Source organism: Aquimarina sp. 433 (assembly GCF_054054605.1).
The window spans coordinates 288,358-346,028 of the sequence record NZ_JBSWZK010000001.1 but is presented as its reverse complement, the minus strand read 5'-3'; the positions used below and the strand labels follow the sequence as shown (position 1 = coordinate 346,028).

Here is a 57,671-nt window from a genome sequence, read left to right as displayed (position 1 = left end):
TGCTAGTGGTATTTTTACAGATGTAATTTATCAAAACGTTGATCTTGGAATTTCTTCTGAAACCGATAGTTCTGTAGGAACACCACTTAACCTATATGGTTCTTATAAAGTAAATGATTGGTTAGCAATGGGTCTTGGTGTATACACACCTTATGGTAGTGAGGTGACTTGGCCAACGGACTGGGCAGGATCACATTTGGTAAATAATATAGAGTTAGCAGCAATATACATCCAGCCTGTAGTGTCTATTAAATTGTCTGATAAATTCAGTATTGGTGGAGGACCTATTTTTGTAACAGGTTTCGTTAATTTTAATAGAAATGCTAACAGGACATTATCGGATATTGAAGGTAATAGATCTAATATAACCGTAGATGATTCTGGAGTGAGTAACTGGGGATGGAGTGTAAGTGCAATGTTTAATCCTACTGATAATTTTAGATTAGGATTTAGTTACCGAAGCGAAATCATTTTGGAAGCAGAAGGAGGAGAAGCAACTTTTGCAAACTTCCCAAACTCTCCGTTAACTCCATCTAATGAAACAACAACTTTTGATGCTGAGTTACCGTTGCCTGCAGAATTAACAATTGGTCTTTCGTATCAGTTCCACGAGAAGTGGTTATTTGCATTTGATTACAATAGACAATTCTGGGATGTGTACGAATCTTTAGATATTCAGTTCGGTAACGGATCAACTTCTTTAAATCCACGTAATTACCAGAATTCTTCAGTATATCGTTTTGGTCTGCAATATGATGCAACTTCTAAGATCTCGCTTAGAGCTGGTTATTATATCGATGAATCTCCAGTACAATCAGGATTTTTTGCACCAGAAACACCACGTAATGATTCTCAAGGGTTTTCTGGAGGTGTTAGTTTTGCAATCACCCCTAAGTTAGCTATAGATGCTTCTTTCTTTTACTTAAGATTCGAAGAAGTAGATGCGTCATATGATTTCTATCAAGAAAATGGTCAGAACGTTCCATTTAGTGGAACATATAAATCAAGCGCTTTCGCGCCAGGACTTGGTTTAACTTATAAATTATAATTCAAAGATGAAATAAGTCATTTCAGTAGGTTGAAACCAACCTGATTGATTTTTGGCGATTCCATCTGACAATTAAAAAAATAATAAATACAGATGAAAAACAATATAAAATATTTAGCAGTTCTGGCATTAGGATTAGTTGCTTGTGAGCCAGAGTTTGATAATCCGATTGATGAACCAGGAGTGTTTACTAGTGGTGAAGCAGATTTTTCTAATTATGTTGCATTAGGTAATTCATTAACTGCAGGATTTGCGGATAATGCATTATACATAACAGGGCAAGAGAATTCATATCCTAATATCTTAGCTGGACAGTTTGAACTAGCAGGAGGAGGAGAATTTACACAACCTCTTATGGCAGATAATACTGGAGGTGCATTGTTGGGTGGTACTCAAATTTTAGGAAATAGATTAGTCTTAGCTGTGGATGCTGAAGGAAATCCTGGTCCTGTGACTTACACAGGAGGAATGCCTACTACAGAAATATCTAATAATTTAGGAAGCTCTTTTAATAATATGGGAGTTCCTGGTGCAAAAAGTTATCATTTAGCGGCTCCAGGATATGGAAATGTTGCAGGTGTAGCTGCAGGTTTAGCGAATCCTTATTTTGCTAGATTTGCTTCTGCAGCAGATGCTACCGTGATTGGAGATGCTGTTGCTCAGAGTCCAACTTTTTTCAGTTTATGGATAGGAAATAATGATATTCTTAGTTTTGCTACTTCTGGTGGAGTAGGAGAAGACCATAACGTAACAGGTAATATAGATCCCGCTACTTATGGTAGTACAGATATTACGAATAGTAATGTTTTTGCTTCAGTGTACAATGATTTATTAGCAGCACTTACAGCTGGTGGCGCTAAGGGTGTAGTACTTAATTTACCAAGTGTTACTTCGTTGCCATTCTTTACGACGGTACCTACAAATGCAGTACCTTTAGATGCGCAAACTGCAGCATTTTTAAATTCGCAATTTGCTGCTTACAATACACAAATACTTCCAGGATTAGCAGGACTTGGTTTAATTTCTGCTGAAGAGGCTGGAAGTAGACAAATTAATTTTGTAGCTGGTCAGAATTTTGTAACTATCGTAGACGAATCATTAACAGATATCTCAGCAATAATACAAGGACCTCCTTTTAATTTAGATCCACAGACTGCTGGGTTGTTAGGGCAATTAAGACAAGCAACATCGTCAGATTTAATTCCGTTAACTTCTGCTGGTAACATAGGAGTAGATCTTGCAGGTGATGGAACGTTAATTAGTGGTGTTTCTGTGCCATTAGGAGATGCTGATGTGTTGACTGTTGCGGAGCAAGCAGCAGTAGCGAATGCTCAGGATGCGTATAATGCAGCGATAAGAGCCTTAGCGACTGCCAATGGTCTTGCATTTGTAGATGTGAAGTCTCTTTTACAACAAGCAGCTGGGAGTGGTATACCATTTGATTCAGGTGTAGTAACATCTACATTTGTAACAGGTGGAGGATTTTCTTTAGATGGAGTGCACCCATCTCCAAGAGCGCATGCCATTGTGGCAAATGCAGTAATGGAAGCAATAGAAGATACGTATGGAGCAAGCTTACCTTCCGTAAATCCTGGAGATTTCGGAACGGTTACACTTAGTAATGATGTGAACTAAGGTTTTTCCAATATATTTATTAGAAACCTGCTATTTTAAATAATAGCAGGTTTTTTTATTGTTTTGTTTTTGGTAACTTGAGGTCAATCTAATCTAATTATAATGAAGTTTTTAATTAAAATGATACTTAGCGCCATTGCTGTATTGGTACTTGCTGAGATATTACCAGGTGTAAAGGTAGATAGTTATGTAAGTGCACTCATTGTTGCAGTGCTTTTAGCAATTTTAAATGCTGTGCTAAAACCGATATTGGTAATACTTACATTGCCCGTTACCATAGTTACTTTGGGGTTGTTTTTATTAGTTATTAATGCAGCAATCATATTAATCGCAGACCATTTTGTGTCTGGTTTTGGAGTAAATGGTTGGTTGTGGGCGTTAATTTTTAGTGTTTTACTCTCTATATTTCAATCTATATTATATTCTATTTTGAAGAAAGATAAAAGTTAACTGTTTTTCAAGGAGTTAAAACTTTGTTGGGTTGTAAAAAAGTATTACTTTTGCATCCCGATTTTTAGTACAAAAAAGTAGAGATAATGAATATTTCAAAAGAGCAATTAGATGATTTAAATGCTGTAGTAACAGTAGATATTGCAAAAGAAGATTATAGCGATAAAGTAGATAGTATTCTTAAAGATTATCGTAAAAACGCCAATATACCTGGATTTAGAAAAGGTCACGTGCCAATGGGATTGGTAAAAAAGCAATATGGTAAAGCCGTTTTGGTAGATGAAGTAAATAAATTATTGCAAGAGGCTCTGAATAAATATTTGATTGAAGAAAAGTTAGATGTTCTTGGAAATCCACTTCCAAAGGAGCAAGATAATTTTGATTGGGATGCAGATAATTATTCTTTTGAATTTGAATTAGGTCTTGCTCCAAAGTTTGATGTAAAACTTAATGGTAAAAAGGCAATTACTCATTACAAGATTGTAGCAAGTGATGAAATGATTGACAACCAAATCAAAACTATTCAGAAGCAGTATGGTAAGTTAGTTGCTAAAGAAACTGCTGAAAAAGATGATTTGATCAATGGAACTTTTGTGAATGAGGAAAAAGAGATAGATAATCAAACTACAATCTCTTTAGATAAGATAAAAGGTAAAAGAAATTTAGATAAATTTATAGGTGCTAAAGTAGGAGATGTACTTACTTTAAAAACTAAAGGATTGTTTTCTGAAGATCGTGATTTACAAAGTGCTTTAAAAATTAGCGAGGAAGAAGCTAATGGTTTGGAAATAGAGGTGACTTTTACGATTTCCGAAATAAATACTCAAGAATTAGCTGATTTAGATCAGGAGTTGTTTGATAAGTTATACGGAAAAGATGCTGTAAAAACAGTTACCGAGCTTAAGGAAAGAATAAAGCAAGATGCTGACCGTCAATTTGTGCAGCAATCTGATCAGCAATTGCTTAATGACGTTACCGAGAGTGTTTTAGAAAACACTAAGTTCGACTTACCAGCTGAGTTTTTACAAAAATGGATTCAGGCTACTGGAGAGCAACCATTGACCGAAGATGAGGCAAAAGATGAGTATGAGAAAAGTGAAAAAGGATTGCGTTTTCAATTGATCGAAGGTAAAATTATTAATGATAATAACCTTCAGGTGACTTTTGAAGAGTTAAAAGAATTTGCTAAAGATTTGATCAAAGGACAAATGGCACAATTTGGACAAACATCTCCAGAAGATAAAGAGTTAGAGGACATTGCAGCAAGAATTTTATCCAACCAAGATGAAGTGAAAAGAATTTCTGAACAGTTAATGAGTCAGAAATTACTTGGATACTACAAGGAGAATGTTAAATTGAAAGAAAAAGAAGTAAGTTTTGACGATTTTGTAAAAGAAGTTTACAAATAATCAAGACAAACTAATAAGGAATTTATACTTATATTTAGGGCGTTAAACCAAGTTTTGGTTAACGCCTTTTTTTATAAAAATAAAATTTCAGAAGAAGAACATATGAATTACGGAAAAGAATTCGAAAAATACGCTACTCAGCATCATGGTATCAGTAGTAATTACTATGATAAAATCATTAGTAGTATGTATCCTGTAGGGATGACACCGAATATCATTGAAGAACGTCAGATGAATGTTGCAATTTTTGATGTATTCTCTCGTCTAATGATGGATCGCATCATCTTTTTGGGAACAGGTATTAATGATCAAGTAGCTAATATTATACAAGCACAACTTTTGTTTTTGGAGAGTGTTGATTCTTCAAAAGATATTCAGATTTATATTAATTCACCAGGTGGGAGTGTATATGCTGGTTTAGGTATCTATGATACTATGCAGTTTATTAAGCCAGATGTGGCTACTATATGTACAGGAATGGCTGCGTCTATGGGAGCGGTTTTATTATGTGCTGGAGAAAAAGGTAAGCGTTCTGGATTACCACATAGTAGAGTGATGATTCATCAGCCTCTTGGAGGAGCCCAAGGACAAGCTAGTGATATTGAAATTACAGCTAGAGAAATTCTTATATTAAAAGAGGAGTTGTATAAGATTATTGCGAAACACTCTGGGCAATCATATGATAAGGTATATGAAGATAGTGATAGAGATTATTGGATGAAAGCAGATAAGGCTCTTGAGTATGGAATGATTGATGAAATTTTGACAAGAGAATAGATTATAATTTAATAATAATAAGCAAATTGTAAATTTGCACCCCTAGTATTGTCTGTTGTTAGATTGTAACGGACAAATTTTTGAAATAGATAATTATGCCGAAAGAAGAATTAGAATGCTCGTTTTGTGGAAGAAAGAAGCCGGAGACTAATTTGCTTATAGCAGGTCTGGATGCTCATATTTGTGATCGTTGTATAGTTCAGGCTCATGGAATTGTGGTTGAAGAAGCAAGAGATGAAGAGACAGGAGAGTTAAGCTCCGAATTGATGCTTCGTAAGCCTATGGCGATTAAGAAGTTTCTTGATGAGTATGTAATAGGTCAGGAGTTTACTAAAAAAGTAATGTCTGTCGCTGTATATAATCATTACAAAAGACTACTGCAACCTAGTACCGATGATGATATTGAAATACAGAAGAGTAATATCATTATGGTTGGTCAAACCGGAACTGGAAAAACACTAATAGCTAAAACGATTGCTAAGATGCTTAATGTGCCTTTGGCTATTGTGGATGCAACAGTTCTTACTGAAGCGGGATATGTAGGGGAAGATGTAGAGAGTATTTTAACACGTTTGTTACAGGCGGCAGATTACAATTTAGAAAAGGCGCAACGAGGTATTGTGTTTATTGATGAAATCGATAAGATCGCTAGAAAGAGTGATAACCCAAGTATTACACGTGATGTTTCTGGAGAGGGAGTGCAGCAAGCTTTACTTAAGTTATTGGAAGGAACTATAGTAAATGTTCCACCAAAAGGTGGGCGTAAGCACCCAGATCAAAAATTCATCGAGGTAAATACTGAGAATATTCTTTTTATCGCTGGAGGGGCTTTTGATGGTATCGAAAGTTCAATACAGAAAAGATTGAATATGCAGGCAATGGGCTTTAGTGCTTCTAAAACAGAGGATACTATTGAAAAAGATAATTTGTTGCAGTATATTATACCAAAAGATCTAAAGGATTTTGGTTTAATTCCGGAAATAATAGGTCGTCTTCCTGTATTATCGCATATGAATCCACTGGATAATCATACCTTAAGAGCTATTTTAACAGAGCCTAAAAATGCTATTATCAAACAATATAAAAAGTTGTTTGAAATGGATAATATCGAGTTTACGATAACACCAGGAGCATTAGACTATATAGTAGAAAGAGCGGTAGAGTATAAACTAGGAGCTAGAGGATTGAGATCTTTATGTGAAGCAATTTTAACAGATGCTATGTACGAATTGCCAGAAAGTGAAGAAAAAGAATTAAGAGTTACTAAGGACTATGCCGAGAAGAAATTGAATAAGTCTACAATAAATAAACTAAAAGCAGTTTCTTAAAAGGAACGAAATATAAATAATGTAAAAAGCTCATTAGTAATATACTAATGAGCTTTTTATTTTTAGAGCTAATGCTAAAAAAGTAGTGATTTGTAAAAATAGTTTTACTCTTCCTTTTCAGAATATAAAACTTCATCTCTTTTCTTAGAAATTATTTCTTCTGTGTTTTTGATTACCAAATCTGAACTATTTTTAAGATCTATATTAAATCCATTTTTAGATATTAAAACTTCATAAAAAGCAGTTTTAGAAGTTTCACCATAACAAACTTTCTTGTTGTCGGTAAGGATATCATTTGCAGAAATATCTAATGTTTTAAGTTTAGTTGTAGCAACTTCTAATGTTGAATTGTTTTTGGTGGTAGTGTTAAGAGTTTTGCTCTTTTCCTGTGCGGAAATTGAAATAAAACAACAGATAAAAACAATGCTTAGTATAAACTTTTTCATATTTTGGGACATTTAGAAGTTGTAACTATCTGGTAACAAATTTAATATGAAAATTTCCTCAGAAAAAGAGAATTCTAAAGTTTTAGATAAATCGTTTTTTTTAATCGATGAAGTACTCATTTTCGACGAAAAAACAAATATTATTACGTAAGTATTTTACGTTAAAACCGTATTTTTTAAAATCATTTTTTAATAAAATTGGTAGAAAAAATCTAAATAATACCTAAAACAATTATAGGGTAAACGAGTTAATTTTATTTAAGACCAGTAACTCATCCATATACTTTCTGGAGTTAGAAAGACGAGGTATTTTGTGTTGTCCTCCTAATTTGTCATTCTTTTTTAGCCAGTCATAGAATAGATGAGGTCTTGCTTTATTGATTTTTAAAATATTTAATGTAGTGTCGTTATATCGCTTAGCTTCATAATCACTATTAATGTTCTGGAGATTTTGGTCTAATAAGTTTGCGAATAGTTCTAGATCGTCAGGTAATTTGTTGAATTCTATCATCCATTCATGAGCTCCCTTTTCCCTTCCTTCCATAAATATAGGAGCAACCGTGTAGTCCACTATTTCGCTATTAGTTTCTTTTGTAGTTTTTCTTAATGCTTCTTCTGCATTTTCGATAATAAGTTCTTCCCCAAACACATTGATATGGTGTTTGGTTCTTCCAGAAACCTTTATTCTGTAGGGGTTGGTAGATGTAAATCTAACCGTATCACCAATTTTGTATCTCCACAGACCAGCATTGGTAGTGATAATAACAGCATAATTTACTCCTATTTCTACTTCGCTTAATGGAATAACTTTTTCATCATTTGTTCCATAAGTGTTCATAGGAATGAATTCATAAAAAATCCCGTAGTCTAGCATCAATAATAACTCAGAAGATTCGTTTCGATCTTGAATGGCGAAAAAACCTTCAGAAGCATTGTAAATCTCATAATATCTAAAGGAGTCACCAGGAAATATTTTTTGATATTGATCTTTATAGGGTTCGAAGCTAACACCACCATGAAAATATACTTCTATATTATTCCAAATCTGATAGATATGATCATTTCCTGTAGTTTCTAAAACCTGATTTAATAGTACTAGCATCCAAGAAGGCACACCGGCGAGACTTGTTACATTTTCTTGTATAGTTTCGTTAACAATAGCAATCATTTTGGTTTCCCAATCACTCATTAAGGAAACTTCATTACTTGGTGTAGAGCTATATTCGGCCCAAAATGGCATATTGTCAATTATAATGGCTGATAAATCACCGAATGAAGTACCATTTTCTTTATATAACTCTTTGCTTCCACCTAAGCGAAGACTTTTTCCTGTAAATAATTTTGAGTTTTCGTTATTGTTAAGATACATGCAAAGTAGATCCTTTCCAGCTGCATAATGACAATCTTCTAAAGATTCTTGGCTTACAGGGATAAACTTGCTTTTTGCATTTGTAGTTCCGCTGGATTTTGCAAACCACTTTATGGGAGTAGGCCAGAATATATTGTGTTGCCCCAATCGGCTTCGCTCGATCATTTCTTCATAATCTTCATAAGATCTTATAGGAATTCGCTCTTTGAAAGTTTCGTAATTATGTATTGAGGAAAAATCGTACTGTTTACCAAACTCAGTATTTCTAGCGGTTTCCAATAAAACATGAAGTAGTTCTAGTTGTACCTCGTTTGGGTATTTCAGAAAAAGCTCCATCTGGTGAAAACGCTTTTTAAGAAACCAGCTAGCGATAGAATTGACTATAGGGATTGGCATTTTTTGACGTATCTTTGAGCTTTAATTATTATAAAAATGATTGTGTAATTATTATTCGTAGGAAACTAAAATAATAAAAATAATTACATTTTTTTTACTGATTTAACTTTATAACTAAACTTTTCATGCAATATCAAGGAGTTTTGACAAAGATGCAAACCGAGATTGGCGATCCAATACAGTATTATTTAGTGTTTGATTCTGATTTTATTCATGTGAATCAGTTGTTAGGTAAAACATTAAAAATAAGTTTTGTTGGATATCAGTGTTTAGCATGTGGTAAAAACAAAAAAATATACAGACAAGGATATTGTTATGATGATTTTTACAATCAGCCACAGGTAGGTGATTGGGTAATGCGTCCAGAATTGAGCAAAGCGCACCTGGGAGTAGAGGATAGAGATCTCGAATTTGAAAAGAAAGTTCAGTTGCAGCCGCATATTGTGTATTTGGCTAATTCTAGTAATGTAAAAGTAGGAGTGACCAGAAAATCGCAAGTACCAACCAGATGGATTGATCAAGGAGCACATGAAGCTATAGAAATTGTAGAAGTGCCAAATAGGTATCTAGCAGGAATTACAGAGGTTGCGCTAAAAGAGCATGTAGCTGATAAAACCAATTGGAGAAAAATGCTTAAAAATGAGATTGAAGATGAGAATTTGGTAACCTATAGAGATCAATTAAAAGCATATATTCCTGATGAGGTAAAAGATTATTTTATTGAAAATAATACGGAAACTGAACTAAGCTTTCCTGTATTGGAATATCCAACGAAATTAAAGAGCTTAAATTTAGAAAAAACACCAGAATACACTGGTGTTCTTAAAGGTATCAAAGGTCAGTATTTAATCTTTGAAGATAGTACGGTTTTTAATGTTAGAAATAATGAAGGTTATGTGGTTCAATTAACAATGCTTAATTAGTAAATTCTTTTGCTAATAATTCTTCTCCATATACTTCACATTGTGTAATTGTTTCTTTTATATGATCTAAAGTAGTTCTAGGGTTTATAAGACACATTCTTAATACTACTTGACCAACTAAAACCGTGGTCACTAATAATGCTTCTCTGGAATGCATTATTTTTTCAGAAATTTTTTGATTGATTAGATCAATTTCTTTTTCTGATAAGTCTCTGTTAATGGGATTGAATCTAAAATTTATAATGGCTAGCGTTGCGGGAGAAACAACTTCCCAGGTAGAACTTTTTCGCAATATAGCTTCTGTTTGTTCAGCAAGCTCTATGTTATATTGGATTGCTTTTTTAAAAGCGTTAAGACCAAAAGTTTTTAGAGACATATAAAATTTTAAGGCTCTAAAGCGTCGAGTTAGCTGAATTCCATGATCATAGAAGTTAATTTCTGATTGATTTCCTTCTACATCTCTTAGATATTCTGGTTGTTCTCTAAAAGTTCCGCTTAACCAATTATGATTTTTAACAAGTAAACAACCCATTTCATACGGCTGGAAAAACCATTTGTGAGGGTCAACCGTCAACGAGTCTGCTTTTTCAATGCCTTTGAGTAATTTTTTACCATTATTTGCAAGAATTGCAGCGCCACCATAAGCGCCATCAATATGAAACCACAGTTTCTCCTCTTTACAGATTTTTGCAATTTCGTTTAATGGATCTACAGTACCTGTATTGGTGGTTCCTGCCGAGGCTATAATACAAAAAGGATCTAGTCCCTGAAGACGATCTTTTGCAATGGCATTTTTTAATTTGTTAAGTGATATTTTAAATTCTAAGTCAGTGGGAATAATTCTAATTTGACTTTTCTTAAAACCAATTACTTTAATTGCTTTAATGTTAGAAGAGTGGGCTTGGTCAGATAAATAAATAACTGCCTTAGAGAAATCATCTCCGCATTTAATTCTTCTTGCAGTAACTAATGCAGTTAAATTAGCCATGGATCCTCCGCTGGTAAAGATGCCTCCACCTCTTTTCTTTCCAAAACCAAAAATTTCTAATAACCAGTTCATTGTTAATATTTCTAATTCTGCTGCACCTGGAGAAGCGGCCCATCCTCCAGAAAAAATATTAAAACCTGTAGCTATCGTATCTGCCATAGCACTGATATAATTGCTAGGCCCTGGGACAAATGAGAAGGATTTAGGATGTGTTACAATGGTGCTTTGAGGAATTACTTGATCCATTACAAAATTCAATACATCATGTGCATTGGTTGGGCTGCTAGGAATGTCTTCTGTAAGTAGTTCATCCATTTCTTCTCTGGAAGCAATGGCAACTGGTTTTTTGGAATCTTGAGTTTCAAAATGTGAAACAATATGGTCTATAATAGCATAACCATACTTTTTCATGTCTTCTTTAGATAACTGTAACTTTGCGTTCAGATCCTGTTCGTTCATAAGTGTCTTTTATAGAAATCTGATGCAAATGTATAGGGTTTTTAATGATTTGTATTAGTAAAATTCGGTAGAAAAAGAGTAATTACTATAGGATATTAGATGATGAGCAGTTTTATTCCTTGAACAAGCGAAATGCAGATTAATGCAATACCGATAATACGGAATATTTTAGTTTTTGAATCTCCCGGTTTATTCGCCATTCGATTTCCCCATTTACTATATAAATAAAGAGTGCTAATTTTTCCCATGTATATTCCAATAAAGAATAAAAATAAAGCTGCCAAAGATGTTTGAAGAGAAAGTTCAAAGAAATGTTTGTTGATTAAAGAAATAGCGACAATCCAATAGAGTACAACGGGAGGGTTTAAGAAAGCTAATGAAAATCCAGTAAGAAACTTAGATGTGCCAAATTGTATTCTTTTTGATTTTCTTTGATGATTTGAACTTTTCTTATACAATAAAAAGTAAACGCCTACAATTGAAAATGCTATAATGGTTATTATCTGTATCCACTGATTGTTTTCGAAAAAACCTGTAAGTTCCATGCTACAATGCAATGCAAAAAATGCCAATAAAACTTCACCTATTCCTGCGGCTAAAGCTATTCGAAAAGCTTTTTGAGTATCTTCCTTGATGGTAGTGTTGATAACAGCGATATTGACTGCTCCAAGTGGTAGTGCTCCAATGGTAGAAATTAAAATTCCGAGAATGAGATAAAATGTGATCATATCCCATTAGTAGAGATTTTTAAAATTCCCTTACAGCGTTGTCTGTTAATTTGTGTGAGAAAAAGAGTGTCAATTCTTAGTAAAAGAGATGGAGAAAATCTAAAAGCTTCTAGTAACTCCTATTCTCATCTTTTTAATAATGTCTTCAAAGTAAAGAATAGTTAAAATGATCTTTTCGGTATCTGCATAGGGAACCAGTTCTTCTATAGATGTTTGAAAAACGTTGACAGCTTCTTCTGCGGTTTCTGTACTTTTTTTAAGTGATTTTATATGACCAGAATCTTCTTTGATCCCTAAATCCGCTAATCTAACATCCGGTTCGTTCGTTAAAGATAAAAAAGGAAGAACGGTTACGATTTCTTTTATTCTATCTTGATACAGCTTAATAAGCTCTCCTTTTTTTAGATTTTCAAGATCGCTTATGGTGTGAAATTTTGTGATTTGATGTTTTTTCTGAAAAAAAATGGCTTCATCTTTTTTCTGGCCATGTGTGTTTTGGATGAATAGAAAAAAGATGAAACCTATTAAAATATTTGATTTAAGCATAATGTAAATGATCGTATTTATTCAAGTATCAGATTTGGGGCGCTGATTAGGGTACAAAAAAGGTATAAATGGTATGTGATTTATTGCATTACCATATAATTGTTCATAGCTTTTTTTAATTGGAATTTTGGTGCGGTTTTACTATTTGGATCTTCAAATAACTTGTCAACGCTTACGAAGTCTTTAGTAAATCTATTGTATTTCAAAATATTTAATACACCAGTGTTTGGTTTATAGCTTACTTCTACACCTTCTCCGTGGATATTAAAGAAGCTATTGTCCATTTTGAAAGCTCTTTCTAATACAGCTAAGGAAGTATATGATTCATCAAACTTTACTACGTTTGAAAATCCTGATATTTTAGAGTTGTGTAAATATACTAATGCTGAATTTGTTGCTGATATCGCAGAAGCTGTATGGATATAGTTCGAATTATCAGAAAGATTCACAAATGTCGAATTGGTAATAGCTACATCAGATACCGCATTTGGCTTAAGAAAGCCTTGGTCTTTGTTATAACCATCAATCTCTATTGCATAAGATCCTTTAGGACTATTTATATATGGATGTCTAATTGCCATTAGATGATCTAAATCTCCCTTAAAACCTTCAGAAATTTGGAAGTCGTCATCTTCTGCTTTGTAAGAAAGTACATTGGTGATATTATTTTGCCCTCCAGCAAAACTGAAAGAATCCTGACCAGAGTAGCTTACCATAATGTGATCAACTATAGATGCTTGCCCTAAACCATAAAGGGATAAGCCATTATTATTTTCTGATCCCGTTGATTTGTTTCCTGGGAACTCTATTCTAACATATTTTAAAACTGTAGTTTGCTCTTCATGTTTATTTCCACCATACACAGCATATTGTGGGTTGATTTTACCTTGGATTACTGAATTTCCAGAAACAGAATTAACTTTACCAGATCCAGCAATAATAATACCACCCCAGTCTCCACTAGCTCTAGACTTGGAAGCTTTATTGGATGTAAACACAATCGGGTAAGCCTCAGAGCCTACTGCTATAAGTTTTGATCCCTTCGTAATAATAAGTTTACCAGGATTTTCGTGATCTCCTCTTATGACTGTTCCTTCTTGTATACTCAAAATAGCGTTCGCAGTAACATAGACATCACCAGATAAAAGGTATACAGAACTATTACTTAAGTGTGTGTCTACTGTAATGATATTAGGTATTATTTCGTCTGCTTCTGGGTATTCTGTAGAATTTGGTGTAAAGTTAGCCCAACCTTTAATCCATTTACCATCATTGGTATTAAAATCTTGAGCTGTGGTATTAAAAAATAAGAAAGAACATAAAATAGATGTAATTAAAGCGCATCTTAGTTTCATAAAAGTTTTATTTTGGGGTTATCGATTTAGAAGAAAATTCTTTCTTCTTTATTAGCGATACTAAATTAAAACACTTTTTGAAAAGTTGGTTACGTGTTTACCGTAATATTTGTACGTTCATCGTTATTTTTATGTATTTTATGAAAATATTAGGAGTAATTTTCTTACTTTTTTGAATAAAAATAGTTGATAATCAGGTTTTTATGATTTGTTTGTTTTTTTGGGATAAAAATTTGAAGAAACAAGTTTTTTGAAAAATTATTTTTTGTATTAATTTTTATTTTTTCAAATAAACAATTGATTATCATTAATTTAACAGTGTTTATGAAATTTGTATAAAAATTGATTTTTTTGGGGAATTTTGAAATGATTTATGGTTTGTAGGACAATAAAAAATCTTACACAAATATTATTTGTCGATTATTTTGTGGTTTTTGTCGATGTTTTTTACGGTTAAATATTTCCGTCTTTTCCTAATCGCATTTTTTTGATCATTTCTTCGAAGTATAAAATAGACCAAATGATTTTGTCTGTATCTGAATAAGGAACTAATTCTTTGATGGTGTTAGTAGTATATTCAAATGCTCTATCAGCTATTTCGTTATTTTTCTCTACGACTTTTAAATTATCAGAATCTTCTTTTATTCCTATGTCGCTTAAACTTGTTCCTGGTCTGTTTGATAATGATAAGTAGGGTAGTACTACAAATATTTCTCTGGTACGTTCTAAATATAATTCTATTAATTCTCCTTTATTTAGGTCTTGTAACTCATCGATTGTATGGAATCTAGTAATTAGCTTGCTGTTGTCGAATAAAACTCCTTTTCTTTTTACTTGGGCGTTTAGAGAGCTTATTAATACTAGAAATACTGTTATTGTTAGGATTGCTTTTTTCATTTTTGTTAGTTTTAAATGTCTTTAGTGTTATTGAACTACCATATAATTGTTTAATGAGTTTTTTAGCGAAAAATCAGGGTTTGTTTTGTCTAAGGGAGCACTAAAAATCTCCTCTGGCTGCTTAAATGATTTGGTAAATCTGTTGTATTTCAATAAGTTAAAAGTGCTATTTTTAATATCATTATGTGTGATTACGCCCTCTTTGTGTACGTTAAAAAAACTGTTATCTAATTTGAAAGCAGTTTCTATCATGCCAAGCGTAGAAAATGTTTTATCTAATTGTACAACGTCTGAAAAACCTGAGATACTTGAGTTGTTTATGTATAATTCGCCAAGATTGTTTATAGATATTGCTGCTCTGGTGTGTGTGTAATTGCTTTCATCTACAAGGCTAATTAGAGTTGCTCCTGTTATGTCTATGCTAGACAATATTTTAGTATTATCAAAACCTATTTTTTTATTGTATCCATCTACCTCTATTGCATAAGAACCATTATTACTAGTTATGTACGGATGTTTAACAGCGACTATATTAATAAGTTCTCCTCGATATCCTTGGGTAAAGTCAAAATCGTCATCATTCGCTTTGTAAGAGATTAGGTTTTTGGAAGTTGAAGATCCACCATGCCATTCGAAAGAGTCATCTGAAGAATAACTAACCATTATGTTTTCAACTACAGATGAGTTGCCTAAGGCATATAATGATAGCCCATTGGTGGATTTGCCAGCATATTCTATTCTTATGTAACGTAAAACTGTTGTTTCTTCATCAATATTATTTCCTCCAAAAATAGTGTATAAGGGATTGAATTTCCCTTTTATGATTCCTTCTCCTTCAATTGTATTTGCTTTTCCAGAGCCGATGATTGTAATTCCACCCCAATCTCCACTTTTTCTGGAGTTGCTCGATTTATTAGAAGTAAATACTATAGGAGCTGATTTTGTTCCATCTGCTATTAGTTTAGATCCTCTAGTAATAATAAGGTTAGTAGTTTGATCTGTATCTGCTTTAATTAAAGTTCCTTCCTGAATTGTTAAAGTGGCATCATTGGTTACATAAACATTTCCGGAAATAAAATAAATAATATCACTTCTTAAATAAGTGTCTCTATCTATAATATTAGGTAGTTGTTCTTCGTAATCAGCATAATTAGTTTTATTAGGAGAAAAATTAGTCCAATCTTTCATCCATTTTACATTATTTGTATTGAAATTATTTTGAGTAAATCCGGAAACCGAAATTGCAATAAATAAAAATAAACTTAGTAAATCTCTTGTTTTCATAACGCTATCTTTTAAGTTCTACTTTCATTAAACTGTTAGTGATGATTTGTTTTTTATAAATCGTACTTTATAAATAAGTGATATCGTTTAGTTCGGATTTATAAGAGAAAGATTACAAGAAAAATGATTTATTAACACTTTTTAGGATATTTTCTAACGTAAGAAAATCAATTTTTGTTGTTGTTTTTCAGAAGGTTATGGTTTTGGAATACCTTGTTTAAAGGGAGGTGATAAGATTGTGAGAATTTAGAACTGGTATGAAATATTTTAAGTTTTAGCTTTTAGAAGTAAGGCTAGTGTTTGTTGGAAAATATATAGTATAAATCAAAAAAAAACAGCCTTTTTAGGCTGCTTTTATAAATAATCCTTGTTTTTTTAAAAATTCCCATTGACTCCAATTCGAATTTTTTTAATCATTTCTTCGTAATAAAGTATAGACCATATTATTTTTTCAGTATCAGCGTACGGAATAAATTCTGTAATAAGATTACTGGTACTTTCAAAAGCTTCTGTTGTAGTTTCATGATGCTTTTTTAAAAGCTTAAGATTATCAGAGTTTTCTTTGATTCCAATATCAGATAAACTTACGTTTGCTTCGTTGGATAATGCGATATAAGGCAATACAGTTATAACTTCGTTAACTCTTTCTATATAAAGCTTTACGAGTTCTCCCTTTTTCAGTCCTTCTAACTGATCAATAGTATGAAACTTTTTTATGAGTGTTCTTTGGTCAAATAAAATATTGCTTTTGGTTTGAGCAAAACTTACGGCAGTTATAAATAAGGTGAAAAATAGGATGGTAATCGATTTCATTATAAGAGTATTAGTTTAATTATGGTAAATTTAAAAATTTACTGCATAACTGTATAACTATCACGGGATTGTTTTAAAGTAAATTTAGGATTTTTTTTGTCCAAAGGATTTTCGAAAAGGTCCGCTGCACTTTTAAACTGAGTCGTGAACATATTATATTTTAATAGTTTTTGAACATCTGTTGTTCCTGCTAGACGTGAAACAACATTCTGATCATGAACATTAAAGATGCTATTTTCTAAAGAGAAAGATTGTTGCAGGTTGCTATAAGATGTATAAGAATTATCAAATTTTACAACATTAGCAAAACCCGATATTCTCGAGTCTGAAAAATTTAGTTGTGCTAAATTTTTAGAAGAAATAGCGGCCGATGTATGCTGGTAATTACTATTGTCTGATAGATTAATAAGTGTTGCTTCTTTTATTCTTACGGAAGATAACTGTTTAGCAGTTAGCCCAGATTTTTTGTCATATCCGTCAATTTCAATTGCGTAAGAACCGCTTATATCCGAAATATATGGATGTCTTATGGCAACAATGTTATACAATTCACCTCTGTATCCCAAAGTAAAATCATAATCATCATCTTTAGCTTTATAAGAAACTAAATTATTTATATCTAGTGTTCCTCCAAAGAATTCAAATGAATCGTCAGCAGAATGACTGATCATAATGTTATTTAAAATTGATTTTTTTCCTACAGCGTATAACGAAAGACCATTTAGCTCTTTAGATTGGTTGATTTTTTTTCCTGCGTATTCAATTCTAATATAGGTCATGATCGCAGTCATTTCATCATCATCATTACCACCATATAATGAGTATTGCGGTAAAAAGTTTCCTTCTATTACTCCTGATGGCGCTGGAGAGTTTATAGTAGCTGAACCAGAGATTACAATTCCGCCCCAATCACCACTTTTTCTAGCTTTAGGCGATTTGTCGGAAGTGAAAACGATTGGCTGTCCTTTTAAACCTCTAGCGATTAACCTGGATCCACTAGTGATTACCAAACTTGTTGGAGTTTCTGTATCACATCGTAAAATGGTTCCTTCCTCTATGGTTAATGTGGCGCCATTGATTACATAAACATTTCCAGAAAGAAGATAGGTGAATTTATTAGACAGATAAGTGTCTTCATCAATAATATTAGGAACATCACGATCGGCTTCAGGATATGCTTCGTGATTAGGGTCAAAATTTGTCCATCCTTTCATCCAGCTCATCGAACTATCATTCATCGCGTTTTGAGAATATGATAATGATGAAATAAATAAAAGAAATACAATGGGGAAAATTGCTAGTTTCATAATTTATACTTGGGGATTATTTTTAATGTAAAATTATAACTATAAGCATAAGTTAGTCAAAATGTAACTTTACTAAATAGTTAATCTAAGTGTTAAAAAATTATTGTTTAGTTTACAATGAATTGACTAAAAAAATAAATTGTAACAGTGACGGGTGTTATTTGTGAAGTTCTAATAAGACGTTTTTTTAAAAGGTTTATAAATGAGTTATCCCAACTATAACCTTTACTTTTTTTTGTATATCCCAGTACTAAAGTACTAAGAAATAAACGTAAAAAAAATTAATTATTGTATAAGCTACCATCTGCAATTAATTTTTAAACAAAACGAAATACAGTAATGTCTTGATTAAGAAAATAATAAAAAACCTTAACAACTATTAATTATTATAGATCTAGTTTTTAGTGCCTGTTGTGTCTTTTTTCTTTTTTTTGCCTAAAAAACCTCCTAAAATATCTTTCGCAGCATCTTTTAATTTGTCTTCAGGTTTATCTGATGTAGTAGAGGTGGTAGAATCTTTTTTCTTAGAACCACCGAGCAAATCTGTAAGTACTTTAGAGCCTTCTCCTATAATTTTGTCTTTGGCTTTGTCTTTTTGTTTGTCTATAATCTGTTGGGTAAGTTGTTTTACTGCTTGACCTGTATTAAGACTGATTTTTGGATTAGAAAAGTTTCCTGATATTCCAACCGGAAGTGCTACCTTCATTTCATTAGTTTCTTGAGCGCTTAATTGTGAGATCAGTCCACCAACTTCATTACCAAGGTATTTTGCAGGTACATCTAAAGATACATTGTAATCCATATTCATGTCAAAACTATGACTTCCTCCAGCTGTAATTTTAATGCCTTCGATATCAAAATCGAAAGGTTTTACGTTTATTTTACCGTCGTCAAAGTTTAAAGATGTCTTGATATCCTTTAGATTTAGTTTGTTGAGGTCTAAAAAGTTTAATTGGTTATCTAAATTAGATAATAACGGTGTTTGCGAAGTATTTACTTTCGCATTTAGAATTTCTGCTAACGCATTTCCTTTTAAAGAATTCAATACTGGTGTAAGATCGTCATTAAGATTTCCATTAAGTTTTATTTGGGTGGTTAATGCTCCGGTGAGAGCTTTGGCAATAGGTGCTAATCCCTGCAATAGCTCAAGGCTAGCAAAAGATTTAGCGATATTGATTTTACTTAAATCCAGGTTCATTCCAAAATTAGGAGTGTCTGTTTTAGTAGAAACTTGTCCATTAAACGCAAGGCCTCCATCAAAGAGATTGGATGTTACATTCTGTAAATAGGCTGTCTCGTCATTTATTTTTACACTTCCTTTGGTGTTTTTTAATTCAAGATTGTCATATAGTACCTTCTTCGCGTCAAAATTTAAAGTTGCATCTATGAATGAAGGTATTTTCAGGGCGTCATTAGTGGAATTTTCAGTGGTCTCTTGTTCTGTTGTTTCTGATTCCGCAACCATAAAATCATTTACTGCGAATATCTCCGAACTAACATCGAAATTTCCCTTCAGGTCTTGCTTTGAAAATAAAAACCCCATTAAATTTTGTATCGTACCTGCTGCAGCTAGATCAGATTTGCCAGTAGTAACATTCATTTTTTCTAATGTAATTTTTCCTGGTTGAAAGTTGACATTAGCGTTTTCTATTTTTATTTTACTAGGTAATTCAGCTGAAGCATAGGTGAATTTATCTAAACTTATAGTTCCAGAACTTTTAACATTTTGATATTGCTCTTTTTCTAAAGACTCCATATCAAAATTGGTATTTACATTTGCCTTCAATATTCCGTTTAGTTGTTGTTCTAGCTCCATTGGATACGCCTTGTCTAGGTTAGCAAGGTTTAGCGTTCCCTTTACAGCCATATCCACAATCATATTGGAAGTTATTTTTTTTAGACTACCATTAGCAGCAAAAGTATCTTGGTCAATTCTCAAAGTAAGATTGTTTATATTAACATACGTGTCATCAGCTAAACCAGTGTCATTTTTTATTTGAGTATCAATAGTGATATTTTGAACACTTTTTGGTAGATCTGGATATTTGAAAGATGCATTGTTGGAAGCAATTTTAATATCCATTTTAGGGATGTAAGTATCATCGGATTTTCCTTTGATCATTCCATTGATTGAAAACTCTCCTGTCGTTTGTACGCCATCTAAGTTCTTTGCATATGCTTCAGGAATAACAGCAAGAAAGTTTTTAAAATCTGATGTAGGAGTGCTGAAACTAATATCAACATCTGTATACTTTTCAAAAAGTTGCACAAACCCTTTGAACTCAAGAGGTAGCTGATTTACCAAAGCCTTATTCTCTTTAAATGCATATCGCTGGTTTTCCAGATCCAGTTCCAGTGCTGCTTCTAATTGTAAGGCGTTTTTGTTTAAATAATTCGTGTCATCTAAGCTAAAAGATACTTTAGAACTTGATTTAGTGTCTAAGATAATCTTGTCTCCTGACAGAGATCCATCACCGCTATGATTAACATTCGTCATGCGTAAGGCAATTTTACTTACATCATTTTGATATAAAAGCTTACTGTTGTTAATCTCATAATGATCTAGTTCAAATGTAAATGAACTACTTTCTTCTTCTTGCGCGGATTCTTCTTTTCCTGAAGATTTTACAATATCGAAGTTCGAATTTTCTAAAGAATCTGTTTTAACGGCAATATTAGCTTCGTCTATAATAAATTTTTGTACACTTATTGGATCCGATGCGCCTTTGAATAATTCTTTGATCGACATATCCAAAGATATTTTTTTAGCATACGCAAGCGTATCTCCTTCGAAAGGGGCGAAGTTGATGATAGAAAGTTCTTCAATAATTACAGAAGCTTTAGGGAAACTTCTGATTAAGCTAATGTCAACATCCGCAAAATCAACTTTGGCGTTAACATGTTCATTGGCTAAATAGCGGATCTTATCTTTAATGGTACCTCCGAATAATAAAGGAACTGATATGAGTGCTATTACTAGGACCAGTATAATAATGCCGAATATTTTAAGGATCTTTTTTACCATTATTCTTGCTTTTTATGTAAAGTAACGATTTAACCGTGTATTATGTTGCGGCTCTTGAGTTAACTATTTGTTAGATTTTAATATTCCAAGTTTAATTCCTCACCTGGTTTCAACTGAAATCTTTTTCGAAGACCAAATACGGTTAGGTATAAAAACGGAGTGTCTATAGTAGCTACGATGACCTTAAATAAGAAGCCACTCATAACAAAAGGGATAAAATTATCCCAAGAAAATATTTCATTAAGGCACAGCAAAGAGATAATAGTAACACTATCTATAAGTTGAGAAAGAAAAGTGGAAAAATTATTTCTTATCCAAAGATGTTTTCCTTTGGTCATTCGCTTCCAGAAATGAAAAATCCTTATGTCTATGTATTGAGCAAATAGATATGCGGTCATAGATGCAAATACAGAGATCAAACTTTTACCAAAAACTAAATTAAAAGTATCGTTATCTACCTGAATATTTGGGTCGGTTCCAGGATCAATGTAAGCATCTACAGAGGCAGCGCCATAAATTATCAAAAGAGAAAAAACGGATGCAAAAATTCCAGCTGTAACCATGAGATTGGCTTTTTTCTTCCCATAGATCTCACTCACAATATCCGTGATAAGAAAGGTTAATGGATATGGTATAAGACCAACACTTATAGTGAAGGTGTAGATTCCGAAAAAATCCCATTGAAAAAATTTCTGAAAGATGAGATTACAAACAACTAATGAGGATATAAATAACGCTCCAAGAATAAGGTAAATTCGGTAGGCTGTTGCTTTGTCTTTTGGATTTAAAGAAGTTGAATTCAAAATAAAAAATAGTTCATAATACTTCGCACAAAAATAAGGTGAAGTGGTTTTGTTTTCCTTAATTTGCTCTTAAAAATACGGAGTTCCGATTAGATTATAAAAAACCCAGCTTGAAAACACAGCATCGCATACATATTTCTTTAGGAAGTAATATAGGTAATAAGTTAGATCACCTTCAGAAAGCAGTGAATGCTATTTATCACGAACTAGGAGATGTAGTTAAAATATCCAGCGTATATCAAACACCAGCATGGGGTTTTAGCAGTGATGACTTTTATAATGCTTGTGTTCTTCTAAAAACCTTTTATAGTACTACGCAGGTTTTAGAGAAGCTTCTCCAAATAGAGACCTCATTGGGTAGAAATAGAAGTAATTCGGAAGGGTATGAGGCAAGGATTATTGATTTGGATATTATTTTTTCTTCAGAAGGAACAAGTGATACGCAAAGATTACGAGTTCCACATCCTTCTATGCAAGATCGTAAGTTTGTTTTAAAACCGCTCGAAGAGATTGCAAAAGAAGAAATCCATCCTGTTATGAACCTAACAGTAGGTGAGTTGTTGGAGAACACTCCCGATGAATCCGCTGTCGTATTAGTAGAAGGCCAAATTGTAAATCCAAAAGAAGAGTATTTGCTGTCTAATGTTCAGTATCTCACTATTGAAGGGAATATTGGCGCTGGAAAAACAAGCCTAGCTCATTTGATTTCCGAAGAGTTTAATGCAAAATTAGTTTTAGAACGTTTTGCTGATAATCCATTTTTGCCAAAATTCTATGAGGATATGGAGCGTTATGCTTTTCCTTTGGAAATGTCTTTTTTAGCTGATAGATATCAACGTCTTCAGGATGATATTGGTCAATTAGATTTGTTTAAGGATTTTGTTGTGAGTGACTATGATGTGTTTAAGTCTTTGATTTTTGCTCAGGTCACATTGCAGGAAGATGAGTATACATTGTACAAAAAGGTTTTTGATATCATGTACAGAGATTTGCCAAAACCCGGACTGTATGTTTATTTGTATCAAAATACTGAACGTCTTTTAGAAAACATTAAAAAAAGAGGAAGGGATTATGAACAAAAAATTCCAGCAGAGTACTTAAATAAGATCAACCAGGGATATTTGCGGTTTATTAAAGCTCAGCCAGATTTAAATGTTAGGATCATAGATATTTCTGAAAAAGATTTTATTAAAAACCGATCAGATTATATTTGGGTATTGAAATCAATTTTGCAACATTAACTTTTCTGAAGGTCAAATGCTACCTTTTGAACTTCATCCAATACGCGCAAAAGATTGCCACTCCATAATTTTTCTATTTGCTCTTCGGTATACCCTCTTTTCACTAATTCTAGGGTTACATTAAAGGTTTCGGAGGCATCGCTCCAACCTTCAATTCCACCGCCACCATCAAAATCTGAACTGATACCCACATGATCAATTCCTATTTTTTCTACCATATAATCAATATGGTTTACAAAATCCTCTACATTCACCGCAGGTGGTAAGTCTTTCATTTTTTTAACTTTTGCTCGTCGGATTGCTGCCATTTTACCCAAAAAATCATAGTACGTTTCTTTTTCTTCGGTACTTAGTTTCATTACTTCTTCTCGTTCCAACCAGGTAACACCCATAGAATCTGCTATTTGTTTTCCTATCTCAACTTCTTTTACAACTCTCTTTTCAAACTTTTCTGTGTTTAAATAAGAAGTAAAAGCTACTGTTTGTACCACACCACCATTATCTTTTAGCCACTGCAATTGTTCATCGTCTAGATTTCTGCTATGATCACACAAAGCTCTTGCTGAAGAGTGAGAAGCGATAATTGGGGCTTTAGAAAGTTCAATCATTTGGCGCATCGACTCTTTTGATGGGTGAGACACATCGATCATCATTCCCCATTTATTCATTTCTTTGATTACTTCTTTTCCTAAGTCGCTAAGTCCATTATGTAACCAAATATCATCTGCTTCTCCTGTATTAGAATCACAAAGTTGGCTATGACCATTATGAGATAATGACATATACCGAGCACCAAGATCATAGAATTTTTTTACATTACTGATATCATTTCCGATAGGATACCCGTTTTCGATACCGATCATAGCAACTTTTTTACCAGATTTATGAATGTTACGAACTTCAGAAGAATTTTTGGCTAATGCTATCTGATCCGGAGCAATCGTATCTACTAAACGATGTATAGCGTCAAATTTCGACATAGCAATTTCATGGGCTTTTTTAAACCCACTAGCACTTAGTGAATCTTGACCCGTATATACGATAAACCAAGCTACATCTAAACCTCCCTTTTCCATTTTGGGTAAAGTTATTTGAGAATTAAGATCCTGTGTGTAATTAATAGAGTCAGTAAAATTTTTAATATTAATATCACAGTGGGTGTCCAATGTAATTACATTTTTGTGAATCTCCTTTGCTTTGGTAATTATTTGGTCTGCAGTCATAGGTTCCTCATTCTTGGATTCTAATTTAGTTGCCTTTTCATTGCAACTCAGTATAGCTAGAAATAGAACAAGTGCGATCGTGATATTTTTCATTTTGCAATGGTTATATAGCGTTAGTTAGCATTAAACTTACAAAACAAAATCGGGAATATCTTTTTAATGACAGGTTATTTATAAGTTTAAAGTAGCCGATATTTCTTTGTCAAATTGTAATCCATCAGTGGTTTCAATAGAAAAGGTGAAGTTATATTCCTGATTTTCGAATTGAGATTTTTCTAAAAACTCGTTTAAAAAATCTACATAAAGAGTCGTTAAATAAAGATCAATGTTATTCGCTATTTCAGTTATTTCGATTAAATTAGAATTGGCGTGGATTATGTTACCATCATATATGAAATCTTTGTCGAGACTTATTTTAAGACTTTCTAAATTTAATTCATTTATATAGGAGGTATTATCACAATATGTATGAAAAGCATAAGCAGAAGGAATGAGGTTAACATTAATATTACTCGACGCGATATTGTTTATGTCGAACCTTGCGATTAAGGTAAACTCTCCTGTTAATACAACTTCAGAATCTGGAGTAGATGTTGTATTAAGCTCAAATAATTCTATACTTCTAATATTTTGAATTTGATATTTTTGTTCAGGGCAGCAACTATAACCGATTACTGATACTAATGAGAATACTACATATAATTTTATTGTAGTGATAATTTTCTTTTTCATAGTCCCCTTTTTTATTTTCAATTAATAGATGAATACTATGAAAAATGGTTGCGTAAGCTGTTGACAAAGATTGAAAGATAGAATCTCAGACTACCTTATTAAACAAATCCCATATAACTATTCCGGCACTAACAGATATATTTAAAGAATGCTTAGTGCCATGCTGAGGTATTTCGATAACAGTATCGCTTAGGCTTACAATATCTTGTTGTACTCCTTTTACTTCATTACCAAATATGATTGCATATGTTTTATTTGGTTCGGGATTAAATTCATTAAGCATTACTGCATTTTCTGCTTGCTCGATAGATAATATTTGTATCTGTTGCTGTTGTAGTTCTTGGACAAGTTCCAAGGTGTTTTCCTTGTATTCCCAATCTACGGTATCAGTAGCACCCAAAGCAGTTTTTTGAATATCTTTATGTGGAGGAGTGGCTGTGATCCCACACAGATATATTTTTTCAATTAGAAAAGCATCCGCAGTTCTGAAAACAGATCCAATGTTATTAAGACTTCTGATATTATCTAAAATAATAATAAGAGGTGTTTTCTTTGCTTCTTTAAACTCTGTGACCGTTTTACGGTCTAATTCGCTATTTTTTAGTTTTCGATTTTTTTCCATTGCAGCAAAAATAGGATTAATTAAGAATTTCCTTAGATGTACCTTTTAGGGAAATATGATTGTGAATAAAAATGAATAACTCCTGTAGGCTTCTTTTCAAAAAAAAATGGAGATTACCTACTTTAGCCGTTACACAAAATCATATCCCTTTGGCAGCAAAAAAAGCAAAGAAAGAAAAAAAAGTAACTCCTTTAATGAAGCAGTATAATGCAATTAAGGCGAAATATCCTGATGCGTTATTACTATTTAGAGTAGGTGATTTTTATGAAACATTTGGAGGCGATGCTATAAAAACAGCGGCAATATTGAATATTGTATTGACAAAAAGAGGAAATGGCAGTGAACATGAAACAGCACTGGCAGGATTTCCTCATCATTCTTTGAATACATATTTGCCTAAACTTGTAAAAGCAGGAGAAAGGGTAGCGATTTGTGATCAATTAGAGGATCCAAAACAAACCAAAACTATAGTAAAAAGAGGAGTTACAGAACTTGTTACACCAGGTGTGGCTCTAAATGATGAGGTGTTGCAAAGTAAAACCAATAACTTTTTGTGTGCTTTGCACTACGGAAAGAAAGAATTGGGAATTGCTTTTTTAGATGTCTCCACTGGAGAATTTTTAACGGCGCAAGGTGATATTGCACAAATGGATAAATTACTACGTAATTTTAACCCAAGTGAAGTTTTAATTCCGAAACCCAAAAAACAATCTTTTCAAGGTGATTTTGGAAGCGATTTCCATACTTTTTTTCTTGAAGATTGGGTGTTTAAGACAGATTATGCCAATGAAACCTTACAAACACATTTTGGAACGACATCTCTTAAAGGGTTTGGTGTAGATCATTTACAAGAAGGAGTTATTGCAGCAGGTGTGATTCTTCATTATCTAGGCGAAACACAACATCATAAACTACAACATATAACTTCTATTCAGAGAATTGCAGAGGATGAATATATCTGGATGGATCGCTTTACAATTCGTAATTTAGAATTATACAGCCCTAATGCCGTTAATGCGGTTACCCTTATCGATGTGATTGATAAGACTATTTCTCCAATGGGTGGACGAACCTTAAAAAGATGGTTAGCATTGCCACTTAAGAATATTGCAAACATTCATAAACGTCATGAAGTTGTTCAGTATTTTTTGGATAATGGAGATTTACTTCAGAAAATTCAGCATCAGATTAAGCAAATTGGAGATATAGAACGCTTAATTTCTAAAGTTGCTACGGGTAAAGTAAATCCAAGAGAAATAATCCAATTAAAAAATTCATTGGAGGCTATTGTTCCAATAAAAGCGCAGGCGACTAATAGTAAGAACGATGCTTTAAAAGTTATTGGTGATACGCTGCATGATTGCGAATTGCTAAGAAACAAGATCAAAGAAACTCTGAATGAAGAGGCTCCTGTAAATATATTAAAAGGGAATACCATAGCAGATGGTTATTTAGATGAATTAGATGAACTTAGATCCATTGCTTTTTCCGGAAAGGATTATTTAGATAAAATGTTAGAAAGAGAAACCGAGGCTACAGGTATTACCTCTCTTAAAATTGCATCTAATAACGTTTTTGGGTATTATATAGAAGTACGAAACACACATAAAGATAAGGTTCCAGAGAATTGGATTCGAAAACAGACATTGGTTAGTGCAGAACGATATATCACTGAAGAATTAAAGGAATATGAAGCTAAAATTCTAGGTGCTGAAGAAAAAATTCTATTGTTAGAGCAACAGTTGTTTGGTGACTTAATCGTATGGATGAATGAATACATAAAACCGGTACAATTAAATGCCAGTTTGATAGGGCAATTAGATTGTTTGTGTTCTTATGCACAATTAGCAAATGAAAATTCTTACACTCGTCCAATAATTGATGATTCGCATGTTCTTGAGATTAAAAATGGTCGTCATCCTGTAATAGAAAAGCAATTACCACCAGGAGAACAGTATATCGCTAATGATGTTTCTTTAAATAGAGAAGATCAGCAAATGATTATGATTACAGGCCCTAATATGAGTGGTAAATCTGCTATTTTAAGACAGACTGCATTGATTGTTTTGTTAGCTCAAATGGGAAGTTTTGTTCCAGCAGATGAAGCTAAAATTGGAGTGGTGGATAAGATATTTACTAGAGTGGGAGCTAGTGATAATATTTCTATGGGAGAGTCTACGTTTATGGTAGAAATGAATGAGACAGCAAATATTCTGAATAATATATCAGATAGAAGTTTGGTGTTGTTAGACGAAATTGGACGTGGGACTAGTACGTACGATGGTATTTCTATTGCTTGGGCCATTAGCGAATTTCTTCATGAGCATCCTGCAAAACCTAAAACATTGTTTGCAACACATTATCACGAGTTGAATGAAATGTGTGATACGTTCCATCGAATTAAAAATTATAATGTTGCGGTGAAGGAGTTAAAAGATAATGTTCTTTTTCTTAGAAAACTGGTTCCAGGTGGGAGTGAACATAGTTTTGGAATCCATGTAGCAAAAATGGCAGGAATGCCACAGCAGGTATTACACAGGGCAAATAAAATGCTTAAAAAACTCGAAAAATCTCACAGCAGCGAAGAACTTACTGATAAAATAAAAGGGATTCAGGAAGAAGATGAATTGCAATTGAGTTTTTTCAATTTAGATGATCCATTATTAGAAGAAATTAAAGAGGAAATCGTAAATATTGATATAGATACCCTTACTCCAGTAGAAGCTTTGATGAAATTGAATGAGATTAAACGTATGTTAACCAGGAAGAAAGCTTCTCAGGTTTAGTGAGACTTTGTTTTGGAAAATGAGGGGACAACTTTTTCAAAACAGCTAGTGGAATAAATCCAATTGAAAAACGGGAACTGATTATCGGAAGAAAGATTTGATCTTATTGTGTTGAAGTATTGTTAGTTAAAATAAAATTTTATTCTTTTTTTAAAAAAGGCTTTGGTATTATAAGAAATGTTTTAAATTTGCATCCGCAATAAGGAATTGCGAAGTTCTTATAAAAACTGCGAAAGTAGCTCAGGGGTAGAGCATCACCTTGCCAAGGTGAGGGTCGCGGGTTCAAATCCCGTCTTTCGCTCTGAGAAAACATATATCACGCTCGGGTGGTGGAATTGGTAGACACGTTGGACTTAAAATCCAATGAACATTAGTTCGTACGGGTTCAAGTCCCGTCCCGAGTACTTAAGAAAACCTCTTGATAATTTCAAGAGGTTTCTTTGTTTTTAGACGTTTCTTTTTATGTAATACTTTTACAACGTTTTCCTTCGAAAAGAGAATATGAAAAGCTTTTCATATTCATTAATTATCACATTTAGGAGTTTTTCTTTTAAAAAATTAGTCTTTTATTTCCATAAATAGGTAACCTCTATCAAATTTTACTAAAACTTTTAAGTAGATTTTCAGGCTTGATAAGCCGAGATACTTTGCTTATTTATCCTATGACATTATTTTGCCAATGTTAAATCTAACAGTTTTTAGAGGAATAATGATAAAAAGCATGAATAACAAAATATTTGAGAGATATATGTCTAGGAAAACTAAAATATTCCTATTGTCAGCTACCATGGTTTGGTTTTGCTCATGCAATGAAAAGAGACAAACGGGAATAGCAAAATCAGAAACTATAAGTGTCGAAAAAAATCAGGAAGTATCTTTAAAAGATACTTTCAAAGAAGACTTTTTGATAGGAGCTGCATTAAATACAAGTCAGATTAAAGAAATAAATACAAGAGCCTTAAAAGTAATACAAAGAGAGTTTAGTGCTATTACTCCAGAAAACGATATGAAATGGGAGCAAATTCATCCAGAACCAGATGCTTATTTCTTTGATGTTGCCGATGCTTACGTAGAGTTAGGTCAAAAAGCAGGTATGCATATTGTTGGTCATACTTTGGTTTGGCATAGTCAATTGGCTCCATGGGTGCATGAAGTAAAAGATAGCACGGATATGGCAAATTATATAGAAAAACATATCAATACCATCGTAAGTAGATATAGAGGAAAGATTCATTCTTGGGATGTTGTAAATGAAGCCTTGAATGAAGATGGGACTCCCAGAGAATCTATTTTTTACAATGTGATGGGAGGTGAAAATTATATTGAGCTAGCATTTCGGCTAGCGGCCAAAGCAGATCCAGATGCTAAACTGATTTATAACGATTATAATTTATGGAAACCAGAAAAAAGAAAAGGTGTAATACGTATTGTCCAAAACTTACAAAAGAAAGGTATAAAAATAGATGCTGTAGGCATGCAAGCTCATTGGAGTATAGAAGGTCCATCTATTAAGGATATAGAAGACAGTATTATTGCATATGCAGCACTAGGTGTTGAGGTTATGTTCACCGAATTAGATGTTACTGCACTACCAAATCCTTGGGAACTAAATGGAGCAGCTGTAGAACAAAGCTATGAACGTTATGAAGGAGATCCTAAGTTTAATCCCTATCCAAATGGATTAACATCAGGAGCCAAAGAAAAAATAAATAGCCGATATGAAGATATATTCAAACTCTTTCTAAAGCACAAAGAAAAAATAAGTCGAGTAACTTTTTGGGGAGTCAATGATGGACAGTCTTGGCTTAACAACTGGCCTATCAAAGGACGTACCAATTACCCTTTATTGTTTGATCGCGAGTTTCAACCAAAATCTTCTTACGAACGTGTAATTGCATTAAAGCAATAATCTTCTAAAGATTAATATAACATGAATTTAAACACTCATAAACTATCTATCAAAGAAAAAATTGGCTATTCTCTTGGTGACTTGGCAGCTAATTTGGTATTCCAAACCCTGGTTACATACCTTGCGTATTTCTATACTGATATTTATGGATTAACACCTGAGGATACTGCAATTGTAACACTTACTGTTGGGTTGATAGCAGCATTTGTTTTTAACCCTATCATCGGGGCTATTGCAGATAGAACTCAGAGTAAAATGGGAAAATTCAGACCATGGATTTTATTTACAGCGATCCCTTTAGGTGTTTCTGCACTTCTGGCATTTAGTACACCGGACTTTGAGTATAAAGGAAAAGTTATTTATGCCGTAATTACCTATAGTTTGTTGTTGTTGCTTTATGCCGCTAATAATTTACCATATGCAGCTTTGAGTGGCGTAATTACAGGAGATATGAAAGAACGAAATAGTATGTCTGCATATCGTTTCGTTGCTGTAATGGGAGCCCAGTTTTTTGTGCAAGTATTTATGTACGATCTAATTCTAAAAGCCGGTAATGGAAATAAAGCTGAAGGAATGGAAACCGTAATGACTTATTTGGCAATTATAGGAACCATTATGTTGCTTATTACTTTTTTTACTACCAAAGAGAGAATTGTTCCTACTCCAGAACAAAAATCAACATTAAAAGAAGATATATCTGACCTAGTAAAAAATCGTCCATGGATTATTATGCTTGCTCTTACAGTTTTGGTTTTCATAACTTTAGCTATGAAAGGAGGATCCTATGTGTATTATTTTGAAAATTATGTAAATGCAGAAAAGCTAGATGCATTTTTAACACCTTTCAAAAGTTTTTTACCAACCTTTGAGAATGAAACTTCTTTTGGACTCGGAGTTTTTAATGGTGGAGGTATATTATTTGGTTTAGTAGGTATTATGCTCTCTAAAAGACTCGCCGATAAATATGGTAAGCGTAATGTTTTTGGAATATCCTTATTTATATCAACACTTTTTATACTTGTATTTTACTTTTTTTCTCCTGAATCCGTTGGTTTAATATTCGGAACTCAAATACTACATGGATTCTTTTATGGGATTAGTACTCCTATTTTATGGACCATGATTGCAGATGTAGCAGATTTTTCAGAATGGAAAACGAATAGACGGGCCACAGCTATAATTTTTTCTGCTATGATGGTTGGATTAAAAGGAGGGTTGAGTATAGGTAGTGCATTAGTTGCATCAATTCTTGGTGCTTATGACTATAATCCTGAACTGATGACACAAAGCCCGACAGCAATTCATGGGACTAAAATGTTAGTCAGTATTTATCCTGCGATTCCTTTTTTAATAGGTATAGTGTTATTATTTTTTTATGAAATTAATAAAAAAATGGAATTGCAAATAGAATCAGAACTTAAACAACGTAGAAACGAATCCTAATTTTTTTAATAATGGCAGAAGAAAGCATAGATCATATAGATTTTAAGGATCTAAATAGAAAAGCAATTTCACAACCTCTAGTTTCGCATATGTATACTGCAGATCCCTCTGCACATGTGTTTAACAATAAAATTTATATTTACCCTTCCCATGATATAGATGCTGGAGAAGCATTTGATGATCTAGGGAGTCATTTTGCAATGGAAGATTATCATGTGCTTTCAATGGATACGATAGATAGCACAGCAGAGGATCATGGAGTGGCATTGCATGTGGATGATGTTCCTTGGGCAAAATGCCAAATGTGGGCTCCAGATGCTAATGAAAAAGATGGGATGTATTATTTATATTTTCCAGCTAAAGATCATGATGATATTTTTAGAATCGGAGTAGCTACAAGTAAATCTCCTGTAGGCCCATTTATTGCGCAGCCAAAACCAATTAAGGAAAGTTTTTCAATTGACCCCGCTGTTTTTAAAGACGATGATGGTAATTACTATATGTATTTTGGTGGAATTTGGGGAGGACAATTGCAACGTTGGCGTACTGGAAAGTTTAATCCAAATCAGCCTGAAAGCCCAACAGCATTTCTCCCAGAAGATAATGAACCAGCACTCTTACCATTTGTAGCAAAATTAACAGATGATTTATTAGAATTTTATGAAAAACCAAAGCCTATTGAAATTCTAGATGAAAATGGAAATTTACTTTTGGCTGGAGATAATGATAGACGTTTTTTTGAAGCTGCTTGGTTACATAAATATGATGAAAAGTACTACTTTTCATATTCTACAGGAGATACGCACTTTATTTGTTATGCTGTTGGAGATAATCCTTATGGACCTTTTACGTATGGTGGACGCATTCTTAATCCAGTAGTTGGGTGGACATCACATCATTCTATTTGCGAAGTTGAAGGTAAATGGTATTTGTTTTACCATGATTCGAGTTTATCAAACGGAGTAACACATCTACGTTCTGTGAAAGTTGCTGAAATAACTTATAGAGAAGATGGAAGTATCGAAACTTTAGATCCTTATCGATTATAAATTTTGTAAAGATATAAACACTACAGTCGTCATATAAAAATTCGATGTTTAACCAATTTTAAATGCTTAAGAAAACCTCTTGATTTTTTTCAAGAGGTTTCATTGTTTTTAGAGGTTTTGTAAAAGGATTTAAGTTGTTGAAATGGTGTTGTCTAATAATGATTTACAAAAATAATGGAAGTTTTATCTAAGATAATTTTAGCGGTAAATCAGTTAATCGTTTTCCTGTTAATCTACGAACTGCATTGGCTACTGCGGCGCCAATCGGTCCCATTGGAGGCTCACCTACGGGTAAAGGAATGTCAGCACCCTGAATAAAATGTATATCAATTTGCTTAGGAGCATGTTTCATTAGAGCCATATCATAAGGACCATAAATTGTAGGAGTCAGTTCTCCATCTTCTAAGGTCATTTTTTCAAACATAGCACCACTCATTCCCATAATGATAGAACCTTCGCACTGGGCTTTCACTTGATCTGGGTTTACAACTACGCCACAATCAAAAGCGCAAGTTACTTTATGAACTTTTATGCTGTTGTCTTCTATAGAGACTTCAACCACATGTGCGGCTGGTGAATTAGCATCAGTAGACGCAGCAAAGCCCATGGCGCGACCATTAACCGGTTTGTCATTATACTTACCTTTTTCTGCTGCTAATTTTACAACATCGTATAATCGTTTCTTGTTACCTTCATTGGAGATACTTGCTAAGCGGAAATCAACTGGGTTTTTATCCGCACGAATAGCCATTTCATCTACAAAACTTTCAATCGCAAAAGTATTTGCTAATAGACCTAAACTTCTCCACCAACTAGTAGCGAAAGGCAAGGTAGTATGCCATTGTACTGCTCGATGATTTGGTACTTTATCATACATAATTTGTCCTCCTCTCATAGCTCCTAAATCAGTACCAAGAACAGATGTTAGAATTCCCGGCATGATTAAGGCATTGACCGCTACATCACCACTTGCATAGTGATGTTCTAAAGCTTCTAAATAACCATCGTTATTTAGTTTTCCCTTCATTATATGCTGTGTAGGTGGGCGGAATAGATCATGTTGAAACTCTTCTTTTCGTGTAAAAATATATTTTACTGGTTTCCCAACTTCCTTAGATAACTGAACAGCTTGTACTGCATGATTGGTGTTTAATCTTCTACCAAATCCTCCACCTAAGTAGGTAGGAATAATATTTACTTTTTCGGTATCCACATCAAAAGCTTCTGCGACCACTTTTTGAGTAGCACCAGGCACTTGTGTAGAAAGTATAATTGTAATATCTCCATTATTATAATCAGCAACTGCTCCATTGGGTTCTATTTGAGCATGAGCACCGATAGGACTGGTGAATTCCATAGAGATAACATCATTGTCGTCTGAATTTAGTGCTGTTCCAGCTTTTTGGGTAATGCTTTCATTTCCTTTACCTACTCGTAGCATGTTACGCAAATCTTCTTCTGTATAGCGTTTTTCTATCGTCCAATCTACATTGATTTTGTATTTTGCAGCTAATGCTTGGGCATAAGATTTTGCAATAACTCCTACCCAATCATCCATGAGAACAACCTTGACAACACCAGGCATTTTTTCGGCTTTGGTAGTATCAGCACTTTTAAATTTCGCTCCTACAACACTAGGTCTAATAATAGCTGCATGAAGCATGTCTGGCATTTCAGCATCCAAACCAAAAATAGGATCACCAAAAACTTTAGCATTTAAATCAATACGCTTTACCGGTTTTCCAATGAATTTATAATCTTTCATTGGTTTTAATTCTGGTGTGTCAGGAATATCCCATTCAGTAATATCGTTAGCAACTTCTGCATAGGTCATTGTTTTTCCGCCTCCAGAAATAATACCTTCTTTAGTAGACAAAGAGGAAACGTCTATACCTAATTTCTTGGCAGCTTCTATTTTTAGCATTTCTCTCATAGTAGCGGATAACTCACGGAGAGGTTGCCATAATCCACCAACCGATAAGCTCCCGCCAGTACTCATAGCGTCTACAACACCTGTTTTTGTAGCAGCACCAATAACCGTGATCTGGTCAATATTTAGATCCATTTCATCGGCTATCATTTGAGCAAAACTGGTAAAAGAACCTTGCCCCATTTCGACTTTGGGAGAATGAAAAATGACTTTGTTTTCTTTAGTTAGTTCAAACCAAAGATTGGGTTCTGTTCCACTTCCCATATAAGTTGGAGCCATTGTTTCTGCCATTTCTAACATAGAACGGCGTAATGGATTTCTAAATACGTAGGTGCCAACGGCTAATACACCAAGAGTTCCTAAACCTCCTCTGACTAAAAATTTTCGACGAGAGATTCCTTTCGATTTTTTTTCTTTGTTACTCATAATCGTAATTTTAGCTATTGGAATTGTTTTTTATTTCGGCAGCACGATGGATTGCTTTTCGCATTCTGTAATAAGTAGCACAACGGCAAACATTTATAATATTTTGATCAATATCATCATCCGTTGGATTTGGTACTTTTTCTAATAATGCTGCGGTCGCCATCATAAATCCTGGTTGGCAATAACCGCATTGTGGTACTACTTCTTCAATCCATGCTTGTTGAACAGGATGTGGATTTTCTGGTGTGCCCAGACCTTCTATAGTGGTGATTTTTTTTCCTTCTGCAAATTTAACAGCATACGAACACGAACGTACTTCTTCTCCTTCAACCATAATTGTACACGCTCCACAAGCTGCTTTACCACAACCAAATTTAGTACCTTTTAAATCTAGGATATCTCTTATTACCCATAATAAAGGAGTGTTACCATCTTCTATGTCAACGGTTTGTGAACTTCCGTTAATAGTAAATGCTATTTTCATAAGTATTAATTTTAGTTATTAGTAATTATTCGGCAGGGATTACAGCACCATCCTCAAACCATTGTTTTACCGCAATAATATATTCGTCTAAAGGTACTGGAGGTAGCTTTCTTGGTGTGCCATCCGCTCTAACACCTGGTTCCCATGCCCAAAGTACGAGTTCATGTTCTGTTAAGTGATGCATTAATTCTTCGTGATTTCTGCCTCCATTACGTTCCGGATCAAGCATAGATTCTGCAATTTCTTTCCTACTTAAACCTTCCCACATCATACTAGCTGGTGCCAGACTCCATTCTGGTGCTCCAGGAACACCCGAATAATCGTTGTTTTCTGATTGATGACAGGTAGTACATTTAGTAGCTTGATATCCTAGATTGTTTTCACCTCTAGACATTCCAAAATAGTGTGGATGTCCATCTTCTCCTTGTTTTGGAATATTGTCGTTAGGATGGCAGTTGATACAACGTGGACTTACAAGAACGTCCATCATCTTGTTGTAATTTTCATCCGAAGCACCTTTTTTTACAGCTTCATTTGAAGAAACTGGAATGTATGCTGTAGGTGCTTTCAAATTAGAAGCTAATAGAATACCTGTTACCAAAAGTATAGGTATAACATAAACAATTGAAGCTTTCTTCATTGTATTATCTATTTAATGAGTTAAGAGTTTTAAAATGAATGGTGTGTTAATTTACTTCTTTTTTATGACTACTAAAAGAATAAAAGTTTACTGATAAAGCTTTTTTTTAAGAAGATAACTTAATTATTGCGGCGAGAAATGAAAATGTTGCTGGAGAACGGTAGACTTCGTATAGTAAAAATTACGAAAACTATTAAACCCAATTTTCGGTGATACTTTAGAAATAAGTTTTGTTTCGCCTAAAGAAATGAAACTTTTGTATCTGAAATAAAATAACACATGTATTATATAGGATTTGACATAGGAAGTTCATCAGTAAAGGCAGCGCTAGTTGATGCTGAAACAGGAAAGTCTGTAGCATCTCTAAGTGAACCCGAAGAAGAAATGAATATCATCGCTATCGAGAAAGATTGGGCAGAACAAGATCCAGAATTATGGTGGCAATATGTATGTAAAGCCTCTAAGAGGTTACTAAAAGAAAATGCAATTACTCCCAATCGGATTAAGGGTGTCGGAATTGCATATCAGATGCATGGATTAGTACTTGTAGACCATAATCATGATTTAATTCGAAATTCTATTATTTGGTGTGATAGCCGAGCAGTAAATATTGGAGAAGATGCTTTTGAAAAATTAGGAGAAGATACATGTCTAAATAATTTGCTGAATTCACCAGCTAATTTTACAGCATCCAAATTGAAATGGGTACGAGATAATGAACCCGAGATTTATGCTAAAATTCATAAGTTTTTGTTACCGGGAGATTACGTTGCCTTTAAGTTTTCAGGGGTTTTGAATACTACCATTCCTGGTTTATCAGAAGGGACATTATGGGATTTTAAAAAGAAAAAATCGGCAAATTGGTTATTAGAACATTTCGAAATAGATACTAACATCGTTCCAGATATTGTTCCTACGTTTTCGGAGCAAAGTGTACTTTCAAAAGATGGTGCCAAAGAAAGTGGTTTAGAAGCTGGAATACCTATTTTGTATAGAGCGGGAGACCAACCAAATAATGCTTTATCACTAAATGTTTTTAATCCAGGAGAAGTAGCTGCTACTGGAGGTACTTCTGGAGTTTTGTATGCTATTACTGATAGTTTAGAGGTAAAGGAAGGAGTAAAAGTCAACAATTTTGCACACGTAAATCATACAGAAGAACATGCTAGTATAGGTAAGTTACTATGCATTAATGGAGCCGGGATTCAATATCGTTGGTTAAAAAACAACCTGAATTTAGAAACCAACTCATACCAAACCATGAATTCTCATGCATCCAAGGTATCGGTCGGATCTAATGATTTACAGCTCATACCTTTCGGAAATGGAGCAGAAAGAATGTTTGATAATAAAACTTTAGGAACACATATCTGTAATTTAAATTTAAACAAACATACACGGTCACATATTTTTAGAGCAGCGCTAGAAGGGATTGCATTTTCATTTATTTATGGTTTAGAAATTCTTAAAAAAGACAATGTAGATATCAAAGTCATTCGCGCAGGAAATGATAATCTATTTCGATCAGAAATATTTTCCAATACCGTAGCAGCGCTGATCAATCAAGAGATTGAGATTTATAATACTACAGGAGCTATTGGGGCTGCCAGAGCTGCTGGGCTAAGTGATGGAACTTTTGGAGATTTTGGTACTATGATTACCAAGAATGATCATGTGATCACTTATCATCCACTACAAAATAGAGATAATTATAAAGAAGCATATTCTCGTTGGAAAACAGAATTAAATAGGATTTTAATAAACAATTAATATAAATAGCCTTATCAATAAATAAAGAATATTGTAAAGGAATTAGTTGTATTGATTATGAAGGCCTGGTGTTGTGTAATGTATTGATTTTGTGTTCTTTTAAAATTGCACTGCGCGTACTAATATAATTACTTATGTAAACTTGGTTGATAATTTCTTATCAGAGGACAAAGGTTCTTTTGGATGGATTCTGAACAATCGATTATTAGCGTTGATATTAATTTGAAAGGTGAATGCCATAATTGATAAACAATAGGATTTGGCATAAAATTTGGTTTATTTGATAAAACGACAATAATTGTTTTCTCTTTTTTTAATCCCTTTATATTTTAAAATTTAATTTTGAATTTTAAAATATAAGGATACTACTGCCCAAATCGATGAAACGTGCTTTTTATCGGAAATCCTCATTTTTCTAAACGTAGATATTCATTCTTGAAAGCTTAGAATACTAAATTTCATTTCAATTTTTGAAAATGGACCAGAATCATTTAAGTATTCAAGAAGAGCTTAGTATATCAGATTTAAGAAAGGTAATTCGTAATCTGATTACTTTCATTGTGGTTGATGGTAAAGAATATGTGAATGATTCTGATAAAATAGATTACGTAAAAAGTTATGTAATGCTTTTAGCAAAAATAATAAATCAAGTAGACCAAGAAGAACATACTTCTTTAATAGAAAATATTTCCGACGATATCGCTAACTATATAAAGTAAGGGTATGGTTTTTGGACTATATTTTATTATGTTAGATTTGGAAAGCCTTTTTTGATTAAAAGGCTTTCTTTTTTATTTGGAGTGAATCTATTAACTTTAATATATTGAAACCGTTATAATCTAAACCCCTCAATATAGTGTCCGAACAAGAACGAATACAACAGTTAGAAAAGGAAAATAAAATTCTTCAAAGTCAGCTAGATCAAATTAAGCAAAGAAGAGAGAAGAAAAAGAATGTTGGTTTTTGGTTGTTAAAAAAATCTAGTGTTCCATTACTGGGAATTCGTCTCAAAAAAAGCATTAATAATGCTATTAATGAGTATAAAGAAACAAATACTGTATCTGTGGATACCGTATCTGATGTTTCTTCTAATATTATTTGGAGAGTTACAAGAATTGGTTTGTTTGGTGTTTTAATTACATTGATCCCTTCTATTATTTTAATGTTTCAAACTTGGTTGGTAATTAATCAAAATGTTTTAGTAGGTAACCAAAATGCGTTAATAGAAGCGGAGAGAAGGTCTTCTCTAGTGTTTATAATGGATAATTTACTTTCTGATTTAAGTGAAGAATTAAAATATAAAGGATCGAGTGAGCGCAACATAAGTCCAGTGTTAGAAGCTAGAATTGCTAGTTTGACTAGGGCAATGAAACCCTATAAGTACGAAGAGGATGGCAAATTGATCGATGAGAAAATAAGCCCAGAGAAAGGACAATTGTTATTTAGTTTAATTCGAAGTAATCTTGCGGATCAGTCATATAGAGAGATTTTAGATGCTTCGGATTTTAGTTATACCTATTTTAAAGATATATTTTTAGGAAGAGGAGTGAACTTAAAATATATTAATCTTAATCATTCAAATTTGTCAGAAGTAAACCTTCCAGCGGCCAATTTAGAACGTGGGGAATTAGCAGAAGCAAATTTGGAACGAATTAATCTTTCAGATGCTATATTAAAAAGGACAAATTTTACAGAATCAAATTTAAAATATTCTGAATTGCTAAGTGCCGATCTTACAAATGCTAAGCTGTATGGAGCTGATCTTACAGAAGCAGATTTAACCGAAGCCACCTTGTGGGGAACTAAATTGGAAGATGCAAATTTAACAGATGTGATATTGGATAATGTTATTGTGCACCGTCAGGACTGGATTACTTATGTAAAAGATTCTCTGGATCTAAAGGGAGCCAGTGATATTCAGGAAAAATACAGAGTAAAAAAACAAGGGAAACAGCAATTTATTCTTATTAAAAAGTAGAGAAGTACCTATTTTTTAAAAATGACACCGTGTATTTTACTTACTAACCAGTTTCCAGCTGGAAAGTATAAGGCAAAAAATAGAGCCATTCCCAAACTAAAATTTTGAGGATTAAATAATTTATCCAAGATGTTATTAGGATAGACATATGAAGTTTGAAGCCAATATCCTAAAAACTCCAGTATTCCCATGGCTACTAATCCATATGCGTATTGATTAAAAAAATTATATTCTTTTAGTAGTATAGAAATAGGAACCATATATAAAATATAACAGCTAATTACTTGCCACCAATAAGTAAATCTTGCGATTTCCATTTCCGCTCCGAACGCATTCATTCCAAGTCCCCAGGTAAAATAGACTAGAATGTAAGTTAATAGTAGGGTTTTTGGAGTATTCTTTATATTGTTGAAATGGTTTAATAAAATTTCTTTCATTGGTGAAGATCAATTTTTGTTAAGGTTCTAAACCAGAATTTTTTATCTACTTGATACTTTTTTACTTCTGATTTTTTTAAAATAGATTGTAATTCGGCAACAGTAAAAGCTCTTTTAATAGCTGTCAATCCATCAGATTTAGCCATGGATGATAGAGGTAATATAAAACTAGATAGTTTAAATAAGATGTAAGCAACTTTACTTCTTTTTAGTTCACTAAAGATAAGATGCTTAATCCCTTTTTGTTTTGTTTTCTTAATGAAGTCAACCAACTCCATATCTCGAAAATGATAAATAAAGTGACTACTAATTACAATGTCACATTTGGGTATAGTAAACGAATCATCTAGTATGTTTGCTGTTTCATATGTAATTTCATCGTGATACGCATATTTGGAATTTGCATAAGCTATGCTCTGAGGATTTCCATCAATTCCTAATACTGAAACTTTTATTCCTGCTTGACTTAGGCGATTATAAATTTTATAAGCAGTATCTCCACCACCACAACCTAGATCTACAATTTTTAAGATTTTCCCATCATATATTTTAGAACAATAATCGAGAGTCGTTTTGGACAATTGCCTATGATTGCCAAATAAACTATTTACCAATTGTAGACTGGATAAAGTATTGTGTAAAATAGTACCTGATAGCGATAGGTTGTCTAATTGTTCTGAGGTATGAAGACGAACTTGGAAATTCAAAATATATAACTTAGGATTTGTTGTTATTCGTCTCGATAATAATAATAACTTTACATGAAAAGTGTAAAATTAATGAATAAAGAGTATTTAAACCAGATAATAAGAGAACGAAGAGCTATTTTTCCAGCACAATATAATGATCAACCTGTTTCTGAGGAATTTATCAAATTACTATTAGAAAATGCAAACTGGGCACCTACACATAGATTAACAGAACCGTGGCGTTTTAAAGTTGTTAGAGGAGCGGCAAAGGATCGTTTAGGAACCTTTTTATCGGATACCTACACCGATATTACACCAGAAGATAGTTTTTCTCCTTTTAAACATAAGAAGATTAAAAATAATTGTTCGTTGGCAAGTGCTATCATTGCGATATGTATGAAACGTGATGATAAAGAAAGGGTGCCAGAGTGGGAGGAAATCGCTGCCACGTCAATGGCGGTGCAGAATATGTGGTTAACCTGTGCAGCGCATCATGTAGGATGCTATTGGAGTAGTCCTGGGCTTATAAAGTATATGGATGAATTTTTTGATTTTGAAGAAGGTGAAAAATGTTTAGGATTTTTGTATTTGGGAAATTATGAAGACGATGATTCTATTTCTTCAAAGAGAAGTCCAATGGAAGATAAAGTAATATGGTTGGATCAGTAACGTCTTTCAAACTTAATTAAGAAAATAATACACCTTTCGGAAAGGGGTTAATTCTGAATAATAAAACCTTTTAAATAAAAAACCATCTGCCTATGGCAGATGGTTTTACATATATATTACTATATATTATTGCTTTTTCAAGGCGTCAGCAGCTTTATTAGCTCCGTCTTTCACTGCGTCTTTTGCAGCGTCAACTGCATCACCAGCAGCTTCTTTTGCAGTTTCAACAGCACCGTCAACAGCTTCACCAGCAGCAGCTTTAACAGAATCTACTACTTCTCCAGCAGCTTCTTTAGCCTCTTCTACTGCTTCACTAGCAGCTTCTTTAGCTTCCTCTGCAGCATTTTTCACTTCTTCTGTAGCTTCCTCTGCAGCATTTTTTACTTCTTCTACAGCTTCTTCCGCAGCATCTTCAGCTTTTTTAGTGTCTTTACAAGACGTAACTGATACTGCAAACATTAGAGCGATTGCTCCTAAAAATAATCTTTTCATAATTGATAGATATAGTTAATTGGGTTATTCAACGTCAAATTTAACATTTTATTTTAATATTCGTTTTTTTCTATCAAGTATTTCCAGTACCGCTTTGGAAGATGTTGTATATGTAGTTTTGAATTCTTTCGGGATTTTATATTTACACTATCATAATAAGATTTCCATAGTTTTTGAAAATCCATTTCTTGTGCGGAGTATACATCTTTTTCAATCGTTGTTCGTAGTTTAGAAAAAAAGTCTACTGTAATGAATTCTATATTAATGAGATTGTAGCATATACCGTATCCTCTTTTAATGTCATATATAATCCATTTCTGATCTGCATATCTGTCTTTGAAATGGCGTATTAACAATGGTAAGACATTGAAATCTGGTTCTACTGTGGCAACATAGTAATCATCTTTTGTTTTTTTAAATCGTACAAAGGCTTCCATACGGTGTTTTTCTCTTTGTACCATTTTGGCAACTTGGCTAATTTTTAAAATGTCTTTGTTACTATAATCTAAACCTATGTTTTGCGAAGTGTCAAAAATATTTTGAATATAAGATAAAAGGGTGTTTTCTACACCTTTGATCTCACTTAAAAAAGCTTTGAAAATTGCTCGTTTTTGTGGTTTCGGAACTTTTTTACGTAAGCCATCCCATACTCTTTTTGCCTTTGTTTTATCTGTATGTACAATTTCGAAAATGGTAAATAGTTGGTTGTTTTCTTCAGATTGCTTCTGTATTAGTGGTAGTTGTATTTTTTGTTCATATACCATAAATACACACGACAGAAACCCATCAAAACTTCCATCGTATTGTAATATAGTATGAGGTGCCATGATTAATTATGAAAAAAGACTTAGTTGATTACTAAAGTGTTTTTGATGCTTACTATATGAATTACGGAGTATCACATTTTTAAGTCGAGTAGGAGAAATGTCCTTGTGGTAACTATCTTTAGAATCACAGGTGATAAAGTACTTTGCTCTATTTAGGGAAATGCCTATTGCTTTTAGATGACTCCAATTTAATTTTCTAAATTTTCTAGCTTGTATTATTTTATACACTGATTGCATTCCTATTCCAGGTACTCTAGCTAATAAATTTTTGTCTGCCTTATTGATGTCAACCGGAAAGATTTCAGGACTTCTTAACGCCCAACTGAGTTTTGGATCTATGTCTAGGTCGAGATTTTTGTGATCGTCGTTTAATAACTCTTGAATGGAAAACCCATAAAATCGCAATAACCAGTCTGTTTGATAGAGTCGGTTTTCTCTCAGAATTGGAACTTCTGTATGTATTGACGGTAACCGATCATCTTTACTAATAGGAATGTATCCAGAATAATATACCCTACGCATATTGAATTTTTTGTAATAGTAGGTAGCTGAGTACATGATATCTCTATCACTTTCTCCAGTTGCTCCAATGATCATTTGTGTACTTTGTCCAGCAGGAGCATATTTGGGAGTACTTTTTAGTAGTTTTCGTTCGGCTTTATACTGTATAATCTCATTCTTCACCTTATTCATTGGTTTAATAAAGTCTTCATGCTTTTTATCTGGAGCGAGAAGTTTTAATCCTGATACAGTAGGTATTTCGATGTTTACGCTAAGACGATCGGCGTATAAACCAGCTTCTCTCATCAACTCATCACTAGTGCCCGGAATAGATTTTAAATGGATATAACCGTTAAAGTTTTCTTCTAATCGTAGTTTTTTGGCAACTGCTACTAACCGTTCCATCGTATAGTCAGAACTTTTAAAAATTCCTGAACTCAGAAATAATCCTTCTATATAGTTTCTTCTGTAAAAATTAACAGTTAAATCTACAACTTCCTGAATTTTAAAAGCAGCTCTTTTAATATCATTACTTTTTCTCGTTACACAGTAAGCACAATCAAAAATACAGTGATTGGTGAGTAAGATTTTTAATAAAGAAACACATCGTCCATCTTCTGTATAACTATGGCATATGCCCATTGCTGTAGTGTTACCAAGACTTTTTTCTTTGTTAGCTCTTTTAACTCCACTACTTGCGCAGGATACATCATATTTTGCAGCATCTGCAAGAATTGATAATTTCTCGCGAATTCTGTCAAACGACATAAGATGAGGTGTTTTGCTGATTTATGAGATGTTTTAATGCTCTAAAAACTTCTTCTATATCTACAAGAATTTGATGATCTGTAAAACGAAGTACCGTAATTCCTAAAGAATGAATATGTAATTTTTTTGGAGCATCTAAGTTGTACACGTCAGAAAACTCATGCGCATACCCATCAATCTCTATTGCGATTTTAAAAGTAGGACAATAAAAATCAAAGGTGTAATTATTAATTCTATGATCTTGAAGAAAGTAATATCCCTTTTGTGTCAATCTTCTATGTAATTCTTCTTTTACAGGTATAGAATTGTTTAAAGAATATCGTATTGTTTTTTCAGATTCTGGTCGATGTAATAAGATTTGTGGTATCATAGATGATAGTTAACTAGTAATTTTTCCAAATTTATGGAATAATTCCAAAAAAATAAAAATGAAATTATGTTAAAATTGGAATTATTCCAAAAAATAGTATATTTGTTAAGAATTGCTCCAAAACCTAGTGACAGAAATGTATGCTAATAAATAAATCGAAGTTGTATGGATAATATAACCAACCAAACCATTCAACGCTTCAAATCTATTCGCGAGGAAAATCATTTTACACAATCTGATTTTGCCAGAGTTTTAGATATTAAAAATTCTACTGCGGATATAGAAAGAGGGAAAACCAAAATTTCGGGAAAAGTTGTTTCTAAACTACTTCAGGAGTTTGGAGTAAATCCTCTTTGGTTGTTTGGTGAAAGTGATCAAAAAAAAATTCAGTTACACAACGGTGATGTTTCACCAAAGATGGTAACCGTAGATTCAGAGAATAACGAAAACATTGTTCTTGTTAATGTAAAAGCCGCAGCTGGCTATCCTCATAATGTACAGGATGTGGATTGGTATCAGCAATTACCTGCTTTTGATATTCCCCTTCCGGAGTATAGAAATGCTACTTACAGAGGTTTTCAAGTAGAAGGTGATAGTATGCTACCGGTACTTGAGCCTAAAGAATGGGTGATAGGAAAAGCTGTAAATAATCTTTCTGAAATAAGAAGCAACGCATTGTATGTAGTAGTTTTACACGATAGTGTTGTGGTAAAAAAGGTTAGGAAAAATGATGATTCTTCTGCATTAACCTTAATTTCTTTAAATACAGATTATCTTCCTTACTCTATAAAGGCACATCAAATAGTAGAATTATGGGAGGTGAATAGTAAACTAAGTTTTAATATCGATGCAAATTCGGATACAGCAAGTATAAAACAATTGCAAGATGCAATGTTGGCTCTTACATCGGAAGTACGAAGTTTAAAAAATTAGTCTATAAATCCTTGTTCTCTTGCATGTTCTTCTGCTTCTAATGAAGAGTGGGCAAGCAGTATGGGTGCAATATCGAAAGAATCAATAATTTTTTTGATTCTTCTCTCTTTGCGCTTATGATTTACGCTTCTTAGATAAATTGCTAATATTCTATTAGGATATTTTTTTGCAATATTCGTATAGATATCTGCATCTTTCTCTCCGCTATCTCCTATTAAAATAAATTTCATATTAGGATATAATTCCAATAGGTTGATTATTTCTGTGTACTTGTGAGGTGTTTTTAGTTTTGGAGTTTTATCCAAAAATGTTCTAAAATCCCTGAGTAAAATGGGACCTTTAGGAAAAGCGTGTATTTTTAAAAAAGCACTTAGATAGTCATATAAATTCCAGGGACTGTTGCTCACATAAAAAATAGGATTAGTCGTTTTTGAGTTTTTACCTTTTCTTAATTTTTGATAAAACTCAACTGTTCCTTCTAGAGGGAGGCGTCTATCAAAATTTTTGAAAAATGTATTAGCAATAACCCTCCATTTAAACAATGATGCTACACCTGTATGTAAAATCGTATCATCAATATCACTGATAACACCATAGGATGCGTTCGCTGAAGGTACTAACATGCTGCCTTCAAAAATATTTGATTGAATAATTTTTTTGTTCTGGATTTTATAAGAAACGGTATAAGGTATCCATCCTTCTTCATTAATTAGATTATCCGTGTTAATGGAATTTTCATCGAAATGATAATAACCTTCTAGATCTGTTATCGTTGTGAATGTTTGAGTTTCAGAAAGCTTCAATTCAATAGGGACCTTTTTAACCTCGTCACTTTCAAATTGCTTATAAATATTATAAAGAGTTCTAAATGTTTTCGTGTTCCCATCAAAACGAATGTTTTCATCTTCTAAAGCTCTCCCGGTAGCTCTAAGCCTAGAGTTAGTTCCATAGCCAAGATAGGTGTTGATTCGTAAGGGTTTTTTCTTAAACATTCATTCGGCGTTGATCCATAAAGATAAAAAACCTCGCTAATGGGCGAGGTTTTTTAATCTATTTCTTTTACAATTATTGTAAACTGGCCTTAATTTCTTCAATTTTAGCTTTTACTTCTTCTTCTGTTCCTTCTAATTTTTTAATTTCGGTTGAAGTTTTACCGTTCATAGTCGTTTTTATAGATACTTCTGCTTTAGCTATATCGCCATCCATTTCCATAGTAACTTCAATTTGTTTTTGAATTTCTTTTGAAGAAGTGTCTTTTGATTTTACTATTTCAATTTCTTCATTTACGACTGCAACCGCAGTTTCTGATGTGTGTCCACCTAGAATAGGAGCAATAACAAGTCCTATAAGACAGGTTAATTTGATTAATATATTCATAGATGGTCCAGAAGTATCTTTAAAAGGATCTCCAACGGTATCTCCTGTTACTGCTGCTTTGTGAGCATCAGATCCCTTGTAAGTCATTTCTCCATTGATTTCTACACCAGCTTCGAAAGATTTTTTAGCATTATCCCAAGCACCACCAGCATTATTCTGAAAAATAGCCCATAGCACACCACTTACTGTAACACCAGCCATATATCCACCTAACATTTCTGCAATTGCTTGATGATTCATTCCAAAAATCATGGGAATAAATGCAATTGCCAATGGGAATCCTATAGTTAGTAATCCAGGTAACATCATTTCTTTTAATGATGCTTTTGTAGAAATAGCGACACATTTATCATATTCTGGTTTCCCGGTTCCTTCCATGATTCCAGCAATTTCTTTAAATTGACGACGTACTTCATATACCATTTCCATGGCTGCCTTTCCTACAGCGTTCATAGCCAATGCAGAGAATACAACAGGTACCATTCCTCCAATAAATAACATTGCTAATACCGGTGCTTTAAAAATATTGATTCCGTCAATTTCGGTAAAAGTAACATAAGCAGCAAATAATGCTAGAGATGTTAGCGCAGCAGATGCAATAGCAAAACCTTTACCAGTGGCAGCAGTTGTATTTCCGACGGAGTCTAAAATATCAGTGCGTTCTCTTACGATAGGTTCTTGTTCGCTCATTTCTGCAATTCCTCCTGCATTATCTGCAATAGGTCCAAAAGCATCTATGGCTAATTGCATTGCTGTTGTAGCCATCATTGCAGAGGCCGCCATTGCAACTCCATAGAAACCTGCGAACGCGTAGGATGCCCAAATAGCACCAGCAAACAATAGTACAGAAGAGAAAGTAGAAATCATACCTGTAGCTAATCCAGCAATAATATTGGTTCCAGCTCCAGTACTTGATTTTTGTACAATTTCTAAAATCGGTTTTTTACCTAATCCTGTGTAGTATTCAGTAACGGCAGAAATAACTCCACCTACGAAGAGACCGACTAAAGTTGCATAAAATACTCGCATAGATGAAATATCAACAAGTCCTTCTCCAAAAAATTCCATTTTCATAGTTTCAGGAAGCATGTAAGTACATAACGCAAAACAAGAAACAGCTACTAAAGCAATTGAAGTCCAGTTTCCTATATTAAGAGCTCCCATTACTTGAGCTTCTTTAGCTTCATTGGTTTTTATTTTTACTAGCATTGTTCCAATTACAGAAATAATAATTCCAGCACCAGCAATAGCAACTGGCAATAATACTGGTCCAATTCCATTAAATCCTTCATTAACAATGTTTCCGCCCATGTCTTTTATGATATAGTTTCCTAATACCATGGCAGCTAAAACGGTTGCTACGTAAGATCCAAATAAATCAGCACCCATTCCGGCAACATCTCCAACATTATCTCCAACGTTATCTGCAATGGTGGCAGGGTTACGAGGGTCATCTTCTGGAATACCAGCTTCTACTTTACCTACAAGATCGGCTCCTACATCAGCAGCTTTAGTATAGATTCCACCACCAACACGAGCGAACAATGCTATAGATTCAGCTCCAAGAGAAAATCCAGCCAATGTCTCCAATACAACAGTCATATCCATAGTGTTGGTCCATTCTCCACCCATAAAGAAGTGAAAAAATATGATAAAGAAAGCTGTCAATCCTAGTACCGCTAAACCAGCAACACCAAGTCCCATAACAGTACCACCTCCAAAAGATATTTTAAGTGCATTAGGTAAACTAGTTCGGGCTGCTTGAGTAGTTCTTACATTTGTTTTGGTAGCTATTTTCATACCTATATTACCAGCAAAAGCAGAGAAAACCGCTCCAAAAATAAAAGCGATAACAATTAACCAGTGAGTAGTTGGGACTATAAATGAAACTATAGTAAGTAATACACTAACTATTATAACAAATATCGAAAGTAATTTATATTCAGCATTTAGGAATGCTAAGGCACCTTCATAGATGTGATCTGAAATTTCTTTCATTTTACCATCTCCAGCATCTTGTTTCATTACCCAAGATTTTTTAACTAGCATATAAATAAGCCCCAGTGCTGCCAAAACAATTGGCATATAAATCATGTTTGATTCCATTAAAAGTCTTTTTAGTTAATTAGTCGCTAAATGTAATAAAATCATATAAATATAAAAAGCGCAATGTTTTATCAAAAACATTGCGCTTTTTTAGTATTTTATAGCTCTTGGTTAGTGTATGCTAAATAATCCTTCAGGTTTATCTTGTATATCCTCAAAACGTTTAACACAAGCTTTGATGATTTCTTTGGCTTCATCTATATTACCCCAGCCACCAACATCTACTTTCTTTTCTTCAAGATCCTTGTATACTTGGAAAAAGTGTTCTATCTCTTTAATCAAATGCGGATTCATTTCTTTCAGATCAGCTAATTTGCTTGCTATTGGATCTGCAACTGGTACACATATTATTTTTTCGTCAGGACCTTTTTCATCCGTCATGTGGAAAACTCCGATAGGTTTAACTTCTATAACACATCCTGGAAAAGTAGGTTCCGTTACCAAAACTAATACATCTAAAGGGTCACCGTCTAATGCCATAGTTTCAGGAATGAAACCATAATCAGCGGGATACATCATTGATGAAAAAATCATTCGATCGTAACGGATTTTTTTTATATCGAAGTCATATTCGTATTTATTACGACTTCCTTTTGGTATTTCGATAAGTACATCGAAACTTTCGCGAGTTGCTGCGCTCATATTCTAATTCTCATTTTTATGGGCGGCAAATATAAGTATTACAAGGGGTTGGTTAAAATTTATTCCCAAAAATAACACGGTTTTTTACTAAATTTTAATGTTATCGTAACCTAAAAGGTTTTCGTAAAAATCAATTCTTTCATTTTTAGAAAAGAAATAAAACTCTAAAGATGAATAAAAGATAAAGTGTACTCCAAAAATATACCTAAAAATAGAATCCAAAAGAACCTGTGACACCAAAATCACGAGCATCCGGATTATCGAAATAATTGCCTCGGAAATGGAAATCAATTCTGAAAATTTTAAATATATTTCCAACCCCAACGCTATATTCCCAATAAATTTCTTCATCGGGTGCTCCAACGGTTTGTAGAAAACCAGATGCATCCAAAGTAATGTTTTCATCTGATAATTCACCCCAAACCCCTCTAACTCCAACAAGTTCTCGTAAGTTTAATTTTCGAAGCAAAGGAATTCTAGAAAATATTCTACCGTTGAAATTATGCTCTATATGTACTGCCGCATATGTGTCGGTAACGAATTCGTAAAAATTAAGTAGTGGAAATGTGTTTTGAATAGATAAATATGTTTGGTTACCAGGCACGACACTAAGTAATCCTAGAGGGACTTCTCCGAACGTTTTTCCTAATTCTATGGAACTATTAAGCACTCCGAAACCTCCAATATTCCAGGGTTGTCTATAGAAAAATTGAACTTTTTGATATTCAAAATCACTTTCTAATATGTGATCCAGACCTACGGAATAGTTAAGAAATAGTTGCGCATAATCACCGTCATTAACCGTTATTTTATCAACTCCATATCCTGTAGTTTTTCTTCCAGGATAATAAGCGAGTGTTGTAGCTATCTCTGCCTGAGTGATTTCTGATTTCACCTCTCCAGTATCGGGATCAAAGAAATCTAAGCTAAATAAATCTCTATCAGCCGGTTTCAAGGTTCTATAGGACCCAGTGACGCCGATAGTAAAGTTTTTTCTAGGTTCTATTTGCATAGAAAATGCAGATAGGTTGATCGAAGTAAGTCTATTATTATCTCCTGTAGCAACAATAGAAGAAGATGCTAAACTCCTTCCTTCTACATCGTTAGTGTTGGTGAGACTTGCTCCTAGCTGTTCTACATCACGGCGATTACCGGCAGAAACAATTAATCGCGATTTTCTGTCCACCAGGTATTTACCTGAGACTCCGTACTTAAATTTATTGTCTCTTAAACCATAAGCTCCATAGCCTTCAATCCTCCATCGATCATTCGCCGTAAAATAAGTGCGACCTCCAGCTCGTAATCGGAATCCTTCGATAGCATTGAATCCTACTGTGGAGAATAGCGGACCAAAATCCCATCCATTAAATTCTACATATCCTGTTGCTAAAATAGTTCCTACATTGTAGAGCCTTTTAAAAGCTTTAACCGTTCGTAACGTATCTAGAAGTTTATAGACTTTCTTTTCATCTTTATTTAATTCTTCCATCCTGGCATTTGCCCAAAAGGAGTCATCACGATTATAAATGTCTTGATTATATGGATCTACCTGGCTCTGATAAAATTTTTTATCTTTCTTTTGATCGAATTTATAGTTGTCATATAATGTGGTCCGTTTTCCATAAACACCTCTTGATTTTTCTTTCTTGTTAAATGCAAAATCAGATTGAAAATAATCTTTAGTAATTAAGAATATGGAGTCATTAAGTACATCAAATTCCTGTTCTATGTACAAGTCTTTTACCCAGTTGATATTGGCACTTTTAGTTACCTCTAGGTTGATCTCTTTAATCGCCCAAGTAGTATCATTTACCCAAAAGTCTCCTTTGAAGGTAAGCTCATTTTTACGCCTAGGATAATATACAATATTATAGCACCATTTATTTCCAATATAGGCACTATCAGTGAGCACATAGTTATATACGTTAATCCCTGTTCTTGACAAAGGACTGGTGAAACTCTTGTCGAAAAACTTTAGGTAGTTGTCATAGATGTTATAATCAGAATAAAGATCTTTTACAAAAGCAATTAGTGTTTGATTATCACTAAATCCTGCATTTTTATTTCCCTTTAGTACTTCTTTAAATTCATTTATCTCATTATCACCATAAACTTTAGAAATAGCTTCGTTAAGAAATATGGGTAAATAGGTTTTACCAGTGATTCTTGAAGTATCGATATCTTCAAAAATAAACTCCATACCATTAAAAATTCGACTGTTTACCAGGGCGCTATCTATGGTATTAAGGTCAAACTCTAACTTTTCATACTTGTCGTAATTATATTGTTTGAACTTTTTGACACCATTTTCCCTGCGATTTTCCCAGATTTTCCGAAGTATATCAATAGCAGGATTGTTTTTTTTGGAGGTTTTTCCTTTATAAATGACAACTTCATCCAATGATGCTGCTTCTTCCTCGAGAACTACTTCCATATTGTAGGTAGTTCGTTTCGTTAGTTTTACTGTTTTGGTTTGAAAACCTAAGAAAGAGACTTTAATGCTACTATGATTCTCGTCAGACTCCATGTAGAACTTACCATTTTCATCAGTAATAGTACCGATAGTTGAGTTAACAAAAACTATGTTGGCAAATGGAACTGCTTGTTTGTTGCTGTCGTAAACATATCCGCTTACTTTGGTTTGTGCAAGAATGAAGGAGTTACTACATACTAAAAATAAAAACCCTAAAACCCAATATCTCATCTAATATTCTTAAATAATTATGATGACACAGTAGTTCTTAAATAACAATCAATTTAAAATAATAAAGGTTTGTATTTTCATTTCCCTATTATCTTGAAATTTTCAATTTGAATTCAATTACCACATATTCATCAATAAATGTAAATGTTGTTTTTTCTAAAACACACCAATATAAAAATACCCTACTATTTTTAAGCACAAATTTAAAAATGCTTTGCAAAATGATTAATGCAAAACATTTTTAATGTGTAAAAAAATCAATTTTGTATTTCAAAGTACCCTTATATCGTTTGTGTAAACTCGTTTTGTTTTATCAAATTTCGAGCCAACATTTATTAAGCGAATCAAAATCTTAAAAAAAACTTGAAGCGCAAATTAAAAGGGTTCAGTTTATTTATACATTACTTTTTTGACAGCTTTAACAACATCTGTACTATTTGGCAACCATTCTTCTAATAAAACAGGAGAATATGGAGTAGGGGTGTCAGCCGTATTTATCTTTATAACAGGTGCGTCTAGATAATCAAAAATGTTAGATTGAACCTGATAAGTAATCTCAGATGCAATATTTGCTAAAGGCCAAGCTTCTTCTAGAATAACTAACCTATTTGTTTTCTTTACAGAAGTAAAAATAGCTTCTAAATCTAAAGGTCTCACAGTTCTAAGATCAATTATTTCGCAAGAAATATTGTCTTTCGCTAGCTCATCAGCAGCTTTATACGCCTCTTTAATAATTTTCCCGAAAGAAACGATAGTAACATCGTTACCTTCTCTTTTAATATCAGCAACACCTAATGGGATAGTGTATTCTCCTTCAGGAACTTCTCCTTTGTCACCATACATTTGTTCGCTTTCCATAAAGATCACTGGATCATCATCACGAATTGCCGATTTTAATAATCCTTTTGCATCTTTAGGATTAGAAGGGATAACAACTTTTAATCCAGGAGTATTAGCAAACCAGTTTTCAAAAGCTTGTGAGTGAGTAGCACCTAATTGTCCTGCAGAAGCAGTTGGTCCTCTAAATACGATTGGAACATTAAATTGACCACCACTCATTTGTCTCATCTTTGCAGCATTATTAATGATCTGATCAATTCCAACCAATGAGAAGTTAAACGTCATAAATTCGATAATAGGACGGTTACCGTTCATGGCACTACCTACACCTATACCAGAAAAACCAAGTTCGGAGATTGGAGTATCGATTACTCTGTCTGGTCCGAACTCATCAAGCATGCCTTTACTAGCTTTATATGCTCCATTATATTCGGCAACTTCCTCACCCATTAGGTAAATGGATTCATCTCGTCGCATTTCTTCGCTCATTGCTTCACAAATAGCTTCTCTGAATTGTATCGTTTTCATTTATAAATATTTAATTTTGTGCTACACGAAAGGCAAAAGTAGCAATTAATAGGCGTTACCAAATACAGAAAATTAAAAAATTTATTATGCATGCATAGTAAATTCGACATTTTATTTGTACCTTCGCTTTTATTATTAAATTCTCAAAAAATACCTATATAAAATGAAAATATTAGTATGTATTAGCCATGTGCCAGACACAACTTCTAAAATTAATTTTACAGAAGGAGATACGAAGTTTGACACAAATGGAGTACAGTTTGTTATTAATCCTAACGATGAATTTGGATTAACGCGCGCTATGTGGTTTAAGGAGAAGCAAGGAGCTTCAGTAGATGTTGTAAATGTAGGAGGACCAGAAACTGAACCAACTTTAAGAAAAGCTTTAGCAATAGGAGCAGATAATGCAATAAGAGTAAATACTGAAGCTACTGATGGATTTTATGTAGCTAAACAGTTAGCTAAAGTAGTTCAAGATGGAGGATATGATCTTGTGATTGCAGGAAGAGAGTCAATAGATTATAATGGTGGAATGGTACCTGGTATGTTAGCTGGACTTACAGGAGCTAATTTTATCAATACTTGTATCGGATTAGAAATAGATGGGGATTCTGTAACTGCTATTCGCGAAATCGATGGAGGAAAAGAAACTTCTACTACAAAATTACCATTAGTTGTTGGAGGACAAAAAGGATTGGTTGAAGAGAGTGATCTTCGTATTCCGAATATGAGAGGAATTATGATGGCACGTAAAAAACCACTTACGGTTGTTGAGGCTGTTGAAGCAACTCAGGAAACCAAAGCGGTTAAATTCGAAAAGCCAGCACCAAAAGGTGATGTAACACTAGTTTCTCCTGATAATGTAGGACAATTAGTAGAGCTATTGCATAACGAAGCAAAAGCAATTTAACAAAATACAAGTTTAAAGTAATACCTATTTATATAGGTTCAACATAAAAAAAATAAATATGTCAGTATTAGTATATACAGAAAGTGAAGGAGGAAAATTTAAAAAGGCTGCTTTCGAAGTTGCGTCATATGCAAAAGAAGTAGCTAATATGCTTGGTACTACAGTTACCGCTGTTAGTGTTAACGTTGATGGTAGTAGTGAACTAGGTACATACGGAGTTGATAAAGTATTAGAAATTAAAAACGATAAGTTAGCGACTTTTAATGCAAAAGCGTATGCAGATGCTTTAAAACAGGCTGCAGAAAAAGAAGGAGCTAAAGTTGTAGTGCTTAGTTCTAGTGCAGATAGTAAGTTTTTAGCATCACTTTTAGCGGTTAATCTTAATGCAGGATATGCGTCTAACGTAGTCGCATTACCAGAAAATGCTTCACCTTTTACAGTAAAAAGAACTGCTTTTACGAACAAGGCATTTAATATTACCGAAATCACAACTGATGTGAAAATTATCGGATTATCTAGTAATGCATTTGGATTGAAGGAAGCTTCTGGAGCAGCTGCTGCTGAAGGTTTTGATCCTTCACTAGCTGATGAAGATTTTGCAGTGAATGTAACATCTGTAGATAAAGCAACAGATAAAGTGTCTATCGCAGATGCAGAAGTTGTAGTTTCAGGAGGTAGAGGTCTTAAAGGACCAGAGAACTGGGGTATGATCGAAGAGTTGGCAGATGTACTTGGAGCTGCAACAGCGTGTTCTAAGCCTGTGAGTGATATGGGATGGAGACCGCACGGAGAGCACGTAGGACAAACAGGAAAACCAGTAGCTACTAACTTATACATAGCAGTAGGAATTTCTGGAGCGATCCAGCACCTTGCAGGAATAAATTCTAGTAAGATAAAAGTAGTGATCAATAACGATCCAGAAGCGCCATTCTTTAAGGCTGCAGATTATGGTATTGTTGGTGATGCCTTTGAGGTAGTACCGCAGTTAATTGAAAAATTAAAGGAATTTAAGGCGAATAACGCATAATTTTCATAAATTGTGCCCAATCAAGGGCTGTTTGAACTTAGGTAAAAGTCCATTTGTTCAAACAGCCTTTTTTTTATTGAAAATTACTATGAGTTTAGTTCGTCTGAACATAAAAGGAATATCTTACAGTCAAACCCAAAATGGTGCTTATGCATTGATTTTAAGTGAGGTGGATGGAGAAAGGAAATTGCCAATTGTGATTGGTGCATTTGAAGCACAGTCTATAGCTATTGCTCTAGAAAAAGAAATTAAACCTCCTCGTCCTTTAACGCATGACCTGTTCAAAAATTTTGCAGATCGATTTGATGTAGTCGTGAAACAGGTAATCATTCATAAATTGGTAGATGGCGTTTTTTATTCAAGTATTATCTGCGAAAGAGATAAGATTGAAGAAATAATAGATGCTAGAACCAGTGATGCCATAGCACTAGCCTTGCGATTCCAGGCTCCAATTTTTACGTATAAAAATATTCTTGATCAAGCAGGAATTTACTTAAAAGTAAATCCTAAAAAAGATGGTGAAGATGAATCAGAAAGTTTGTTGGTAGATGAATTGGTTTCTGATGATGTAGAAATGGTAGGAAAAGAAACTAGTTATCAGGATTTATCTTTAGAAGAATTAAATCGTATGCTAGAACAAGCAGTAGCTAATGAAGATTATGAATTGGCGGCTCGAATACGAGATGAAATCTCGAAAAGAGGATAATTTTGATTTCTAATTGTTCCGAAATATTATAATATTACCTTATTGATATATGAAAAAAGGAGTACTCTCTTTCCTATTATCTTTTTTTGCATTTACAATTATCTCAGCGCAATCCATAGAGAAAAAGTGGATATTAAAAGATGTAAAAGGAGATAATGAAACTATTTTTCAAGTTGGAGATAATGATTATCTGGATTTTCAGAATGGTATCTTTTCTTATGCATTTGAAGGAAATTCTGAAAAGCTTACAGGAGATTATCTAGCGCAAAAAAATGTGGTATTACTGTTCCCTGAAAAATCAGAAGATTCTATTATTAAATATAGATTGAAAAGTATTACGGATACTACCTTGATTCTATCAAAAAATAACCTTTCCTATTCATTTGTTGTAAAACCTAGCGATCCTGAAACCCCAGTTGTAGCTGAACAAGGTGATGCGCTAATTCCTAATCAAGGTTTTTCTTTTTCAAGTTTGTGGAGAGGAGTTCTAGGAATGCTGGTATTATTAGTTATTGCATTTTTGTTTAGCAGTAATAGAAAGGCAATAAATTGGAAGACTGTTGGGATCGGTCTTGGAGCACAACTTTTACTTGCATTTGGAGTGCTTAAAGTTGATTTTGTTCAAAAAGCATTTGAATTTGTAGGGCAAATATTTGTTAAGATTTTAGATTTTACTAGAGCAGGAAGTGAATTCTTGTTAGGAGGTATGATGGATGTTGAAAGTTTTGGTTTTATTTTTCTTTTTCAAGTATTACCAACTATCATATTCTTTTCGGCTTTAACTTCTGTTTTATTTTATTTAGGAGTTATTCAAATTGTTGTAAAAGGTATGGCATGGATTCTTACAAAGTTAATGGGGATTTCTGGAGCAGAAAGTTTAAGTGTAGCTGGGAATATCTTTTTGGGTCAAACAGAAGCACCGTTGA

Annotated in this window: 50 protein-coding genes and 2 tRNA genes (2 of these 52 only partly in view); 23 read left to right on the top strand and 29 right to left on the bottom strand. The window is 33.4% G+C overall.

The window, feature by feature from the left end:
- From ACWNT5_RS01565 to clpX, 6 genes are all read left to right on the top strand, one after another.
- Positions 1-1,048, top strand: partial view of an OmpP1/FadL family transporter gene (locus tag ACWNT5_RS01565; RefSeq protein WP_456516415.1) — the 3' portion only. The gene continues 200 nt to the left of window position 1, outside the view; only the last 1,048 of its 1,248 coding nucleotides appear in the window; the start codon falls outside the window, past its left edge; its stop codon occupies positions 1,046-1,048.
- 93 nt (positions 1,049-1,141) lie between these two features.
- Complete coding sequence (locus ACWNT5_RS01560; protein WP_299603415.1) at positions 1,142-2,683, top strand: SGNH/GDSL hydrolase family protein; 1,542 nt, start codon at positions 1,142-1,144, stop codon at positions 2,681-2,683.
- Positions 2,684-2,785: 102 nt separating this feature from the next.
- A complete protein-coding gene (locus ACWNT5_RS01555) occupies positions 2,786-3,133 on the top strand; it encodes a phage holin family protein (RefSeq protein WP_299603413.1) in 348 nt (115 codons plus the stop codon).
- A gap of 86 nt (positions 3,134-3,219) precedes the next feature.
- Positions 3,220-4,542 carry a trigger factor gene (tig, locus tag ACWNT5_RS01550; protein WP_456516414.1) on the top strand — a complete coding sequence of 441 codons (1,323 nt, stop codon included), beginning with the start codon at positions 3,220-3,222 and terminating at the stop codon, positions 4,540-4,542.
- A 102-nt stretch (positions 4,543-4,644) separates the two neighbouring features.
- Positions 4,645-5,319, top strand: a complete 675-nt coding sequence (gene clpP / locus ACWNT5_RS01545; protein ID WP_299603407.1) for an ATP-dependent Clp endopeptidase proteolytic subunit ClpP — start codon at positions 4,645-4,647, stop codon at positions 5,317-5,319.
- Between the two features lie 95 nt (positions 5,320-5,414).
- The gene (gene clpX, locus ACWNT5_RS01540; protein ID WP_299603405.1) at positions 5,415-6,647 is read left to right on the top strand and encodes an ATP-dependent Clp protease ATP-binding subunit ClpX; all 1,233 of its coding nucleotides are present in this window, start codon (positions 5,415-5,417) and stop codon (positions 6,645-6,647) included.
- 104 nt (positions 6,648-6,751) lie between these two features.
- Here the strand turns inward: clpX and ACWNT5_RS01535 are convergent, their stop codons facing one another.
- A complete protein-coding gene (locus tag ACWNT5_RS01535; RefSeq protein ID WP_456516413.1) occupies positions 6,752-7,093 on the bottom strand; it encodes a hypothetical protein in 342 nt (113 codons plus the stop codon).
- Positions 7,094-7,325: 232 nt separating this feature from the next.
- A complete protein-coding gene (locus ACWNT5_RS01530) occupies positions 7,326-8,858 on the bottom strand; it encodes a GH3 auxin-responsive promoter family protein (protein ID WP_456516412.1) in 1,533 nt (510 codons plus the stop codon).
- A 125-nt stretch (positions 8,859-8,983) separates the two neighbouring features.
- On the opposite strand from ACWNT5_RS01530, the gene ACWNT5_RS01525 reads away from it, so the two are divergent.
- Entirely contained in the window at positions 8,984-9,781 is a 798-nt protein-coding gene (locus ACWNT5_RS01525; protein WP_299895061.1) for a DUF2797 domain-containing protein, read from the top strand.
- Here the strand turns inward: ACWNT5_RS01525 and ACWNT5_RS01520 are convergent.
- The 10 genes from ACWNT5_RS01520 to ACWNT5_RS01475 all read right to left on the bottom strand — a co-directional run bounded on the left by ACWNT5_RS01520 (position 9,774) and on the right by ACWNT5_RS01475 (position 21,986).
- Positions 9,774-11,228 carry a pyridoxal phosphate-dependent decarboxylase family protein gene (locus ACWNT5_RS01520; RefSeq protein WP_456516411.1) on the bottom strand — a complete coding sequence of 485 codons (1,455 nt, stop codon included), beginning with the start codon at positions 11,226-11,228 and terminating at the stop codon, positions 9,774-9,776. The two genes, ACWNT5_RS01525 and ACWNT5_RS01520, sit on opposite strands and share 8 nt — an antisense overlap.
- 95 nt (positions 11,229-11,323) lie before the next feature.
- Positions 11,324-11,956 (bottom strand): LysE family transporter, encoded by a 633-nt coding sequence (locus ACWNT5_RS01515; protein ID WP_456516410.1) that lies wholly within the window; start codon positions 11,954-11,956, stop codon positions 11,324-11,326.
- A 99-nt stretch (positions 11,957-12,055) separates the two neighbouring features.
- Complete coding sequence (locus tag ACWNT5_RS01510; protein WP_299603391.1) at positions 12,056-12,502, bottom strand: hypothetical protein; 447 nt, start codon at positions 12,500-12,502, stop codon at positions 12,056-12,058.
- Positions 12,503-12,582: 80 nt separating this feature from the next.
- Positions 12,583-13,857, bottom strand: coding sequence for a hypothetical protein (locus tag ACWNT5_RS01505; protein ID WP_456516409.1), 1,275 nt, complete (start codon positions 13,855-13,857; stop codon positions 12,583-12,585).
- 453 nt (positions 13,858-14,310) lie between these two features.
- Positions 14,311-14,754, bottom strand: coding sequence for a hypothetical protein (locus ACWNT5_RS01500; protein ID WP_299603387.1), 444 nt, complete (start codon positions 14,752-14,754; stop codon positions 14,311-14,313).
- Between the two features lie 27 nt (positions 14,755-14,781).
- On the bottom strand, positions 14,782-16,038 hold the full coding sequence (locus ACWNT5_RS01495) for a hypothetical protein (RefSeq protein WP_456516408.1): 1,257 nt from the start codon (positions 16,036-16,038) through the stop codon (positions 14,782-14,784).
- Positions 16,039-16,413: 375 nt separating this feature from the next.
- Positions 16,414-16,851 (bottom strand): hypothetical protein, encoded by a 438-nt coding sequence (locus ACWNT5_RS01490; protein ID WP_299603383.1) that lies wholly within the window; start codon positions 16,849-16,851, stop codon positions 16,414-16,416.
- A gap of 38 nt (positions 16,852-16,889) precedes the next feature.
- Positions 16,890-18,158: a hypothetical protein gene (locus tag ACWNT5_RS01485; RefSeq protein ID WP_456516407.1), complete on the bottom strand. Its 1,269-nt coding sequence runs from the start codon at positions 18,156-18,158 to the stop codon at positions 16,890-16,892.
- A gap of 394 nt (positions 18,159-18,552) precedes the next feature.
- The gene (locus ACWNT5_RS01480) at positions 18,553-21,183 is read right to left on the bottom strand and encodes an AsmA family protein (RefSeq protein WP_456516406.1); all 2,631 of its coding nucleotides are present in this window, start codon (positions 21,181-21,183) and stop codon (positions 18,553-18,555) included.
- A gap of 77 nt (positions 21,184-21,260) precedes the next feature.
- The gene (locus ACWNT5_RS01475; protein ID WP_299603376.1) at positions 21,261-21,986 is read right to left on the bottom strand and encodes a queuosine precursor transporter; all 726 of its coding nucleotides are present in this window, start codon (positions 21,984-21,986) and stop codon (positions 21,261-21,263) included.
- Positions 21,987-22,096: 110 nt separating this feature from the next.
- Between ACWNT5_RS01475 and folK the strand changes: the two genes are divergently transcribed.
- Positions 22,097-23,227, top strand: a complete 1,131-nt coding sequence (folK, locus tag ACWNT5_RS01470) for a 2-amino-4-hydroxy-6-hydroxymethyldihydropteridine diphosphokinase (protein ID WP_456516405.1) — start codon at positions 22,097-22,099, stop codon at positions 23,225-23,227.
- On the opposite strand, the gene ACWNT5_RS01465 is transcribed toward folK, so the two are convergent.
- The 3 genes from ACWNT5_RS01465 to ACWNT5_RS01455 all read right to left on the bottom strand — a co-directional run bounded on the left by ACWNT5_RS01465 (position 23,224) and on the right by ACWNT5_RS01455 (position 25,804).
- On the bottom strand, positions 23,224-24,543 hold the full coding sequence (locus tag ACWNT5_RS01465) for a dipeptidase (RefSeq protein ID WP_456516404.1): 1,320 nt from the start codon (positions 24,541-24,543) through the stop codon (positions 23,224-23,226). The genes folK and ACWNT5_RS01465 overlap by 4 nt on opposite strands.
- Before the next feature lie 78 nt (positions 24,544-24,621).
- Entirely contained in the window at positions 24,622-25,182 is a 561-nt protein-coding gene (locus ACWNT5_RS01460; RefSeq protein WP_456516403.1) for a hypothetical protein, read from the bottom strand.
- An 85-nt stretch (positions 25,183-25,267) separates the two neighbouring features.
- Positions 25,268-25,804 (bottom strand): TrmH family RNA methyltransferase, encoded by a 537-nt coding sequence (locus ACWNT5_RS01455; RefSeq protein ID WP_299895085.1) that lies wholly within the window; start codon positions 25,802-25,804, stop codon positions 25,268-25,270.
- Positions 25,805-25,998: 194 nt separating this feature from the next.
- Here ACWNT5_RS01455 and mutS point away from each other — a divergent pair, with 194 nt between their 5' ends.
- The 6 genes from mutS (at position 25,999) to ACWNT5_RS01425 (ending at position 32,991) form a co-directional block, all read left to right on the top strand.
- Positions 25,999-28,590, top strand: a complete 2,592-nt coding sequence (gene mutS / locus ACWNT5_RS01450) for a DNA mismatch repair protein MutS (RefSeq protein WP_299604659.1) — start codon at positions 25,999-26,001, stop codon at positions 28,588-28,590.
- Positions 28,591-28,819: 229 nt separating this feature from the next.
- Positions 28,820-28,891, top strand: a tRNA-Gly gene (locus tag ACWNT5_RS01445).
- A 19-nt stretch (positions 28,892-28,910) separates the two neighbouring features.
- A tRNA-Leu gene (locus ACWNT5_RS01440) sits at positions 28,911-28,994 on the top strand.
- 317 nt (positions 28,995-29,311) lie between these two features.
- Positions 29,312-30,499: an endo-1,4-beta-xylanase gene (locus ACWNT5_RS01435; protein WP_456516402.1), complete on the top strand. Its 1,188-nt coding sequence runs from the start codon at positions 29,312-29,314 to the stop codon at positions 30,497-30,499.
- Between the two features lie 21 nt (positions 30,500-30,520).
- A complete protein-coding gene (locus tag ACWNT5_RS01430; protein ID WP_456516401.1) occupies positions 30,521-31,942 on the top strand; it encodes an MFS transporter in 1,422 nt (473 codons plus the stop codon).
- Between the two features lie 11 nt (positions 31,943-31,953).
- Positions 31,954-32,991, top strand: coding sequence for a glycoside hydrolase family 43 protein (locus ACWNT5_RS01425; protein ID WP_456516400.1), 1,038 nt, complete (start codon positions 31,954-31,956; stop codon positions 32,989-32,991).
- 187 nt (positions 32,992-33,178) lie between these two features.
- Here the strand turns inward: ACWNT5_RS01425 and ACWNT5_RS01420 are convergent, their stop codons facing one another.
- From ACWNT5_RS01420 to ACWNT5_RS01410, 3 genes are read right to left on the bottom strand one after another with little or no spacing between them, the layout of a single operon-like run.
- Positions 33,179-35,347: a molybdopterin cofactor-binding domain-containing protein gene (locus ACWNT5_RS01420; protein WP_456516399.1), complete on the bottom strand. Its 2,169-nt coding sequence runs from the start codon at positions 35,345-35,347 to the stop codon at positions 33,179-33,181.
- Positions 35,348-35,357: 10 nt separating this feature from the next.
- On the bottom strand, positions 35,358-35,831 hold the full coding sequence (locus ACWNT5_RS01415; RefSeq protein ID WP_299603350.1) for a (2Fe-2S)-binding protein: 474 nt from the start codon (positions 35,829-35,831) through the stop codon (positions 35,358-35,360).
- Positions 35,832-35,856: 25 nt separating this feature from the next.
- Positions 35,857-36,471, bottom strand: coding sequence for a hypothetical protein (locus ACWNT5_RS01410; RefSeq protein WP_456516398.1), 615 nt, complete (start codon positions 36,469-36,471; stop codon positions 35,857-35,859).
- Between the two features lie 279 nt (positions 36,472-36,750).
- On the opposite strand from ACWNT5_RS01410, the gene ACWNT5_RS01405 reads away from it, so the two are divergent.
- The 3 genes from ACWNT5_RS01405 (at position 36,751) to ACWNT5_RS01395 (ending at position 40,219) form a co-directional block, all read left to right on the top strand.
- Complete coding sequence (locus tag ACWNT5_RS01405; protein ID WP_456516397.1) at positions 36,751-38,241, top strand: xylulokinase; 1,491 nt, start codon at positions 36,751-36,753, stop codon at positions 38,239-38,241.
- 476 nt (positions 38,242-38,717) lie between these two features.
- Positions 38,718-38,960, top strand: coding sequence for a hypothetical protein (locus ACWNT5_RS01400; RefSeq protein ID WP_299603342.1), 243 nt, complete (start codon positions 38,718-38,720; stop codon positions 38,958-38,960).
- 137 nt (positions 38,961-39,097) lie between these two features.
- Positions 39,098-40,219, top strand: coding sequence for a pentapeptide repeat-containing protein (locus ACWNT5_RS01395; protein WP_456516396.1), 1,122 nt, complete (start codon positions 39,098-39,100; stop codon positions 40,217-40,219).
- Positions 40,220-40,227: 8 nt separating this feature from the next.
- Here the strand turns inward: ACWNT5_RS01395 and ACWNT5_RS01390 are convergent, their stop codons facing one another.
- Both ACWNT5_RS01390 and ACWNT5_RS01385 read right to left on the bottom strand, forming a co-directional pair.
- On the bottom strand, positions 40,228-40,656 hold the full coding sequence (locus ACWNT5_RS01390) for a hypothetical protein (RefSeq protein ID WP_456516395.1): 429 nt from the start codon (positions 40,654-40,656) through the stop codon (positions 40,228-40,230).
- Complete coding sequence (locus ACWNT5_RS01385) at positions 40,653-41,363, bottom strand: methyltransferase domain-containing protein (RefSeq protein ID WP_456516394.1); 711 nt, start codon at positions 41,361-41,363, stop codon at positions 40,653-40,655. Before ACWNT5_RS01385 ends, ACWNT5_RS01390 begins: the two co-directional genes overlap by 4 nt.
- Positions 41,364-41,417: 54 nt before the next feature.
- On the opposite strand from ACWNT5_RS01385, the gene ACWNT5_RS01380 reads away from it, so the two are divergent.
- Positions 41,418-42,014 carry a nitroreductase family protein gene (locus ACWNT5_RS01380; RefSeq protein ID WP_299603333.1) on the top strand — a complete coding sequence of 199 codons (597 nt, stop codon included), beginning with the start codon at positions 41,418-41,420 and terminating at the stop codon, positions 42,012-42,014.
- 126 nt (positions 42,015-42,140) lie between these two features.
- On the opposite strand, the gene ACWNT5_RS01375 is transcribed toward ACWNT5_RS01380, so the two are convergent.
- From ACWNT5_RS01375 to ACWNT5_RS01360, 4 genes are read right to left on the bottom strand one after another with little or no spacing between them, the layout of a single operon-like run.
- Positions 42,141-42,506, bottom strand: coding sequence for a hypothetical protein (locus ACWNT5_RS01375; RefSeq protein ID WP_456516393.1), 366 nt, complete (start codon positions 42,504-42,506; stop codon positions 42,141-42,143).
- A gap of 53 nt (positions 42,507-42,559) precedes the next feature.
- Positions 42,560-43,333: a TIGR03915 family putative DNA repair protein gene (locus tag ACWNT5_RS01370; RefSeq protein ID WP_456516392.1), complete on the bottom strand. Its 774-nt coding sequence runs from the start codon at positions 43,331-43,333 to the stop codon at positions 42,560-42,562.
- A gap of 6 nt (positions 43,334-43,339) precedes the next feature.
- Positions 43,340-44,602 carry a putative DNA modification/repair radical SAM protein gene (locus ACWNT5_RS01365; protein WP_456516391.1) on the bottom strand — a complete coding sequence of 421 codons (1,263 nt, stop codon included), beginning with the start codon at positions 44,600-44,602 and terminating at the stop codon, positions 43,340-43,342.
- Positions 44,592-44,972, bottom strand: coding sequence for a DUF559 domain-containing protein (locus ACWNT5_RS01360; RefSeq protein ID WP_299895154.1), 381 nt, complete (start codon positions 44,970-44,972; stop codon positions 44,592-44,594). Before ACWNT5_RS01360 ends, ACWNT5_RS01365 begins: the two co-directional genes overlap by 11 nt.
- A 165-nt stretch (positions 44,973-45,137) precedes the next feature.
- On the opposite strand from ACWNT5_RS01360, the gene ACWNT5_RS01355 reads away from it, so the two are divergent.
- Positions 45,138-45,905 carry an XRE family transcriptional regulator gene (locus ACWNT5_RS01355; RefSeq protein WP_299603323.1) on the top strand — a complete coding sequence of 256 codons (768 nt, stop codon included), beginning with the start codon at positions 45,138-45,140 and terminating at the stop codon, positions 45,903-45,905.
- On the opposite strand, the gene ACWNT5_RS01350 is transcribed toward ACWNT5_RS01355, so the two are convergent.
- The 5 genes from ACWNT5_RS01350 to ACWNT5_RS01330 form a co-directional block, all read right to left on the bottom strand.
- Positions 45,902-46,897: an App1 family protein gene (locus ACWNT5_RS01350; protein WP_299603320.1), complete on the bottom strand. Its 996-nt coding sequence runs from the start codon at positions 46,895-46,897 to the stop codon at positions 45,902-45,904. The genes ACWNT5_RS01355 and ACWNT5_RS01350 overlap by 4 nt on opposite strands.
- Before the next feature lie 73 nt (positions 46,898-46,970).
- Entirely contained in the window at positions 46,971-49,388 is a 2,418-nt protein-coding gene (locus tag ACWNT5_RS01345) for a sodium-translocating pyrophosphatase (protein ID WP_299603317.1), read from the bottom strand.
- A gap of 111 nt (positions 49,389-49,499) precedes the next feature.
- The gene (locus ACWNT5_RS01340; protein WP_299603314.1) at positions 49,500-50,030 is read right to left on the bottom strand and encodes an inorganic diphosphatase; all 531 of its coding nucleotides are present in this window, start codon (positions 50,028-50,030) and stop codon (positions 49,500-49,502) included.
- Positions 50,031-50,235: 205 nt separating this feature from the next.
- Positions 50,236-52,734 carry a DUF5686 family protein gene (locus ACWNT5_RS01335; RefSeq protein WP_456516390.1) on the bottom strand — a complete coding sequence of 833 codons (2,499 nt, stop codon included), beginning with the start codon at positions 52,732-52,734 and terminating at the stop codon, positions 50,236-50,238.
- 390 nt (positions 52,735-53,124) lie between these two features.
- The gene (locus ACWNT5_RS01330) at positions 53,125-54,102 is read right to left on the bottom strand and encodes a pyruvate dehydrogenase complex E1 component subunit beta (protein ID WP_299603309.1); all 978 of its coding nucleotides are present in this window, start codon (positions 54,100-54,102) and stop codon (positions 53,125-53,127) included.
- A gap of 163 nt (positions 54,103-54,265) precedes the next feature.
- Here ACWNT5_RS01330 and ACWNT5_RS01325 point away from each other — a divergent pair, with 163 nt between their 5' ends.
- The 4 genes from ACWNT5_RS01325 to ACWNT5_RS01310 all read left to right on the top strand — a co-directional run.
- A complete protein-coding gene (locus tag ACWNT5_RS01325) occupies positions 54,266-55,012 on the top strand; it encodes an electron transfer flavoprotein subunit beta/FixA family protein (protein ID WP_299603307.1) in 747 nt (248 codons plus the stop codon).
- Positions 55,013-55,070: 58 nt separating this feature from the next.
- Positions 55,071-56,039, top strand: a complete 969-nt coding sequence (locus tag ACWNT5_RS01320) for an electron transfer flavoprotein subunit alpha/FixB family protein (protein WP_456516389.1) — start codon at positions 55,071-55,073, stop codon at positions 56,037-56,039.
- Positions 56,040-56,127: 88 nt separating this feature from the next.
- Entirely contained in the window at positions 56,128-56,745 is a 618-nt protein-coding gene (locus ACWNT5_RS01315) for a bifunctional nuclease family protein (protein ID WP_299603300.1), read from the top strand.
- 49 nt (positions 56,746-56,794) lie between these two features.
- Positions 56,795-57,671, top strand: partial view of a NupC/NupG family nucleoside CNT transporter gene (locus ACWNT5_RS01310; protein ID WP_456516388.1) — the 5' portion only. It continues 827 nt past the right edge of the window; 877 of the gene's 1,704 nt are visible here — the first part of the coding sequence; its start codon is at positions 56,795-56,797; its stop codon lies beyond the right edge, outside the window.

Bases quoted from the DNA above. Each gene is read 5' to 3' on its own strand.
- ACWNT5_RS01560 (WP_299603415.1), top strand. From the start codon at position 1,142: ATGAAAAACAATATAAAATATTTAGCAGTTCTGGCATTAGGATTAGTT.
- ACWNT5_RS01555 (WP_299603413.1), top strand. From the start codon at position 2,786: ATGAAGTTTTTAATTAAAATGATACTTAGCGCCATTGCTGTATTGGTA.
- tig (WP_456516414.1), top strand. From the start codon at position 3,220: ATGAATATTTCAAAAGAGCAATTAGATGATTTAAATGCTGTAGTAACA.
- clpP (WP_299603407.1), top strand. From the start codon at position 4,645: ATGAATTACGGAAAAGAATTCGAAAAATACGCTACTCAGCATCATGGT.
- clpX (WP_299603405.1), top strand. From the start codon at position 5,415: ATGCCGAAAGAAGAATTAGAATGCTCGTTTTGTGGAAGAAAGAAGCCG.
- ACWNT5_RS01535 (WP_456516413.1), bottom strand. From the start codon at position 7,093: ATGAAAAAGTTTATACTAAGCATTGTTTTTATCTGTTGTTTTATTTCA.
- ACWNT5_RS01530 (WP_456516412.1), bottom strand. From the start codon at position 8,858: ATGCCAATCCCTATAGTCAATTCTATCGCTAGCTGGTTTCTTAAAAAG.
- ACWNT5_RS01525 (WP_299895061.1), top strand. From the start codon at position 8,984: ATGCAATATCAAGGAGTTTTGACAAAGATGCAAACCGAGATTGGCGAT.
- ACWNT5_RS01520 (WP_456516411.1), bottom strand. From the start codon at position 11,228: ATGAACGAACAGGATCTGAACGCAAAGTTACAGTTATCTAAAGAAGAC.
- ACWNT5_RS01515 (WP_456516410.1), bottom strand. From the start codon at position 11,956: ATGATCACATTTTATCTCATTCTCGGAATTTTAATTTCTACCATTGGA.
- ACWNT5_RS01510 (WP_299603391.1), bottom strand. From the start codon at position 12,502: ATGCTTAAATCAAATATTTTAATAGGTTTCATCTTTTTTCTATTCATC.
- ACWNT5_RS01505 (WP_456516409.1), bottom strand. From the start codon at position 13,857: ATGAAACTAAGATGCGCTTTAATTACATCTATTTTATGTTCTTTCTTA.
- ACWNT5_RS01500 (WP_299603387.1), bottom strand. From the start codon at position 14,754: ATGAAAAAAGCAATCCTAACAATAACAGTATTTCTAGTATTAATAAGC.
- ACWNT5_RS01495 (WP_456516408.1), bottom strand. From the start codon at position 16,038: ATGAAAACAAGAGATTTACTAAGTTTATTTTTATTTATTGCAATTTCG.
- ACWNT5_RS01490 (WP_299603383.1), bottom strand. From the start codon at position 16,851: ATGAAATCGATTACCATCCTATTTTTCACCTTATTTATAACTGCCGTA.
- ACWNT5_RS01485 (WP_456516407.1), bottom strand. From the start codon at position 18,158: ATGAAACTAGCAATTTTCCCCATTGTATTTCTTTTATTTATTTCATCA.
- ACWNT5_RS01480 (WP_456516406.1), bottom strand. From the start codon at position 21,183: ATGGTAAAAAAGATCCTTAAAATATTCGGCATTATTATACTGGTCCTA.
- ACWNT5_RS01465 (WP_456516404.1), bottom strand. From the start codon at position 24,543: ATGAAAAATATCACGATCGCACTTGTTCTATTTCTAGCTATACTGAGT.
- ACWNT5_RS01460 (WP_456516403.1), bottom strand. From the start codon at position 25,182: ATGAAAAAGAAAATTATCACTACAATAAAATTATATGTAGTATTCTCA.
- ACWNT5_RS01455 (WP_299895085.1), bottom strand. From the start codon at position 25,804: ATGGAAAAAAATCGAAAACTAAAAAATAGCGAATTAGACCGTAAAACG.
- mutS (WP_299604659.1), top strand. From the start codon at position 25,999: ATGAAGCAGTATAATGCAATTAAGGCGAAATATCCTGATGCGTTATTA.
- ACWNT5_RS01435 (WP_456516402.1), top strand. From the start codon at position 29,312: ATGAATAACAAAATATTTGAGAGATATATGTCTAGGAAAACTAAAATA.
- ACWNT5_RS01430 (WP_456516401.1), top strand. From the start codon at position 30,521: ATGAATTTAAACACTCATAAACTATCTATCAAAGAAAAAATTGGCTAT.
- ACWNT5_RS01425 (WP_456516400.1), top strand. From the start codon at position 31,954: ATGGCAGAAGAAAGCATAGATCATATAGATTTTAAGGATCTAAATAGA.
- ACWNT5_RS01420 (WP_456516399.1), bottom strand. From the start codon at position 35,347: ATGAGTAACAAAGAAAAAAAATCGAAAGGAATCTCTCGTCGAAAATTT.
- ACWNT5_RS01415 (WP_299603350.1), bottom strand. From the start codon at position 35,831: ATGAAAATAGCATTTACTATTAACGGAAGTTCACAAACCGTTGACATA.
- ACWNT5_RS01410 (WP_456516398.1), bottom strand. From the start codon at position 36,471: ATGAAGAAAGCTTCAATTGTTTATGTTATACCTATACTTTTGGTAACA.
- ACWNT5_RS01405 (WP_456516397.1), top strand. From the start codon at position 36,751: ATGTATTATATAGGATTTGACATAGGAAGTTCATCAGTAAAGGCAGCG.
- ACWNT5_RS01400 (WP_299603342.1), top strand. From the start codon at position 38,718: ATGGACCAGAATCATTTAAGTATTCAAGAAGAGCTTAGTATATCAGAT.
- ACWNT5_RS01390 (WP_456516395.1), bottom strand. From the start codon at position 40,656: ATGAAAGAAATTTTATTAAACCATTTCAACAATATAAAGAATACTCCA.
- ACWNT5_RS01380 (WP_299603333.1), top strand. From the start codon at position 41,418: ATGAAAAGTGTAAAATTAATGAATAAAGAGTATTTAAACCAGATAATA.
- ACWNT5_RS01375 (WP_456516393.1), bottom strand. From the start codon at position 42,506: ATGAAAAGATTATTTTTAGGAGCAATCGCTCTAATGTTTGCAGTATCA.
- ACWNT5_RS01370 (WP_456516392.1), bottom strand. From the start codon at position 43,333: ATGGCACCTCATACTATATTACAATACGATGGAAGTTTTGATGGGTTT.
- ACWNT5_RS01365 (WP_456516391.1), bottom strand. From the start codon at position 44,602: ATGTCGTTTGACAGAATTCGCGAGAAATTATCAATTCTTGCAGATGCT.
- ACWNT5_RS01360 (WP_299895154.1), bottom strand. From the start codon at position 44,972: ATGATACCACAAATCTTATTACATCGACCAGAATCTGAAAAAACAATA.
- ACWNT5_RS01355 (WP_299603323.1), top strand. From the start codon at position 45,138: ATGGATAATATAACCAACCAAACCATTCAACGCTTCAAATCTATTCGC.
- ACWNT5_RS01350 (WP_299603320.1), bottom strand. From the start codon at position 46,897: ATGTTTAAGAAAAAACCCTTACGAATCAACACCTATCTTGGCTATGGA.
- ACWNT5_RS01345 (WP_299603317.1), bottom strand. From the start codon at position 49,388: ATGGAATCAAACATGATTTATATGCCAATTGTTTTGGCAGCACTGGGG.
- ACWNT5_RS01340 (WP_299603314.1), bottom strand. From the start codon at position 50,030: ATGAGCGCAGCAACTCGCGAAAGTTTCGATGTACTTATCGAAATACCA.
- ACWNT5_RS01335 (WP_456516390.1), bottom strand. From the start codon at position 52,734: ATGAGATATTGGGTTTTAGGGTTTTTATTTTTAGTATGTAGTAACTCC.
- ACWNT5_RS01330 (WP_299603309.1), bottom strand. From the start codon at position 54,102: ATGAAAACGATACAATTCAGAGAAGCTATTTGTGAAGCAATGAGCGAA.
- ACWNT5_RS01325 (WP_299603307.1), top strand. From the start codon at position 54,266: ATGAAAATATTAGTATGTATTAGCCATGTGCCAGACACAACTTCTAAA.
- ACWNT5_RS01320 (WP_456516389.1), top strand. From the start codon at position 55,071: ATGTCAGTATTAGTATATACAGAAAGTGAAGGAGGAAAATTTAAAAAG.
- ACWNT5_RS01315 (WP_299603300.1), top strand. From the start codon at position 56,128: ATGAGTTTAGTTCGTCTGAACATAAAAGGAATATCTTACAGTCAAACC.